The 57,080-nt window shown below is 66.8% G+C and carries 50 protein-coding genes and 1 riboswitch (2 of these 51 only partly in view); of the genes, 20 read left to right on the plus strand and 30 right to left on the minus strand.

Features of this window, described 5'->3' with window-relative positions:
* Positions 1–849: the 5' portion of a sensor histidine kinase gene (locus G370_RS0107615; protein WP_019660057.1), read on the minus strand. It extends 2,697 nt beyond the left edge of the window; only the first 849 of its 3,546 coding nucleotides appear in the window; its start codon is at positions 847–849; its stop codon lies beyond the left edge, outside the window.
* Between the two features lie 164 nt (positions 850–1,013).
* Between G370_RS0107615 and G370_RS0107620 the strand changes: the two genes are divergently transcribed.
* The 3 genes from G370_RS0107620 to G370_RS0107630 are packed head-to-tail and all read left to right on the plus strand — an operon-like array spanning position 1,014 to position 2,805.
* Positions 1,014–1,646 carry a YceI family protein gene (locus G370_RS0107620; protein ID WP_019660058.1) on the plus strand — a complete coding sequence of 211 codons (633 nt, stop codon included), beginning with the start codon at positions 1,014–1,016 and terminating at the stop codon, positions 1,644–1,646.
* A 10-nt stretch (positions 1,647–1,656) separates the two neighbouring features.
* Positions 1,657–2,229 (plus strand): cytochrome b, encoded by a 573-nt coding sequence (locus G370_RS0107625; protein ID WP_019660059.1) that lies wholly within the window; start codon positions 1,657–1,659, stop codon positions 2,227–2,229.
* Between the two features lie 3 nt (positions 2,230–2,232).
* On the plus strand, positions 2,233–2,805 hold the full coding sequence (locus tag G370_RS0107630) for a YceI family protein (protein WP_019660060.1): 573 nt from the start codon (positions 2,233–2,235) through the stop codon (positions 2,803–2,805).
* Positions 2,806–2,876: 71 nt separating this feature from the next.
* Here the strand turns inward: G370_RS0107630 and G370_RS0107635 are convergent, their stop codons facing one another.
* On the minus strand, positions 2,877–3,107 hold the full coding sequence (locus G370_RS0107635; protein ID WP_026347031.1) for a glutaredoxin family protein: 231 nt from the start codon (positions 3,105–3,107) through the stop codon (positions 2,877–2,879).
* A gap of 100 nt (positions 3,108–3,207) precedes the next feature.
* Here G370_RS0107635 and G370_RS0107640 point away from each other — a divergent pair, with 100 nt between their 5' ends.
* Both G370_RS0107640 and G370_RS0107645 read left to right on the plus strand, forming a co-directional pair.
* Positions 3,208–4,590: an L-serine ammonia-lyase gene (locus G370_RS0107640; protein ID WP_019660061.1), complete on the plus strand. Its 1,383-nt coding sequence runs from the start codon at positions 3,208–3,210 to the stop codon at positions 4,588–4,590.
* A gap of 203 nt (positions 4,591–4,793) precedes the next feature.
* Complete coding sequence (locus tag G370_RS0107645; protein WP_019660062.1) at positions 4,794–5,789, plus strand: alpha/beta fold hydrolase; 996 nt, start codon at positions 4,794–4,796, stop codon at positions 5,787–5,789.
* Between the two features lie 107 nt (positions 5,790–5,896).
* On the opposite strand, the gene G370_RS0107650 is transcribed toward G370_RS0107645, so the two are convergent.
* From G370_RS0107650 to metX, 3 genes are read right to left on the minus strand one after another with little or no spacing between them, the layout of a single operon-like run.
* Positions 5,897–6,964 (minus strand): homoserine dehydrogenase family protein, encoded by a 1,068-nt coding sequence (locus G370_RS0107650; protein WP_019660063.1) that lies wholly within the window; start codon positions 6,962–6,964, stop codon positions 5,897–5,899.
* The gene (locus tag G370_RS0107655; RefSeq protein ID WP_019660064.1) at positions 6,961–8,196 is read right to left on the minus strand and encodes an O-succinylhomoserine (thiol)-lyase; all 1,236 of its coding nucleotides are present in this window, start codon (positions 8,194–8,196) and stop codon (positions 6,961–6,963) included. The genes G370_RS0107650 and G370_RS0107655 overlap by 4 nt, the downstream gene beginning before the upstream one ends.
* The gene (gene metX / locus G370_RS0107660; RefSeq protein ID WP_019660065.1) at positions 8,193–9,224 is read right to left on the minus strand and encodes a homoserine O-succinyltransferase MetX; all 1,032 of its coding nucleotides are present in this window, start codon (positions 9,222–9,224) and stop codon (positions 8,193–8,195) included. The genes G370_RS0107655 and metX overlap by 4 nt, the downstream gene beginning before the upstream one ends.
* A 77-nt stretch (positions 9,225–9,301) precedes the next feature.
* A riboswitch (SAM riboswitch) is annotated at positions 9,302–9,420 on the minus strand.
* A 147-nt stretch (positions 9,421–9,567) separates the two neighbouring features.
* On the opposite strand from metX, the gene G370_RS0107665 reads away from it, so the two are divergent.
* The 4 genes from G370_RS0107665 to G370_RS0107680 all read left to right on the plus strand — a co-directional run bounded on the left by G370_RS0107665 (position 9,568) and on the right by G370_RS0107680 (position 15,028).
* On the plus strand, positions 9,568–10,452 hold the full coding sequence (locus tag G370_RS0107665) for a M23 family metallopeptidase (RefSeq protein WP_019660066.1): 885 nt from the start codon (positions 9,568–9,570) through the stop codon (positions 10,450–10,452).
* Between the two features lie 66 nt (positions 10,453–10,518).
* A complete protein-coding gene (locus G370_RS0107670) occupies positions 10,519–12,123 on the plus strand; it encodes a peptide chain release factor 3 (RefSeq protein ID WP_019660067.1) in 1,605 nt (534 codons plus the stop codon).
* Between the two features lie 209 nt (positions 12,124–12,332).
* Positions 12,333–12,971 (plus strand): PAQR family membrane homeostasis protein TrhA, encoded by a 639-nt coding sequence (gene trhA / locus G370_RS0107675; RefSeq protein ID WP_019660068.1) that lies wholly within the window; start codon positions 12,333–12,335, stop codon positions 12,969–12,971.
* Between the two features lie 83 nt (positions 12,972–13,054).
* Positions 13,055–15,028: an AsmA family protein gene (locus tag G370_RS0107680; RefSeq protein WP_019660069.1), complete on the plus strand. Its 1,974-nt coding sequence runs from the start codon at positions 13,055–13,057 to the stop codon at positions 15,026–15,028.
* 491 nt (positions 15,029–15,519) lie between these two features.
* Here the strand turns inward: G370_RS0107680 and G370_RS0107690 are convergent, their stop codons facing one another.
* The 3 genes from G370_RS0107690 to mtgA are packed head-to-tail and all read right to left on the minus strand — an operon-like array spanning position 15,520 to position 17,726.
* Positions 15,520–15,951: a CBS domain-containing protein gene (locus tag G370_RS0107690; RefSeq protein ID WP_019660070.1), complete on the minus strand. Its 432-nt coding sequence runs from the start codon at positions 15,949–15,951 to the stop codon at positions 15,520–15,522.
* Positions 15,911–16,930 (minus strand): glycosyltransferase family 2 protein, encoded by a 1,020-nt coding sequence (locus tag G370_RS0107695; RefSeq protein WP_019660071.1) that lies wholly within the window; start codon positions 16,928–16,930, stop codon positions 15,911–15,913. The genes G370_RS0107690 and G370_RS0107695 overlap by 41 nt, the downstream gene beginning before the upstream one ends.
* Before the next feature lie 46 nt (positions 16,931–16,976).
* A complete protein-coding gene (gene mtgA, locus G370_RS0107700) occupies positions 16,977–17,726 on the minus strand; it encodes a monofunctional biosynthetic peptidoglycan transglycosylase (RefSeq protein WP_019660072.1) in 750 nt (249 codons plus the stop codon).
* Positions 17,727–17,803: 77 nt separating this feature from the next.
* On the opposite strand from mtgA, the gene hslO reads away from it, so the two are divergent.
* The 3 genes from hslO (at position 17,804) to G370_RS0107715 (ending at position 22,804) form a co-directional block, all read left to right on the plus strand.
* Positions 17,804–18,697 carry an Hsp33 family molecular chaperone HslO gene (gene hslO / locus G370_RS0107705; RefSeq protein WP_019660073.1) on the plus strand — a complete coding sequence of 298 codons (894 nt, stop codon included), beginning with the start codon at positions 17,804–17,806 and terminating at the stop codon, positions 18,695–18,697.
* Positions 18,698–18,813: 116 nt separating this feature from the next.
* The gene (locus G370_RS0107710) at positions 18,814–19,662 is read left to right on the plus strand and encodes an XOO1806 family protein (protein ID WP_019660074.1); all 849 of its coding nucleotides are present in this window, start codon (positions 18,814–18,816) and stop codon (positions 19,660–19,662) included.
* Between the two features lie 385 nt (positions 19,663–20,047).
* Positions 20,048–22,804, plus strand: a complete 2,757-nt coding sequence (locus G370_RS0107715) for a TonB-dependent receptor (RefSeq protein ID WP_019660075.1) — start codon at positions 20,048–20,050, stop codon at positions 22,802–22,804.
* Positions 22,805–22,942: 138 nt separating this feature from the next.
* Here G370_RS0107715 and G370_RS0107720 read toward each other — a convergent pair whose 3' ends face one another.
* Entirely contained in the window at positions 22,943–23,545 is a 603-nt protein-coding gene (locus tag G370_RS0107720; protein ID WP_005418411.1) for a TetR/AcrR family transcriptional regulator, read from the minus strand.
* Between the two features lie 141 nt (positions 23,546–23,686).
* On the opposite strand from G370_RS0107720, the gene G370_RS0107725 reads away from it, so the two are divergent.
* From G370_RS0107725 to G370_RS0107735, 3 genes are all read left to right on the plus strand, one after another.
* Complete coding sequence (locus G370_RS0107725; protein ID WP_019660076.1) at positions 23,687–24,604, plus strand: alpha/beta fold hydrolase; 918 nt, start codon at positions 23,687–23,689, stop codon at positions 24,602–24,604.
* Positions 24,601–27,078, plus strand: coding sequence for an acyl-CoA dehydrogenase (locus G370_RS0107730; RefSeq protein WP_019660077.1), 2,478 nt, complete (start codon positions 24,601–24,603; stop codon positions 27,076–27,078). Before G370_RS0107725 ends, G370_RS0107730 begins: the two co-directional genes overlap by 4 nt.
* A gap of 74 nt (positions 27,079–27,152) precedes the next feature.
* Entirely contained in the window at positions 27,153–27,620 is a 468-nt protein-coding gene (locus G370_RS0107735; protein ID WP_019660078.1) for a hotdog fold domain-containing protein, read from the plus strand.
* A 513-nt stretch (positions 27,621–28,133) separates the two neighbouring features.
* Here G370_RS0107735 and G370_RS0107740 read toward each other — a convergent pair.
* Both G370_RS0107740 and G370_RS0107745 read right to left on the minus strand, forming a co-directional pair.
* A complete protein-coding gene (locus G370_RS0107740) occupies positions 28,134–28,484 on the minus strand; it encodes a DUF1304 domain-containing protein (protein WP_019660079.1) in 351 nt (116 codons plus the stop codon).
* 30 nt (positions 28,485–28,514) lie between these two features.
* Positions 28,515–29,843, minus strand: coding sequence for an NTP/NDP exchange transporter (locus G370_RS0107745; RefSeq protein WP_019660080.1), 1,329 nt, complete (start codon positions 29,841–29,843; stop codon positions 28,515–28,517).
* A 284-nt stretch (positions 29,844–30,127) separates the two neighbouring features.
* Here G370_RS0107745 and G370_RS0107750 point away from each other — a divergent pair, with 284 nt between their 5' ends.
* Complete coding sequence (locus G370_RS0107750) at positions 30,128–31,531, plus strand: serine hydrolase domain-containing protein (protein WP_019660081.1); 1,404 nt, start codon at positions 30,128–30,130, stop codon at positions 31,529–31,531.
* A 239-nt stretch (positions 31,532–31,770) separates the two neighbouring features.
* Here G370_RS0107750 and G370_RS0107755 read toward each other — a convergent pair whose 3' ends face one another.
* From G370_RS0107755 to nudE, 10 genes are all read right to left on the minus strand, one after another.
* Positions 31,771–32,265 (minus strand): hypothetical protein, encoded by a 495-nt coding sequence (locus tag G370_RS0107755; protein ID WP_019660082.1) that lies wholly within the window; start codon positions 32,263–32,265, stop codon positions 31,771–31,773.
* Positions 32,266–33,039: 774 nt separating this feature from the next.
* Positions 33,040–33,435 carry a glycine cleavage system protein GcvH gene (gene gcvH, locus G370_RS0107760; RefSeq protein WP_019660083.1) on the minus strand — a complete coding sequence of 132 codons (396 nt, stop codon included), beginning with the start codon at positions 33,433–33,435 and terminating at the stop codon, positions 33,040–33,042.
* Positions 33,436–33,529: 94 nt separating this feature from the next.
* Positions 33,530–34,642: a glycine cleavage system aminomethyltransferase GcvT gene (gene gcvT / locus G370_RS0107765; RefSeq protein WP_019660084.1), complete on the minus strand. Its 1,113-nt coding sequence runs from the start codon at positions 34,640–34,642 to the stop codon at positions 33,530–33,532.
* Positions 34,643–34,764: 122 nt separating this feature from the next.
* Positions 34,765–35,208 (minus strand): NfeD family protein, encoded by a 444-nt coding sequence (locus tag G370_RS0107770; protein WP_019660085.1) that lies wholly within the window; start codon positions 35,206–35,208, stop codon positions 34,765–34,767.
* Between the two features lies 1 nt (position 35,209).
* Complete coding sequence (locus tag G370_RS0107775; RefSeq protein ID WP_019660086.1) at positions 35,210–36,169, minus strand: SPFH domain-containing protein; 960 nt, start codon at positions 36,167–36,169, stop codon at positions 35,210–35,212.
* A gap of 66 nt (positions 36,170–36,235) precedes the next feature.
* Positions 36,236–36,538: an Mpo1-like protein gene (locus tag G370_RS0107780; RefSeq protein ID WP_019660087.1), complete on the minus strand. Its 303-nt coding sequence runs from the start codon at positions 36,536–36,538 to the stop codon at positions 36,236–36,238.
* Positions 36,539–36,663: 125 nt separating this feature from the next.
* Complete coding sequence (locus tag G370_RS0107785; RefSeq protein ID WP_010482716.1) at positions 36,664–36,993, minus strand: YnfA family protein; 330 nt, start codon at positions 36,991–36,993, stop codon at positions 36,664–36,666.
* Positions 36,990–37,829: a nucleoside triphosphate pyrophosphohydrolase gene (gene mazG / locus G370_RS0107790; RefSeq protein ID WP_019660088.1), complete on the minus strand. Its 840-nt coding sequence runs from the start codon at positions 37,827–37,829 to the stop codon at positions 36,990–36,992. Before mazG ends, G370_RS0107785 begins: the two co-directional genes overlap by 4 nt.
* 13 nt (positions 37,830–37,842) lie before the next feature.
* On the minus strand, positions 37,843–38,646 hold the full coding sequence (gene cysQ, locus G370_RS0107795; protein WP_019660089.1) for a 3'(2'),5'-bisphosphate nucleotidase CysQ: 804 nt from the start codon (positions 38,644–38,646) through the stop codon (positions 37,843–37,845).
* Positions 38,643–39,206 (minus strand): ADP compounds hydrolase NudE, encoded by a 564-nt coding sequence (gene nudE / locus G370_RS0107800; protein WP_019660090.1) that lies wholly within the window; start codon positions 39,204–39,206, stop codon positions 38,643–38,645. Before nudE ends, cysQ begins: the two co-directional genes overlap by 4 nt.
* A gap of 77 nt (positions 39,207–39,283) precedes the next feature.
* Between nudE and bioA the strand changes: the two genes are divergently transcribed.
* Together bioA and G370_RS0107810 are read left to right on the plus strand one after the other, a co-directional pair.
* A complete protein-coding gene (gene bioA, locus G370_RS0107805) occupies positions 39,284–40,675 on the plus strand; it encodes an adenosylmethionine--8-amino-7-oxononanoate transaminase (protein WP_019660091.1) in 1,392 nt (463 codons plus the stop codon).
* Entirely contained in the window at positions 40,666–41,403 is a 738-nt protein-coding gene (locus G370_RS0107810; RefSeq protein ID WP_019660092.1) for a 16S rRNA (uracil(1498)-N(3))-methyltransferase, read from the plus strand. Before bioA ends, G370_RS0107810 begins: the two co-directional genes overlap by 10 nt.
* 153 nt (positions 41,404–41,556) lie before the next feature.
* On the opposite strand, the gene G370_RS0107815 is transcribed toward G370_RS0107810, so the two are convergent.
* From G370_RS0107815 to pilG, 7 genes are all read right to left on the minus strand, one after another.
* A complete protein-coding gene (locus G370_RS0107815; protein ID WP_019660093.1) occupies positions 41,557–42,021 on the minus strand; it encodes a chemotaxis protein CheW in 465 nt (154 codons plus the stop codon).
* The gene (locus G370_RS0107820; protein WP_019660094.1) at positions 42,018–43,358 is read right to left on the minus strand and encodes a chemotaxis protein CheB; all 1,341 of its coding nucleotides are present in this window, start codon (positions 43,356–43,358) and stop codon (positions 42,018–42,020) included. Before G370_RS0107820 ends, G370_RS0107815 begins: the two co-directional genes overlap by 4 nt.
* Positions 43,345–50,043 carry an Hpt domain-containing protein gene (locus G370_RS0107825; protein WP_019660095.1) on the minus strand — a complete coding sequence of 2,233 codons (6,699 nt, stop codon included), beginning with the start codon at positions 50,041–50,043 and terminating at the stop codon, positions 43,345–43,347. Before G370_RS0107825 ends, G370_RS0107820 begins: the two co-directional genes overlap by 14 nt.
* A 100-nt stretch (positions 50,044–50,143) precedes the next feature.
* Positions 50,144–52,180, minus strand: coding sequence for a methyl-accepting chemotaxis protein (locus G370_RS0107830; protein ID WP_019660096.1), 2,037 nt, complete (start codon positions 52,178–52,180; stop codon positions 50,144–50,146).
* A 41-nt stretch (positions 52,181–52,221) separates the two neighbouring features.
* Positions 52,222–52,752 (minus strand): chemotaxis protein CheW, encoded by a 531-nt coding sequence (locus tag G370_RS0107835; RefSeq protein ID WP_019660097.1) that lies wholly within the window; start codon positions 52,750–52,752, stop codon positions 52,222–52,224.
* A complete protein-coding gene (locus tag G370_RS0107840) occupies positions 52,752–53,114 on the minus strand; it encodes a response regulator (RefSeq protein WP_005410717.1) in 363 nt (120 codons plus the stop codon). The genes G370_RS0107835 and G370_RS0107840 overlap by 1 nt, the downstream gene beginning before the upstream one ends.
* An 18-nt stretch (positions 53,115–53,132) precedes the next feature.
* Complete coding sequence (pilG, locus tag G370_RS0107845) at positions 53,133–53,534, minus strand: twitching motility response regulator PilG (RefSeq protein WP_005418455.1); 402 nt, start codon at positions 53,532–53,534, stop codon at positions 53,133–53,135.
* Positions 53,535–53,774: 240 nt separating this feature from the next.
* Here pilG and gshB point away from each other — a divergent pair, with 240 nt between their 5' ends.
* Positions 53,775–54,722 carry a glutathione synthase gene (gene gshB, locus G370_RS0107850; protein WP_019660098.1) on the plus strand — a complete coding sequence of 316 codons (948 nt, stop codon included), beginning with the start codon at positions 53,775–53,777 and terminating at the stop codon, positions 54,720–54,722.
* Entirely contained in the window at positions 54,722–55,606 is an 885-nt protein-coding gene (locus G370_RS0107855; RefSeq protein WP_019660099.1) for an energy transducer TonB family protein, read from the plus strand. The genes gshB and G370_RS0107855 overlap by 1 nt, the downstream gene beginning before the upstream one ends.
* Positions 55,607–56,257: 651 nt before the next feature.
* On the opposite strand, the gene tsaB is transcribed toward G370_RS0107855, so the two are convergent.
* Positions 56,258–56,971, minus strand: coding sequence for a tRNA (adenosine(37)-N6)-threonylcarbamoyltransferase complex dimerization subunit type 1 TsaB (gene tsaB / locus G370_RS0107860; RefSeq protein ID WP_019660100.1), 714 nt, complete (start codon positions 56,969–56,971; stop codon positions 56,258–56,260).
* A 9-nt stretch (positions 56,972–56,980) separates the two neighbouring features.
* Positions 56,981–57,080 carry the final stretch of a DNA repair helicase YoaA gene (gene yoaA / locus G370_RS0107865; protein WP_019660101.1) on the minus strand. The gene runs 1,949 nt beyond the window's last position, so only the last 100 of its 2,049 coding nucleotides appear in the window; its start codon lies beyond the right edge, outside the window; the stop codon is at positions 56,981–56,983.

Consider the following 57,080-nt stretch of genomic DNA (forward strand, 5'->3'; position numbering starts at 1 on the left):
GGTGCCTGCCCAGTAACCGCCCTGGCGATCAGCCAGCACGAGCGCCGAACGCAGGCGCGCACTGTCGGCCCAGCGTGGACGGCTGACCCGGTCCTGCGGGTCGATACGGTAGAGGCCGTCATTCTGGCTGCCGGCCCAGATCGAGCCGTCGGGGTCGCGGCTCAGGCGCAACACGCTCAGCGCCCCCAGTTCGCGCGGTGCGACAGCCTCGAACCCAGTCCCGTTCCAGCGCGCAATGCCCGCCTCGGTGCCGATCCAAAGGCGTCCCTGCGCATCGACCAGGCTGCTGTAGATGGTATTGCTGGGCAATCCCTCGGGACGGGCCGGATCATGCTCGAAGAAGCGCAGGCTGCCATCTTCACCGAAACGGCAGACGCCATGGCCGCTGGTGCCGATCCACAGTGCATCCTCGGCGTAGGCCAGCGTCCAGAACTGGCTCATGCAGGGGCCGTTGACGGTATCAAAGGTCTTGAAGCGTTCGCGGTCGGCATCCAGCCGGGCCACGCCCTTGCCATTGATGCCGACCCAGACGCGGTCCAGGGGATCGACCAGCAGGGTCTCGATTTCGTTGCCGGGCAGCGAGCCCGGCTGCTCCGGATCATGTTCCCACACCCGCAGGTTGCCACCGTCATAGCGCACCAGGCCACCATCGGTGGCGGCCCAGACATGGCCCTGGCGATCCTCGGCCAGCGCCAGCACCATGCGCGAGGGCATGCCTTCGGCGGCACCGAAACGGCGCAGCCGCGGTGTCTCGGCCATGTCCGGGGCCGCAGCCGCCGCGGCAAATGCCATCAGCAGCAGCCCCATTCCCGCGATGCCCCGGCGCCACAGGCGCCAACCGCTCGTCATCCTGAACCCCCTGTCCTGCCCCGATTGTCACACAGCGCCGGGTTCATGGCTGCAACAGGCTGTTTCCACCGGTGGACCCACCACGAACTGTTGCAGCCATGCACGCAACGTTGGCGGGGGGCTGTGCGTATGATCGCAACGTCCCCTTCCGGAGCCCGCCATCGATGCGTCCCTGCCTGGCCCTGCTGCCGATGCTGCTCGCCACCGCTCCCGCCTGGGCCGATGCGGATACCTATCGCCTCGATCCGGTGCATACCCGTGTGCTGTTCACCATCGACCACGCCGGTTACTCGCAGGCGATGGGCACGGTCTCCGGCAGTGAAGGACGCCTGCAGTTCGATCCCGACAACTGGCGCGAAGCCACACTGGACGTCGAGGTTCCCGTGTCGCGATTGGACCTTGGTGATGCCAAATGGAACCAGGCCACGCTGGCGCGCAGCCTGCTGGATGGTGAGCGCTTCCCGAAGGCACACTTTGTCTCCAGTCGGGTCGAACCGATCGATGCAAGGCGCGCCCACGTGATCGGCACCCTGACCCTGCGCGGGGTCAGCCAGGAAATCACGCTGGACGTGACCCTCAACGCCATCAAGCGCTACCCCCTGCCCCCATTCCGACGCACCGCCGGTTTCTCGGCCAGCACCACGCTGAGCCGGCGCGCGTTCGGCATCACCGCCTGGCCGGGCGTCATCGGTGATGCAGTGCAGTTGAGGATCGAGGCTGAAGCCACCCTCGACCGCAGCGACGCCCTGGGAACTCCCGCTCCCGTTCCGCACTCCGACCCCAAGATGGCCCGCTAGAGGACCTTTCATGACCGCCAAGAACACCCCCGCCGCCTGGGGGAGTGTCAGCCAGATCCTGCATTGGTTGATCGCACTGCTGATCCTCGCCCTGGGCGTGGTCGGCCTGACCATGGGCGAGCTGCCCAAGACCCCCAAGTATTTCTGGGTCTATACCGCGCACAAGTCGATCGGCATCACGGTGCTGGCGCTGGTGCTGTTGCGCCTGGGCTGGCGCCTGTATGCCGGTGCGCCGAAGCCGGTGCCGGGCGTGCCCAGCTGGCAGGAACGCATCGCCAGCGCCACCCACGTGCTGCTGTACGTGCTGATGTTCGCCATCCCCCTGTCGGGCTGGCTGTACGACTCGGCCAGCGGCCTGCGCCCGTTCCGCTGGTTCGGCCTGGTGGATGTGCCCAAGCTGAGCGGACCCGACCCGCAGGTTGTCGCGGTGTCACATGCCATCCACGAATACGGGTTCTGGCTCTTGATCGCGGTGGTACTGGCCCATGCCGGTGCCGCCTTCTACCACCACCTGTTCCAGCGCGATGCGACCCTGTCCCGCATGTTGCCGCGCGGCTGGCTTGCCTCCCCTCAGAAGGACTGACCGATGAACCTGAAACTGACCACTCCGGCCGCCGTGGCCGCCGCCCTGGCCGGCATGCTGGCTACCGCCCCGGCGCTCGCTGCCGACTATGCGCAGGCCCCCGGCGCCGGCTCGATCCTGGTGTTCGCGAGCAAGTACGACGGCGAGGTGTTCACCGGCAGCTTCCCGGGCTTCGCCACCAAGCTCAGCTTCGACCCGGCCAATCCGGCCGCCGGCTCGCTGGACGTGGTGATCCCGCTGGCCGGTGCCAAGAGTGGCAACAGCGACCGCGACTCGACCCTGCAGGGTGCCGACTTCTTCAACGTCGGCAAGTTCGCCACTGCGCGCTACACCGCCAAAGGCTTCCGCGCGGTCGGCAACGACCAGTTCGCCGCCGATGGCACCCTCGAGCTGCGTGGCGTCAGCAAGCCGGTCACCCTCACCTTCACCTGGAAGCCGGGCGCCCAGCCGGTGCTGACCGGCAAGGCCACGGTCAAGCGCCTGGACTTCGGCGTCGGCGGTGGTGACTGGGCCGATACCAAGACCATCCCGGATGAGACCGCGATCAGCACGATCGTGAAGTTCGACGCGAAATAACACGCCTCCGGTAGTGCCGGCCGCTGGCCGGCATCACCGGGAACAGAGGGGTTGCCGGCCAGCGGCCGGCACTACCGATCGACGGCCAGCCAGGCCTGCACCGTGGCCGCGTCGAACGGCCAGTCCAGCTCGCGGTCATCGCGCTCGTCGCGGAGCACCGGCACCCGCGAGCCGTAGCGCGATTCCAGCGCCGGCTGGTCATCCAGGAACACCGATTCGAACTCCGGCGCCCGCGCCTTGGCCAGTTCGGCCAGGGCCATGTCGCACAGGTGGCAATCGTCACGCTGGAACAGAGTCAACACCGGTTTTGCTCCCTCTGCCGAAATGCTGCGCCGCAGCCATGGAAGTGCGGCGTGAGCCGCTAGAATAGCGGTCTCTTCCGGTACCCGCAGTACGGCATCCATGGCTGTCAGCACGTTCGACGTTTTCAAGATCGGCATTGGCCCGAGTTCCTCGCACACCGTCGGGCCGATGAAGGCCGCCGAGCGATTCATCCATCGCTGGCTGCTCGATCCGGGCCGCCTGCCCGAGGTCGCGCGCATCCGCGCCGATGTCTATGGCTCGCTGGCGCTGACCGGCCGCGGCCACGGCACCGACAAGGCGATCCTGCTCGGCCTGGAAGGCCAGCGCCCGAACCTGATCGACCCGGACATCATTCCGGCTACGCTCGAGCGCATCCGCAGCAGCAAGCGCATCCAGCTGATGGGCCAGCACGAGATCGCTTTCGACGAGAAGCGCGACCTGGGCATGAACAAGCGCCAGAAGCTGCCGTACCACACCAACGGCATGCGCTTCACCGCCTACAACGCCGAGGACGAAGTAATCGCTACCCGCGATTACTACTCCGTCGGCGGCGGCTTCGTGGTCAACCAGGACGACGCGGCCGACGACCGGATCGTGCCCGATGAGACCCCGTTGCCCTACCCGTTCAAGAGCGGCGACGAGCTGCTGGCGCAGACCGCACGCAGCGGCCTGAGCATTGCCCAGCTGATGTTCGAGAACGAGAAGTGCTGGCGCAGCGAAGACGAGATTCGTGCCCAGCTGAGCGAGATCTGGAGCGCAATGCAGTCTTGCGTGGCGCGCGGTATCCGCGAGGAAGGCGTGCTGCCGGGTGGCCTGAAGGTGGGCCGTCGTGCGCCGGCGCTGTACCGCGAGCTGTCGTCGAAGCCGGAAGCGGCAATGCGCGATCCGCTGACCACGCTGGACTGGGTCAATCTGTACGCACTGGCGGTGAACGAAGAAAATGCCGCCGGTGGCCGTGTGGTAACCGCGCCGACCAACGGTGCCGCCGGCGTGCTGCCGGCGGTGCTGCATTACTTCGACCGTTTCTGCCCCGGCGCCAATGAGCAGCGCGTTTTCGACTTCCTGCTGACCTCGGCAGCGATCGGCATCCTGTACAAGGAAAACGCCTCGATCTCGGGCGCCGAAGTGGGTTGCCAGGGCGAAGTGGGCGTGGCCTGCTCGATGGCCGCCGGTGGCCTGGTCGCGGCACTGGGTGGCAATCCCAGCCAGATCGAGAATGCCGCGGAAATCGGCATGGAGCACAACCTCGGCCTGACCTGCGACCCGATTGGCGGCCTGGTGCAGATCCCCTGCATCGAACGCAACGCGATGGGTGCGGTGAAGGCGATCAATGCCTCGCGTATGGCGATGCGCGGCGACGGCAAGCACAAGGTGTCGCTGGACAAGGTGATCAAGACCATGCGCGATACCGGCCGCGACATGCAGGACAAGTACAAGGAAACCAGCCGCGGTGGCCTGGCGGTGAACGTCATCGAGTGTTGAGGTCGACCGGCCCCGGCGCGATGGCGCCGGGCCGCAGGTAGAGCCGACTGTCAGTCGACTATCGCGCGCAGCGCGGGATGTTCGCGGTCTGATCGAAGAGCAGTCGACTGACAGTCGACTCTACCCCGTTGTCCCTGGCCGGTCGGACGACACCATCACTGCGTTGCGGTTAGGCTCGGGGCTCCCCTGCCCAGGACTGCCCCATGCGCGTGATCGCTACCGCCCTGCTTGCCTGCCTTCCGCTGTCCGCCCTCGCCGCGCCCAGCTATGGGCCGCGCCTGGAGGGCTTCGACTACGGCTATCCAGTGAAGACCTTCGCGCTGGAATCGCAGCGGCAGCCGCTGGAGATGGCCTACCTGGACATCGCGCCGAAGAAGGCGCCCATCGGCGTGGTGGTGCTGCTGCATGGCAAGAATTTCTGCGCGGCCACCTGGAAGGAATCGATCAAGCCCCTGGTTGCCGCCGGCTACCGGGTGATCGCCCCGGACCAAGTGGGTTTCTGCAAATCCAGCAAGCCCGAGCGCTACCAGTACAGCTTCGCGCAGCTGGCCGCCAACACCCATGCGTTGCTGCAGCAACTGCAGCTGGGTGATGTGCCGGTGCACCTGGTCGGTCATTCGATGGGTGGCATGCTGGCAGTGCGCTACGCGCTGATGTTCCCACAGGACCTGCGCAGCCTGGCACTGGTCAACCCGATCGGGCTGGAGGACTGGAAGGCGCTGGGCGTGCCGTGGCGCAGCGTGGACGCGTGGTACGCCGGCGAAATGAACATCAGCTATGACAGCATCCGCCGCTACCAGCTGGACGTGTACTACGACGGCAAATGGAAGCCGGCCTACGAGCCGTGGGCGCGGATGCAGTCAGGCATGTATGAAGGGCCGGGCAAGCAGGCCGTTGCATGGAGCCAGGCCCTGGCCTCGGACATGGTGTTCAACCAGCCGGTGGTGTACGAGCTGAAGAACCTGCAGGTACCCACCACGTTGTTCATCGGCCAGAAGGACCGTACCGCGATCGGCCGTGACCTGGCGCCGCCGACGGTGAAGGCGACGCTGGGCAACTATCCGGCACTCGGCAGAGCGGCAGCCGCGGCGATTCCGGGCGCGACGCTGATCGAGTTCGCCGAACTGGGCCATTCGCCACAGGTGCAGGACCCGAAGCAGTTCAACAGCGCGCTGTTGAAGGCGTTGAAGTCGCGCTGACCGGCAAGCGTGCCCCTGTAGAGCCGAGCCCACGCTCGGCTCATGCGGCAAGATGGGGATTCTGCCAGGAGCGGTGGGGCGTGGGCTCGGCTACAGGAGCGGTGCGATCAGCCGACGATCCGCAACACATCATCCAGCAGCGCGGCCGCAGTCACTTCCGCACCCGCGCCCGGCCCCTGGATCAACAGCGGCTGCAGGCGATAGCGATCACTATGGATGGCGACGCGGTTGTCGGTGCCCGCGCCCTGTGCCAAGGGATGGTCGGCCGGAAGCTCACGCAGGCCCACCTGTGCACCCTCGGCATCAACGCGGCCAACGAAACGCAGCACACGACCATTGTCGCGCGCCTGCTGCCAGCGCGCCTGCAACGGCGCATCCAGCTGATCGAGCGCCGCCACCGCATCCTCCAGCGGCAGCGCTGCCAGCGCTTCAGGCACCAGTGAATCCACCTCTACCTGCGACGCATCCAGCGCCAGCCCGCTGCTGCGGGCCAGGATCAGCAGCTTGCGCCGCACGTCCTCGCCGGACAGGTCAAGTCGCGGATCCGGCTCGGTGTAGCCGGCCGCCAGCGCCTCGCGCACCGCCGCCGAGAACGGCGACTTGCCGTCATAGCGATGGAACAGCCACGCCAGCGAACCGGACAGCACGCCCTCGATGGCATGGATGTGATCACCACCGGCCAGCAGCGCACGCAGGCTGCTCAACAGCGGCAGGCCGGCGCCGACGGTAGCGCTGTCGCCGTAGCGCGCACCCGTGTCTGCGCAACGCTCGGCAATGGCCTGCGCGCGTGCCAGCTGCGCACCACGCCCCAGCTTGTTGGCGGTGACCACGTGCACGCCGCGCGCCAGCCACTGTACGTGGCGCGCGGCTACGTCTTCGCTGGCGGTGGCGTCGACCACCACGTCGCCACGCTCCAGTCCTTCGGCACTCGCCCACGGTGGCGAACTCTGGCCATCGCGCGGTGCACGCCGTGCCAGTTCCAGCGGCACCGCCAGGTCACGATCGATCTCCAACGCAGTGCGTGAATTGGCCAGCCACTGCACGCTGGGCAGTTCCAGCCCACGTGCCTGCAACGCCTGGTAGCGCTGTACGAAGGCCGAGCCGACCGTGCCGGTGCCAAGCAGCGCCAGTCGTCCCACGCCCAGAGCAGGAATCTCTGCGGCGAGCGCGCTCATGCATCCACCGCCTGTTTGCGGCGCGCAGCCGCATCAATCACCGCTTCGGCACGCTGCAGAGCGGCGCCGAGATCGGCCAACAGGTCACGCTCGGCCTCGATGCCGACCGACAGGCGCAGCAGGCCTTCGCTGATGCCGGCAGCGGCTCGCGCTTCGGCGCTCATCGCGGCGTGGGTCATGGTGGCCGGATGCGCGATCAGGCTTTCGACGCCGCCCAGTGATTCGGCCAGCGTGAAACAGCGCAGGCCATCGACGAATGCACGCACTGCGGCATGCGGATCGTCGCCTTCGCAGTCGGCCAGTTCGAACGAGAGCATCGCACCGAAACCACTCTGCTGGCGCGTGGCGATGCTGTGGCCTGGGTGATCGGCCAGCCCCGGGTAATAGACGCGGCCGACCGCCGGATGCTGGTCCAGCAGGGCAACGATCGACGCGGTGTTTTCCTGGTGCACGCGCAGGCGCGCATCCAGCGTGCGCAGGCCGCGCAGGGTCAGGAAGGCATCGAACGGTGAACCCGTCAGGCCCAGCGCGTTGCCCCACCACACCAGCTGCTCGTGCAGTGCCGGATCACGCGCGACCACTGCCCCGCCCACCACATCGCTGTGGCCGTTGATGTACTTGGTGGTGGAGTGCAGCACCAGGTCCGCACCGAACGACAGCGGTTGCTGCAGCGCTGGCGACAGGAACGTGTTGTCGACCACCACGAGTGCGCCGGCCTTGTGCGCGGCATCGATGACGAAGCGCAGGTCGGTGATGCGCAGCAGCGGGTTGGACGGCGTTTCGACCAGCACCAGCTTCGGCTGGGTGGCCAACGCCTGCGCCAGTGCACGCGGATCGGTCAGGTCGGCGGTGACCAGTTCAAAGAGGCCCTTCCTGGCCAGCGCATTGAACAGGCGCCAGCTGCCGCCGTACGCATCGTGCGGCACCACCAGGGTATCGCCCGGCTGCAGCAGTGCGTTCAGCACCAGGTTGATCGCGCCCATGCCGGTCGCCGTGATGACGCCACCGGCGCCGCCCTCCAGTTCCGCCAGCGCCTCGCCCAACAGGTCGCGGGTCGGGTTGCCACTGCGCGTGTAGTCGTACTGGCGCTTGTTGCCGAAACCTTCAAAGCTGAAGTTCGACGACAGCACGATCGGCGGCGTGACCGCGCCATGCGCAGTGTCCCGATCGATGCCGGCACGGACAGCGGCAGTGGTGCGGCTACAGGACGGCTCGTTGGCGTGCAGGCTCATGCGGACTCTCCAGAAGTACGGAAGGCGGTGGCGAGGATCGCGTCAATGCGATCGGTTTCTTTGAGGAAGGCGTCGTGGCCATAGGGCGAGCGCAGAACGCGCAGGCTGCCGCGCGGGCCCAGCCCTTCGACCAGGCCGACCAGGTCGGCCAGCGGCACCAGGCGGTCGCCCTCCACGGCCACCACCACGGTCGGCGGCAGGATCGCGGCCGGGTCGACGCGGTGCAGATCGATCGATTCGGACAGGCGCAGGTAAGCGGTCACCGGCGTGCGCGCGACGTACTGCGCGCCGGCCGCGTCGAGATAGTCTTCGGCAGCCACGCGCACGCGGCCATTGATCACTTCCGGTGCGGCATCGAAGCGCTCGCCGAATTCTTCCGGGGTACGGTAGCTGAGCATGGCAAACTGCCGCGCCAGGGCCAGGCCGTGGTCTTCGCCGCACTGCAGCTGGCCCAGCGCGACCGCGCGACGCTGCAATGCGCGCCAGGCGGCGGCATAAGGGTGCGGACGATGCGCACCGCTGGCCAGCACCAACTGGCGCACGCGGGCACGATGCCGGATCGCGAACTGCTGGCCGACCAGCGCGCCATACGAATAGCCGACGAAGGCTTTCAGCGCGCGAATGCCGAGATGATCCAGCACCAGCGCCAATGCGTCGGCCTGATCGGCGGTATCGATCGGCACGTCCAGCGCACCGTCGGCACCGACGAAATCGACGGCCAGCACGCGCAGCAGCTGCGGATCCAGCGCGCGCCCGCTGCCGACCAGGCCTTCGGCCCAGCCCTTCTCGCTGAACTGTGCATTGGACGCCACGTGGCGATGGGCGGAAATGCCACCGGCCAGTACCACCACCGGCGCATTGGCCGGGCCGACCCATTCATAGCGCAGGCGCACCGGACTGGGACCTGCGTGACGCATCGACAACACTGCGGCGAACTCGCCGCGCTCGGCATGCACGCGGTCTGCGACCGGCACGCTGACGGGGACAAAGGGTTCGGGGCGAATGGCGGTGCTGGCGGCGAAGCTCATGGCGGGATCCGGTTGGGGAATCGGCCATCGAGCCTTCGCGGGGCCCGCGTTCGAGATGCACGTGCGGTGCATGGTTCGAACCATCTTTCGGTGGACGCCACGGTCCCCGCAGGATTTGGCACCTACGCAGACGCTTGCGCGCCTGCGGGCTGCCCCGGCTTCAAAGGGCCTGTCCCTCTGCCGGTCTCGATGGTGGAGTCACGATGCCAGCCCTTTCCGGCACTGTCAATCCCTTCATGCGGATAAAGCGATAGATATTTCCAGGGTCACTCTGCGAGAGCCGTCCCGGTCGCCTCGTTCAGGATCGGGTACAGTCCCGGCGGTCCTCTCGCTGGAAACCCCGATGCCGCGCCTGCCCCTGTCCTGCCTGCTGTTGCCTCTGCTGGCGAGCGCGACCGTACACGCCGGCGACTGGCGCCAGGGCTGGGGACTGGCTCCCCCTTCCGCCCGTACCACCCGCGCAGGCAGTGCCGAGGGCGCCGCCCCCATGGCCCAGTTGCGCCTGCAGCCGGTCGGTACGCAATGGCAGGCGCGGATCGACAACGGGCTGGCAGGGCCGCTGCAGATCCAGCTGCGCGCCGCCCCCGGACACCCGGTCGAAGGCCTCCCGCTCGAGTCGCTCATCCAGGGCGACAGCAGCCTGGTGGTCGGCCATCTGCCCGCCCCGATCGATGGCCGCATGCTGGATCTGCGACTGCAGTCGGTGCCGGGCAACCCGGCCGCACAGGCCGAAGATGTCGCCTATCGCCTGCCGTTCGATGCGGCCCGCCTGCGTGTGGACCAAGCGCCGCAGGGGCGATTCAGCCATGACGACGAGGAGAACCGCGACGCGGTCGACTTCGCACTGCCGGAGGGCACCCTGGTGCTGGCCGCGCGCGAGGGCACGGTGATGCAGATCCAGGATGGCTTCCGTGGCAATGGCCAGGACCGCGAGCGCGATGGTGCCCGTGCCAATTTCATCCGCGTGCTGCACAGCGACGGCAGCATGGCCCTGTACGGCCACCTCCAGGACGGCGGCATGCGCGTGCGCCGCGGCCAGGCGGTGGGAGCCGGGCAACCGATCGGCCTGTCCGGCAACAGCGGCTACAGCACTGCGCCGCACCTGCACTTCGTGGTGCAGGTCAACCGCGGCATGGGCCTGCGCTCGGTGCCGGTGCGCATCTTCGCCGGGCAGGGACAGCTGCAGTTCGCCCGCCAGGGCGAAGCAGACGGCGGTACCGGGCGCTGACCGGCCCCGGCCGGTATAATCGGGCGCTTATCTCTTTGAAAAGCGCCCCGGGCGGGCGCCACTGCCATGTCCGAAGTCGCCAACGAAGCGTCGCGTCGCCGCACCTTCGCCATCATTTCCCACCCTGACGCCGGCAAGACCACGCTGACCGAAAAGCTGCTGCTGTTCGGAGGCGCGATCCAGATGGCCGGTTCGGTCAAGGGCCGCAAGGCCGCCCGCCACGCCACCTCCGACTGGATGGCACTGGAAAAGGAGCGCGGCATCTCGGTCACCTCCTCGGTGATGCAGTTCCCGTACGAAGGCAAGATCGTCAACCTGCTCGACACCCCCGGCCACGCCGACTTCGGCGAGGACACCTACCGCGTGTTGACTGCGGTGGACTCGGCGCTGATGGTGATCGACGTGGCCAAGGGCGTGGAAGAGCGCACCATCAAGCTGATGGAAGTCTGCCGACTGCGCGACACCCCGATCATGACCTTCATCAACAAGCTCGACCGCGAGGGCAAGGACCCGATCGAGCTGCTGGATGAAGTGGAAACCGTGCTGGGCATCCAGTGCGCCCCGGTCACCTGGCCCATCGGCATGGGCCAGCGCCTGAAGGGCGTGGTGCACCTGCTGACCGGCGAAGTGCACCTGTATGAGCCGGGCCGCAACTTCACCCGCCAGGATTCCACCATCTTCCCGTCCATCGATGCCCCCGGCCTGGCCGAGAAGATCGGTGCACAGATGCTGGCCGACCTGCGCGACGAGCTGGAACTGGTGCAGGGCGCCAGCCACCCGTTCGACCTGGACGCCTACCGCGCCGGCAAGCAGACCCCGGTGTTCTTCGGCTCGGGCGTGAACAACTTCGGCGTGCAGCCACTGCTGGACTTCTTCGTCGAGCACGCGCCATCGCCGCAGGCGCGCTCCACCACCGGCCGCCAGATCGCACCGGAAGAGAACAAGCTGACCGGCTTTGTGTTCAAGATCCAGGCCAACATGGACCCGCAGCACCGTGACCGCGTGGCCTTCATGCGGGTCTGCTCGGGCCGTTTCAGCGCCGGCATGAAGACCTTCCACGTGCGCACCGGCAAGGAAATGAAGCTGGCCAACGCGTTGACCTTCATGGCCAGCGATCGCGAGATCGCGGCCGAGGCGTGGCCGGGCGATGTGATCGGCATCCACAACCACGGCACCATCTCCATCGGCGATACCTTCACCGAAGGCGAAGCGGTCACCTTCACCGGCATTCCCAACTTCGCCCCGGAACTGTTCCGTCGCGCACGCCTGCGCGATCCGCTCAAGCTCAAGCAGCTGCAGAAGGGCCTGGCCCAGCTGTCCGAGGAAGGCGCAACCCAGTTCTTCCGCCCCCTCACCAGCAACGACCTGATCCTGGGTGCGGTGGGTGTGCTGCAGTTCGACGTGGCCGCCTACCGCCTGAAGGACGAGTACGGCGTGGAAGCCACCTTCGAGCCGGTCAGTGTGACCACCGCGCGCTGGGTCCACTGCAGCAACGAGAAGAAGCTGGAAGAATTCCGCGAGAAGAACGCGCTGAACCTGGCCCTGGATGCGGCCGGGCACCTGGTCTACCTGGCGCCGACCCGGGTCAACCTGCAGCTGGCGCAGGAACGCTCGCCGGACGTGCGCTTCTCGGCCACCCGCGAAGCGGCGCATACCGTTTCGGTGGGCTGATGCCAGCGGGTTGGATCCCTTTCCGAAAGGAAAGGGCTCCAACCCAGCCATCGCGGGCGGTTCACGCGTGGTGTGGATCTACCGATCATGGGTTCGTCGGCGCGACGCTGGGATTCACCCGCCATACGGTGATGGGCGTGCACACGGCGGCCATCGCGGCGATGATAGGGGGACGCGGGTCCCCCTCCCCGCGAACAACGCCCATGCCCATGTCCACGACGTCCATTGCTTCGATCCGTGAAGAAATCGCCAGCGCCCTGACCCATGGCCTGGGCGCGGTATTCGCCCTGGCCGCCAGTGCGGTGTTGATCACCCTGGCTGCGATCTACGGCGACGGCTGGCAGCTGGCCAGCGCGATCGTATTCGGTATCGCGCTGCTGCTTCTGTACACCGCCTCCACCCTGTATCACGCCATCCAGCATCCGGTCGCCAAGGGTCGGCTGAAGGTGTTCGACCACTGCGCGATCTACGTGCTGATCGCGGGCACCTATACCCCGTTCACCCTGATCGGCCTGCGCGGTCCGTGGGGCTGGGGCCTGTTCACTGCGATCTGGGCGCTGGCGCTGGCGGGTGTGGTGTTCAAGCTGTTCTACACCGGCCGCTTCAAGGTGCTCTCCACGGTGATCTACATCGCCATGGGCTGGCTGGTGATCGTGGCGATCAAGCCGATGTGGGCCTCGATCGACGGTGGCACCCTCGCCTGGCTGTTTGCCGGCGGCCTGTCGTACACGCTGGGCACCTATTTCTACCACCGTGAATCGATCCCGTACTCGCATGCGATCTGGCACCTGTTCGTGATCGGCGGCAGTGTCTGCCACTTTGTCGCGGTCACCATGCAGGTGTTGTAAACGACCGCTCGAACGCAGCGCGTGCACGCCATGCACATGGACGCTTCGCGCCCTGTCCACGAAGAGGGGGCAACCATGGCAGCGTGAATGCTGCCGCCTCCCCTGCTGCAAAGCGCACGCACCGCTGGCGCCTCCGCCGTCCCGGCCCACGTGGCCGGCGCTGGCTGACGATCCTGGTCTTCATGCTGGCGGCAATACTGGTGCTGTTCGCGTTGTGGGACTGGAACTGGTTCAAGGGGCCCGTGGAGCGTGCGGTGCAGGCACGCACCGGCCGCGCACTGCACATCGGGAACCTGGATGTCGACCTCGGCCGCACCAGCACGATCCGCGCCGATGCGATCACCTTCGCCAATGCCAGCTGGGCAAAACAGCCCGCCATGGCCACGGCGGACCGCGTCGAGATCGATGTGCGGGTGTGGCCCCTGCTGCGCGGCAGCGTGCAGCTGCCCGAAGTACGCCTGACCCGGCCGGATGTGCTGCTGGAAACCGCACCGCGCAAGGGAGACCCGGGCAACTGGGATTTCCTCGGCGGCAGCACCGGCGGGGCAAGCCCCCAACTCAAGCGGCTGCGCATCGACGACGGTCGCCTGCAGTTCCTCGACACGCTGGGCCGCACCGACATCCTCGTGGACGTGCGCAGCGGCCAACCGAAGCAGGCCGACACTGCGCCACCGCTGCTGGTGCAGGGTAAAGGCCGCTGGCAGGGCAATCCGTTCACGCTGCGCGGCGGCACTGAATCCCCCCTGGAACTGACCGACAGCGACCACCCGTTCCGCATCCATCTCGATGGCCGGGCCGGCGCCACTCACGCAGTCGCCAGTGGCACGCTGACCAACCCCTTCCAGCTGCGCGTGTTCGACCTGCAGTTCGCGCTCAGCGGCCAGGACCTGGCCGATCTCTATCCTCTGCTCGGCATCGCCATCCCGCCCTCACCGCCCTATGCGTTGAACGGACGCCTCAAACGCGACCACGACGTCTGGCGTTACGACAGCTTCACTGGCAAGGTCGGCGACAGCGACCTGGGGGGCAACCTGCAGTTCGAGGTGGGACGCGATCGTCCACGGCTGACCGCCACGCTGCAATCCAGGCGCCTGGACTTTGATGACCTTGCCGGCTTCGTCGGCGCCCCGCCAAAAACCGGCGGCGGCGAAACGGCCAACGCAGAGCAGAAGGCCGAGGCCGCACGGATTGCCGCCCGTGCACGGGTGCTGCCCGACACGCCCTACAACCTGGGCAAGCTGCGCGCCATGGATGCCGACGTGCGCTGGAAGGCCCACCGCATCAACGCCCCTTCGTTGCCGCTGGACGACATGGATGCGCACCTGTTGCTGGATGACGGCGTGCTGCGGTTGGACCCGCTGAACTTCGGCGTCGCCGGCGGCGACATCCGCAGCACGATCCGCATGGACGCGCGCCGTCCGCAGATCAGCACCGCGCTGAAGGCCAGCGTGCGCGGCGTGCAGCTGGGCCAGTTGTTCCCTGACGCCAAGCTGGCTGAACAGGCCAAGGGTGGCATCGGCGGCGAGGTGGACCTGAGCGGCCACGGCAACTCGGTCGCCGCAATGCTCGGCAGCAGCAGTGGCAAGGTCGGCCTGGCGATGGGCCGCGGCCATGTCGGCAACCTGGTAATGGAACTGGCGGGGCTGGACATCACCGAATCGCTGAAATTCCTGGTGACCGGCGACAAGCAGATCCCCCTGCGCTGCGCCTTCGCCGACTTCGGCGTGCGCGACGGCCTGATGACCAGCCAGGCGATGGCGGTGGACACCACCGACACGATCCTCATCGGCGAAGGCACGGTGAGCCTGCGCGACGAGACCCTGGACCTGCTGCTGAAGCCGCGCCCGAAGGACAAGAGCATCCTGGTGCTGCGCTCGCCGTTGCATATCAGCGGCACCTTCAAGGATCCGTCGTTCCGGCCGGATTTCAAGGCACTGGGCATTCGAGGCGCGGTGGCATTGGCGCTGGGCAGCATTGCCCCGCCCGCGGCGCTGCTGGCGACGATCGAACTGGGGCCGGGGAAGGACGCCGACTGCGGCGGGCAGTATGCGAAGTAGGTTTACAGCGTTGTTCGCGGCGCCTCTTTTTCCCGCGCGTAGAGCCAGAGCAAGGCGACAGGCAGGACACGCCGTAAATACGTCCCTGTAGGCTCGCTCGGCGCATCCATGCGCCTCACGGTCCTGCCTGCCGCCTTGCTCCGGCTCCCGACAGTTTCCTGCACGCGCGGAACGAGAGCGGAAATTCAAAGTCAATGAAAAAGCAAAGTCAAAAGCTGCTGCCAACCAAGGTTGGCAGCTACCAAAGGCGAGGCACCGCGCATGTAAACACCGCGCTCGCAGAAATGTATCCAGAGGCGGAGGGTGCAGCTGGGCAGGACCGTTGGCGCCATGGATGGCGCCACCGAGCCCCCATGGATGGGTTTACGGCGTGTCCTGCCCAGCCACACCCTCCGCCTCCCAACGTATCGGGAAGGCGCTGCTTTGGCTTTGGCTTTGGCTTTGAGCTTCGAAAAGCGGGCCGGCGGGCCGCAGGCCCGCCAGCGAACACCTCACCCGGCGACGATGTACTGCTGCAGCTGGTCCAGCTCGCGCCGCTGCGCATCGATCACCGACTTCACCAGGTCGCCGATCGAGATCACCCCCAGCACCTGCGCGCCTTCCACCACCGGCAGGTGGCGGATGCGGTAGTCGGTCACCAGCTGCAGGCAATGCTCCACCTGCTCGCCCGGCGAGACCGTCACCACCTGTGCGGTCATGATCTCGGCCACCGCCGTATCTCGTGAGGAACGATCACGCAGCACGATCTTGCGCGCGTAATCGCGCTCGGAAAGAATGCCGACCAGCCGCGGCCCCTCCATCACCAGCACCGCACCAATACCCTTTTCCGCCATCAGCCGGATCGCATCGATCACCGCCGCCTCCGGCGCGACCGCATGCACTTCAGGAGACTTGCCGTCCAACAGTTGCCGTACCGTGGTCATCTGCCTGCCCTCCAAGGGTGGGTTGCAGGGCAGAGTCTGCCACGGCGGATGCTAGCCACGTGTCAACCAGGTACAACGGCCGCTGCTTGGACTCTTCGTACAGCCGCCCCAGGTACTCACCGATCAGGCCCAGCGCGATCAGCTGCACCCCGCCCAGGAAAAGGATCACCGCCATCATCGTCGGCCAGCCCGCCACCCGGTCGCCATACAGCGCCGCCTTGATGATCACCCACACACCGAATACGAAGGCCACCGCCGCCGTTGCCAGCCCCAGGTAGGTCGCCGCCCGCAACGGCACGGTGGAGAAGCCGGTAATGCCCTCCAGCGCGAAGTTCCACAGCCGCCACAGGCTGAACTTGCTGGTGCCGGCCACGCGCGCATGGCGGTGATAGGGGACCGCGATCCGCTTGAAACCCACCCAACTGAAGAGCCCCTTCATGAAGCGGTGGCGCTCACGCATCTCGCGCAGCGCGCTCAGCGCACGCGGCGACAGCAGGCGGAAATCACCGGTATCGGCCGGGATCGGCGTGCGTGACAGACGACCGATCACCCGGTAGAACATCGCCGCCGTGGCGCGCTTGATCCAGGCCTCGCCGTCGCGGGCCATGCGCGTGCCATACACGTTGTCATGGCCCTCACGCCAGCGCGCGACGAACTGCGGCACCAGTTCCGGCGGATCCTGGCCGTCGGCGTCGAGGATCATCGCCGCGCCTTCGCGCACCAGGTCCAGCCCGGCGGTCAGCGCCGCTTCCTTGCCGAAATTGCGCGACAGCTTCAGTGCGGAAACCCGCGCATCGGACTGGGCCAGCCCGGCGATCACCTCCCAGGTGTCGTCGTGGCTGCCGTCGTCCACATAGAGGATGTGGCCGTCGAGTTCGGGCATGCCGTCGAGCACCGCGCACAACCGCGGATGCAGCAACGGCAATGCCAGGGCCTCGTTGTAGGCGGCGATGACGAAAGTAAGCCGTTCGCGGGTCATGCCCGGATTGTACGTTGCCGCCGCCCGCAGATCAGGCAGCGCGCGCTCACTCTTCCGAAAGGTACGCGGCCCCACCCAGCTGCCGTGCCTGGCGCTGGATCCAGGCCGCACGCCGCTGCACGTACGGCCCTGGCTTTGCCGCGTTGTAGCGCCGCGGCGCCGGCAACACCGCCGCCAGCCGCGCGCTATCGGCCGGGCTCAACCTGGCCGCGTCCTTGCCCCAGAACTTCTGCGCCGCCGCCTGAGCTCCGTACACGCCATCACCGAACTCGGCGATGTTGGCGTACATCTCCAGGATGCGCTCCTTTGGCCACAGCGCTTCGATCAGCACGGTGTACCAGACCTCCAGCCCCTTGCGGATCCAGCTGCGGCCCTGCCAGAGGAACAGGTTCTTGGCTACCTGCTGGCTGATCGTGCTGGCCCCCCGCAGGCGCCCGCCCTTGGCATTGTGGTCGCGGGCCTTCTCGATGGCCTGCAGGTCGAAGCCATTGTGGACGGGGAAGCGCTGGTCTTCGGCCGCCACCAGCGAGATCGGCAGGCTCGGCGCCATCTGGTCCAGGTCGCGCCACTGGTAATGCAGGCGATAGGACCAATCGGCCTCGCCCAGCGCCTCGCCATAGCGCCACAGCATGACCGTGGATACCGGCGGGTCGATGAACCGCAGCACCAGCACCTGCAGGCAGCTGAAGGCCGCCAGCAACACCGGCAGCCACAGCAGCCGTTTCCAGTGCCAGCGCCTGCGGCGTGGGCCTTCTGCTACGGCTTCCACCTTGTGCTGCTCTCCCCCTGCCCCCATTACTGGTGCATCCTTCTTCTATCTGGTTGTCGGCGCATTATCCGGCAACCGCCCCCGTTTACGCGCGATGTGAGCCGATGACCGCCAACCCCGATTCCCTGATCCGCTTCCTGCTGCCCGACGCTGGCGTCCGTGGCGTCCACGTGCGCCTGCAGGCCACCTGGCAGGAAATCCTGTCCCACGCCGCGTACCCGGACACCGCTGCCGAACTGCTCGGCGAGGCCTGTGTTGCCTCGGCGCTGTTCACTGGCCATACCAAGATCGATGGGCGCCTGTCGATCCAGCTGCGTAGCAGCACCGCCCTGCGCACCCTGTTCGCCGAATGCACCGCCGCCGGTACCCTGCGCGGCATCGCCCAGCTCAGCGAGGGGGCCGATGCGCCGCGCGACCTGTCCAGCCTGGGCGATGACGCCCTTCTCGCGATCACCATCGAAAACCCGGGCCTGGACCCGCGCGAGCCGCAGCGCTACCAGAGCCTGGTCGCACTGACCGCACCGGAGCTGGACGAGGCCTTCGAGGACTACTTCCGCCAGTCCGAGCAGCTGCCGACGCGCCTGCTGCTGGCCGCCGACCGCAATGGCGCCGCCGGCCTGCTGCTGCAGAAGCTGCCAGGCGATGAGGGTGACGAGGACGGCTGGGCGCGTGCCAGCGCCCTGTTCGAGACCCTGGGCAAGGCCGAACTGCTGGCCACCCCGGCCGAGCAGCTGCTGCACCACCTGTTCCACGAGGAGAAGCCGGAACTGATGGGCGACAAGCCGCTGTCCTTCGCCTGCTCCTGTTCCCGCGAGCGGGTCGCATCGATGCTGCAGTCGCTGGGCGAGGACGAGGCACGTGCCGCGGCCGCGGACACCGGCGCCGTCGAGGTCCGTTGCGAATTCTGCGGGCGGGAGTATCACTTTCCTTTGACGGAGTTCGGCATACTGTTCCACGGTGCCGAGGGGACTGTACCGGCGCCCGAACGGCTTCAGTGAGCAGCTTGTCTTGCATCTGGGGGGATCAAGGCTTGTTAAGAATTCATAAACACCCTACGATCAAGTTCCCGTCTCTACGGGAACTTCCGTTGTCCGTCCTTGTCTGAACTGGTCCGATGCGTACCTTCCTGCGTCTACCGCTGGCCCTGCTGATCGCCCTTGGCGCGATCACGGGCGCGCACGCGCAGAGCAAGGACACCCGGACCGTGCTGCCGGTATGGAACAAGGGCAGCGGCAAGGTCGAGGCATTGCTGTACCTGGAGCCCACCGGTGAACAGGCTGCCGGCGCCCGCTGGCACTTCGGCCGCAACTCGCTGGATGCGGCCTTCGGCCTGTCCTCCGGCGATTCGCTGGGCCTGCTCTGCAACAGCAGCAGCGGGACCAGCATGAGCGGCCTGGCCAGTCACTGCATGCTGGCCAGCCTGGGTGACGATGACGACCTCAACAGCCGCCGCTTCACCGGGACTGCCGCGCTGAACCGCGGCAGCGGCCGCCTCGGCATCACCGCGGGCACGGGCCGTGAAACCTTGCCGGCGTGGCTGTCCGGCCCGAACAAGACACCCTCGCTGCGCGCCGAGCAGAACGATCTGACCGTGTTCGCGCAGAAGAACATCGGCCGCGAGGGTTTTGTCTCGATTGCCGGTACCTACGCCAAGGCGCGGCTGGTACCGTTGGCCGACGCAGCGCCGTCCATCGCCGACCGCTGGGACAGCAAAAGCCTGAGCATTGGCGCCGGGTACGGCAATTTCACCGGCAGCATCATCGGCCGCGTGATCGACGTGCCGGGCAAGCCTGGCAAGTGGGAAGGCCTGGGCATCGGCCTGACCTGGCGCACCCCGTGGTCCGGCCAGCTGACCGTTGGCGCCGAGAACGTGATCAGCCGGGGCAAGAATCCGTTCTCCCCGCGCAATGAAAGCAATGACGATGGCACCGTGCCGTACGTGCGTTACGAACAGGATCTCTGACCCGGCCCACGTGGGTCTTCACTGCAATGACTTCTTCCGGGCGCCGAAAGGCGCCCGTTGCATGTGCGCGCTCGTGATACACGCAGCGCGCTTTTCGGCGTACTGGATACCGCGCAACGCATGCCGACACACTGTGATACACATCAACGAGAACTTTTTTCGTCACTTTGCGCTAACAAACGAGACATCGTCAGCGCACGTGGACTTCAACCCTTTGATTTCCAGTGTGAAATTTCATTTTTACCAAAATCACAGGCTTGATTAACGCAGCTTTAATTCTTGGCCAACGCCCGCTACTATCGGTTCAGCCCTCGCGATTTGGGAGCGCTTTTCGCTCCCCCGCCGGGCATTAACCCAGCCAAGATTTCTTGGAGAGAGAGAGCCAATGAATTTCCAGTCCAACAAGCTGCGCGACGCCGTTCTGGTCGCGCTCGTTGCCGGTGTGGCGTCCACAGCCACCGCCCAGGCTCAGGAAGCGACCAACCTTGACCGCATCTCGGTCACCGGTTCGCGCATCAAGAGCACCGACATCGAAACCTCGCAGCCGGTCCTGAGCCTGACCCGCGCCGACATCGAAAAGCAGGGCGTGACCTCGGTCGCCGACATCCTGCAGCGCGTCGCCGCCAACGGCGCCGCGCTGAACCGTACGTTCAACAACGGCGGTGATGGCTCGGCCGGCATCAGCCTGCGTAACCTCGGTTCCGAGCGCACCCTGGTATTGGTCAACGGCCGTCGCTGGACCACCGGCCTGGATGGCAGCGTCGACCTGAACACCATCCCGACCGCGATGATCGAGCGCATCGACGTCCTCAAGGACGGCGCATCGACCATCTATGGTTCGGACGCCATCGCCGGCGTGGTGAACATCATCACCAAGCAGAACTTCGACGGCGCGGAAGCGAACTTCTACAAGGGACAGTACAGCCAGGGCGACGGCGAACGCGAAGCCGCCGATTTCACCATCGGTACCACCACCGATCGCGCGTCACTCGTGCTCGGTGCGTCCTACGTGAATGAAAAGGAAGTGATGGCTGGTGATCGCAAGATCTCCGCCGGTGGTCCGCCGTTCTTTGGCGGCCAGAGCAGCACCGGCCTGCCGGGCTCGTACATCCGCAATGACCAGCGCTACGTCATCATCAATGGTGTTGAGACCCCCTTCAACGCCAATGTCCACGGCTACAACACTTCTCCGGACAACTACCTGCTGACCCCCAACGAGCGCACCTCGCTGTTCGCGGTCGGTTCGTACAACGTTACCGACAACATCACCTTCCGCACCGAGGCGATGTACAACGAGCGCAAGTCCGAGCAGCTGTTGGCGGCCATGCCCGTGACTGGCCAGCGCCTGAGCGCATCGAGCATCTACAACCCCTACGGTGTGGATCTGACCAGCGTGTCGCGTCGTTTCAATGAAACCGGCGGCCGCTCGTTCAATCAGAACGTCAAGAACTGGCACTTCTACGGCGGCTTCGAAGGCTTCTTCGAGATCGCTGACAGGAACTTCGACTGGGATGTCGGCTACCGTTACGACAAGACCGACCAGAACGACCTGACCTATGGTCTGTTCAACCGCCAGCGCCTGGCGGAAGCCTACGGTCCGTCAGCGATCCGCGACGGTCAGCCGGTCTGCCTGACCTCTGCCGGTGCGGTCATCACCGGCTGCGTACCGATCAACCCGCTTGGCGGCCTGGGTTCCATCTCGCAGGCTGCGCTGGACTACGCTTCGTTCACGGCGCATGACTCTGCCAGCCTGGTGTCCAAGAGCTATTACGCCAACATCTCCGGTGAAATCGTGCAGCTCCCGGCGGGTGCGCTTGGCTTTGCAGCCGGTTATGAGGGTCGTAAGGAAAGCGGCCAGTTCGATCCAGATGCCTTCATCGCTGCAGGCCTCAGCACCGGCAACGGTGCAGCTCCCACCAAGGGCGCTTACGACCTGGACGAGTTCTTCCTGGAACTCTCGATTCCTGTGCTGGCCGATCTGCCGGGCGCCAAGCTGCTCGACCTCAGTGTCGCCTCGCGTTTCTCTGACTACAGCAACTTCGGCAACACCACCAACAACAAGTTCGGTTTCCGCTGGAAGCCGATCGACGACCTGATGGTCCGCGGCAACTACTCCGAAGGCTTCCGCGCTCCGAGCATCAACAATCTGTATCGCGGCAACACCGATTCGTTCGAAACCTACGCCGATCCCTGCTCCGCATCCAGCGGTCGTCGCACTGGTGCGGTTGCCGCCCAATGCGCCGCCGAAGGCGTCCCGGCGAACTTCCAGCAGCCCGGTGCCGGCAGCGGTGCGAACAAGCAGACGCCGGAAGCATTCACCTGGAAGTCGAATCCGGATCTGAAGCCGGAAACCTCGACCAGCAAGACGCTGGGCCTGGTGTGGAGCCCGAGCTTCGTGCAGGGCCTGAACGTGACCCTGGACTGGTGGCAGATCAAGATCGAGGACGCCATCACCCGCCCGGCCATCCAGGACATCATGGATCGCTGCTACGGTGGTTCCCCGCAGGAACAGGCAGCCTACTGTGGCCTGATCACCCGTGATCCGACCTACGGCACTGCCACCCAGCGCTACACCATCACAAACGTCGACATGCCGCTGCAGAACCTGTCGTCGTACAAGGTGGAAGGCTGGGATCTGGGCATCCTGTACAAGCTGCCGGAAACCTCGATCGGTCAGTTCACCATCAGCCTGGACGGCACCTACCTGTCCAAGTGGGATACGAAGTCGACCGAAGATGCACCGCTGGATGGCCGCGCCGGCCGTTACCTCGACCAGGATCCGTACTGGCGTATCCGCTCCAACCTGTACGTCGACTGGTCGTACGGCGATTTCGGCGTCAACTACGGCTTGCGCTACAAGTCGGGCATGACCGAAGACTGCCCGTTCGATCCGGTGGGTGACGCCGACCTGGTGGGCTACTGCTCCGATGGCCAGAACGGCAAGAACCACATGGGCGCGACCACCTACCACGACATCCAGTTCCGTTACAACACGCCGTGGAAGGGCACCATCATGGTCGGCCTGAACAACGTGTGGGACAAGGATCCGCCGGTCTCGTACTCGACCTCGTACAACATGTTCGACCCGCAGTACGACCTGCCGGGCCGCTACATGTACATGCAGTACAAGCAGAAGTTCTGATCGATCCACTGATCGGCTGATGCAGCAACGGCCCCGCAAGGGGCCGTTGTTTTTTGTGCATTCCAGGCTGCGGCAGCACCCAACGAAAAAGGCCGCGGCAATTGCCGCGGCCTTCTGCACTCAACAAGGCAACAACGCTCAACCGTTCGGAATAAGCGTCTCGATCAGGTGCTCCACGTAGGCTTCGAAATCCTCGCGCGCCTGCTTCGGCTGCTGCAGCTGCAACGACAACTGCAGGAAGCCGACATAGGCGGCGTAGGCCAGGCGTGCGCGATGGCGTGCATCGGTCGAGCTGAGCCCTGCCTGGCGGAACGAGGCAACCAGATAGTCGAGGCGACGCTGCGAAACCCGGTCGATCACCGGCCGCACCATCGGATGGTCCAGCGCCTTCAGCAGCTCGCTGTAGATGATGTGCGGCTGCACTTCATGCGCCACCATCTGGAACAGCTGGCGCAGGCGCACGCGCGGATCCGGTACGTCTTCCAGGCTGCCGAACACCTGTTCCTGTTCGAACAGTTCCCAGCGCTCCAGCGCCGCCTGCAGCAATGCATCGCGCGAAGGGAAATGCCAGTAGAAACTGCCCTTGGTCACGCCGAGTCGCCGCGCCAGCGGTTCCACCGCAACGGCGCCTACGCCTTGTTCAGCAATCAGGTCGAGGGCCGCCTGGGCCCAGTCTTCGGCACTCAGGCGGCTGTTGCGGCCGGCGCGCGGTTCGCCGGCGGAAGCGTCAGGTTGATTCATGGACTGATTTAACCATACGCCGGGGTTCGTTGCAGTACGCCGTTGCAGGCGAAACCGTCAAAGCCCCCCCCCCTGGACCTACCGCAACGCACCATACGATGCAGTATTGACTTCCCCCGCAAGCGATCCATACTAGCAAGTATGGTTATGTCCCCTACTCCCGCTGCGTTCCATGACCTGCGCCTGGAGGCCGCCCATGGCGCCCGCCTCGCGGCCACGACCAGCGAGCACGGTCGTCGTGGTCGCGTGCTGTTCGCGCACGGCTTCGGCCAGACCCGCCACGCCTGGAACGCCACCGCACGCGCCCTGTCTGCGGCCGGCCTGCAGACACTCGCTTACGACGCGCGCGGCCATGGCGATTCGGACTGGAATGCCACCGACCTGCCCTATCACGGCGAACAGTTCGCTGATGACCTGATCGTGCTGGCCGGTGAACAGCCGCGTGCGCCGGTGCTCGTTGCAGCGTCGATGGGCGGGCTGTTCGGCCTGCTGGCTGAGTCGCGCTGGCCCGGCCTGTTCTCGGCGATGGTACTGGTCGACATCACGCCGCGCTGGGATATCGCCGGCGTCGAACGCATCCTCGCCTTCATGACCGCCCATCCCGACGGCTTTGCCTCGCTGGCCCAGGCCGCCGATGTGATCTCGGCCTACATGCCTCACCGCCCGCGCAAATCCGAGCAGTCGCTGCGTGCCTTGCTACGCGAAGACGGACACGGCCGCTGGCGCTGGCATTGGGACCCGCGCCTGGTGGCCGAACTGGCCCGCGACAGCGAGCAGCACCAGGACGCACTGGCCGAGGCCGCGCGCCAGGTGAAGTGCCCGCTGCTGCTGGTCAGCGGCGGCCGCAGCGATCTGGTCACGCCGCAGACCGTGGCCGAATTCCTGGCGTTGGCGCCGCACGCGCGCCATGTACAGCTGCCGCAGGCCACGCATATGGTCGCAGGCGATGACAACGACGCCTTTACCGCTACTGTGTTGGACTATCTGGACGTGTTGCCCGCAGCGGATGCTGCGGCTTCGTCCGCCACAAACGAGCACGTCACCGGAGCACGCTCATGAGCATCGTTCTTCCCTTCCTCGCCCTGCTGCTGGCAGGCGCGTTCGTCGCCTACCACCGCATGCGGCTGGTTACCTGGACGCTGATCAGCGTGGCCCTGCTGGTCGCCTGCTGGTTCATCCCCTACGTCAACCAGACCGCTACGATCGTGGCGGCCGCCGTGTTGGCCGTCATCGCCGTGCCGCTGCTGCTGCCGTTCATCCGCAAGCCGCTGCTGACCGGCCCGATGATGAAGGTGTTCCGCAAGGTGCTGCCGCCGCTGTCGCAGACCGAGCGCATCGCGCTGGAAACCGGTTCGGTCGGATTCGAGGGCGAACTGTTCACCGGTGATCCGGACTGGAACATCCTGCTCAACTACCCCAAGCCGCAGCTGACTGCCGAAGAACAGGCCTTCCTTGATGGCCCCGTCGAAGAGTTGTGCGCGATGGTCAACGACTGGGAAATCACCCACGTCCATGCCGACCTGCCGCCGGAGCTGTGGGCCTTCATCAAGAAGAACAAGTTCTTCGGCATGATCATCCCGAAGGAATATGGCGGCCTGGGCTTCTCCGCGCTGGCCCACCACAAGGTGATCCAGAAGCTGGCCTCGGTGTCCTCGGTGGTCAGCTCCACCGTCGGCGTACCCAACTCGCTGGGCCCGGGTGAACTGCTGGTGCATTACGGCACCCAGGAACAGAAGGACCAGTACCTGCCGCGCTTGGCCGATGGCCGTGAAGTGCCCTGCTTCGGCCTGACCGGTCCGTTCGCCGGTTCCGACGCCACCTCGATTCCCGATTACGGCATCGTCTGCAAGGGCGAGTGGAACGGCGAGCAGGTGCTCGGCGTCAAGCTGACCTTCGACAAGCGCTACATCACCCTGGCACCGGTCGCCTCGCTGATCGGCCTGGCCTTCCGCATGTACGATCCCGATGGCCTGATCGGCGATACCCGCGATATCGGCATCACCCTGGGCCTGCTGCCGCGCGACACAGCCGGCGTGGAGATCGGTCGTCGCCACTTCCCGCTGAACTCGACCTTCCAGAACGGTCCGATCCGGGGCAAGGATGTGTTCATCCCGCTGACCCAGCTGATCGGTGGCGCGGCCATGGCCGGCAAGGGCTGGAACATGCTCAACGAGTGCCTGGCCGTAGGCCGCTCGATCACCCTGCCGTCCACCGCCAGCGGTGGTGCCAAGGCCGGTGCGGCCGTCACCGGCGCCTATGCACGCATCCGCAAGCAGTTCGGCCTGTCGGTCGGCCGCTTCGAGGGCGTCGAGGAGGCTCTGGCCCGCATCGGTGGCAAGGCCTACAAGATCAGCGCACTGTCGCAGGCCACCGCCGCGGCGGTCGACCGCGGTGACGTGCCGTCGGTGCCGTCGGCCATCGCCAAGTATCACTGCACCACCATGAGCCGCGAAGTGATCTCGGACATGATGGACGTGATCGGCGGCAAGGGCATCATCCTGGGGCCGCGCAACTTCGCCGGCCGCAGCTGGCAGGCCGCGCCGATCGCGATCACCGTGGAAGGCGCCAACATCATGACCCGCAGCCTGCTGATCTTCGGCCAGGGTGCGATCCTCTGCCACCCATGGGTGCTGAAGGAGATGAAGGCGGCGCAGGATCCGGACACCCGTGCCGGCCTGCAGGAGTTCGACCGCAGCCTGTTCGGCCACATCCGCTACGGCATCTCCAACGCCGTGCGTTCGTTCTGGTTCGGCCTGACCGGCGCGCGCTTCGGCGCCGCCCCGGGTGACGCCTACACCCGCCGCTACTTCCGCAAGCTGGACCGTTACTCGGCCAACCTGGCCCTGATGGCCGACATCTCGATGATGACCCTCGGCGGCAAGCTGAAGTTCAAGGAATCGCTGTCCGGCCGCCTGGGCGACGTGCTGAGCCACGTCTACATGACCAGCGCAATGCTCAAGCGCTACCACGACGAAGGCGCACCGCAGGCCGACCAGCCGCTGCTGGCCTGGGCCTTCCATGACAGCGTGCACAAGATCGAAGAATCGCTGTCGGCCGCACTGCGCAACTTCCCGATCCGTCCGATCGGCTGGCTGATGTGGGCACTGATCTTCCCGCTGGGCCGTCGTGCCGAGGCGCCGGGCGATCGCCTGAGCCGCCGTGTCGCCGCCCTGCTGATGGCGCCGAACGAAGCCCGCGACCGTCTCGCCAATGGCGTGTTCCTGACCCCGTGCGAGAACAACCCGGGTGGCCGCATCAACAGTTACCTGAGCAAGGCGATCATGGCCGAGCCGGTGGAGCGCAAGTTCCTCAAGGCGCTGAAGAGCAAGGGCATCGAGGCGCTGGACTTCAAGGCGCAGCTGGACGAAGCCGTGGCCGAGGGCGTGATCACCCAGGACGAGCGCAGCCTGCTGGAAGAGCTGCGCACGCTCACCCTGGACACCATCACCGTGGACGACTTCGACACCCACGAACTGCGCGCGGCCAGCTACTACGACCGCCAGCACAAGGATCCGCATTCGCAGGCGGCCTGATCGCCCGCGACACGCGTTGCCTTCGACGGCGGGCCTGGCCCGCCGTCGCTTTATCCGCCGAACGGGATTCCACCATGTCCACGCCCCTGCTCTCGCTCTATAACCGCCTGCAGCGCTGGCCTGCTGGCAACTGGCTTTTCTCGCGCGCGGTGTGTTTCAAGGCGCCCTACTTCGCCAGCATCGCGCCGTGCATCACCCGCCTGGAACACGGCCGCTGCGAAGGGACGCTGGCCGACCGCCGCAGGGTACGCAACCACATCGGCACGGTGCATGCGATCGCGATGTGCAACCTGGCCGAACTGACCGCCGGGTTGATGGTCGATGCATCGCTGCCGAAGGGCATGCGCTGGATCCCGAAGGGGATGCAGGTGCAGTACCTGGCCAAGGCACGAGGCACGCTGCAGGCGGTGGCGCTGCCGGCACAGCCGATTGTCGTCGCGGCCGAGGGCTATGCGCTGCCGGTGACGGTCAGCGTGCGCGACCGCGCGGGGACGGAAGTGTTCAGCGCGGTCATCGACATGTGGATGTCGCCGGCGAAGTAAGTTCCCGCGAACGGCGCAGCCCCTCGTGGGTGGACGCGGGATGCGGTTTATCGGTTGGGCCGGAGGGGTGGGGCCAGGCGGGGACGCCGCAAGTACGTCCGTGTAGGCTTAGCCGCGCCATCCATGGCGCGGATACCCCGCCCGGCCCCACCCCTCCGGCCTCGGACGGATCTCTGCGGCGTTCGCCCACGCAAGATAAAAAGAAGAGCAGAAGCAGAAGCAGAAGCAGAAGCAAAAGCGGCCCGATGGCCGCTCTTTTCATGCGCGCAGAACCCACGAGCGCAGCGACCCGCTGTTGCTCTTGATCTTCTTTTTCTTCTCCGTGGGCTGGCCGGGCCCTGAAACTGTCGGGGCCGGGCGGGTTGGGTTCGCGGGGGTGTCCGCGGCATGGATGCCGCGGCCAAGCCTACAGGGACGTACTTGCGGCGTCCCCCGCGAACCCAACCCACCCGGCCAATCCCATGAGAAGCTCTACGCGACCAACCCACGAGGGGCTGCGCCGTTGGCTGGAAACTACGCCAACGCGCGAAGAACCAACGCCAGGATCGCAGGCACCGCCTGGATCATGAAAATGCGGCGGCTCACGCTGTAGGCGCCATAGCACCCGGCCACCACCACGCAGGCCAGCGAGAACGTCACCAGCACTGGCTGATCGATCACCAGCCCCACTACGATGCCCGCCGCCAGGAAGCCGTTGTACAGGCCCTGGTTGGCCGCCAGCACGCGCGTGATCTCTGCCTTCTCCGGCGTGTTGCGGAAGGTCTTCAGGCCCAGCGGGCGGGTCCACAGGAACATCTCCAGCACCAGGAAGTACAGGTGCAGCACCGCGACCAGCACGGTCAGCAGCAACGCGATCAGCGACATCGTTTCTCTCCTCGGGAAGATTGGGCCGCGTCAGCGGTCGCGCGGAAGTTTCTTTTCTTCGCGCAGCACGCCGAACGCGGCCAGGGTCATGAAGCCGGCCACCACCACGCCACCCATGAACACCACGTGCGAGCCGAACAGGGACAGCCCCTTGTGCAGCCACGCAAAGCTCAGGTCCGCGCCCCGGTAGACCACCGTGTCGATCGCTGCGCCGGCCTTATAGCGCCACTGGCGGTCCACGCGGGTGTAGATGGTTTCGCGCGCCGGCTTGGCCAGCGCGAATTCACTGGCGCGGGTCATCACCTGCACCACCGCGACCATCAGCGGCATCGGCGAGGCCGCCAGCACCGAGAAGCCGATCAGGATCGCGAAACCAGGAATCAGCAGCGCCGGCGCAATGCCATGCCGGGACAGCAGCCAGCGGGTCAGGGCGAGCTGCATCAGCAGCGCCAGTGCGTTCACCGCCAGGTCGATACGCGAGAAGAAGGCCGTAGCAGCGCCTGCATCGTTGAATGCCTCACGCACGATGCTGGCCTGCTGGTTGTACAGCAGGGTGCCCACGCCCACACCGAACACCACCATGATCGCCAGCCAGCGCAGCAGAGGTTCACGCACGATCAGTTTCAAGCCATCCAGCATGCTGCCGCCCATTGGCTTCTCGCCGGACACCAGTTGCTGCTCGCGTTCGCGCAGCACCGCCCAGTGCCGCAGCCGCCAGATGCACAACAGGCAGACGGCCAGGAATCCCGCAGAGACCAGCATCAGGTTGGCGATACCCACGCGCTGCACCAGCGCACTGGTGATGATCGGACCGAGGAAGGCACCGACGGTGCCAGCCGCGCCGATGTAACCGTAGAAAGCACGTGCCTGCGCGTTGGAAAACACATCGGCCATGAAGCTCCAGAACACCGCCACCGCGAACAGGTTGAAGACAGTGATCCAGAAAAAGAACGCCATGCCGCGGCCCGGCACACCGCTATCGAACAGTACGTAGAAGCCCAGCAGGGTGACGATGAAGAACCCATACACCGCCGGCAGGAACACCCGCCGCGGGAACCGGCTGACCAGCCAGCCGTACACCGGCTGCAGCACCAGCATGATCACGAACACGCAGGAAAACAGGAACTGCAGGACAAAGTCCTTCAACGCGATGCCATGGCTGGCGAACCAGGCGATCAGCACTGGCGGGAACACCGTTTCCAGGTCCGCCGAGGCAGCCATCGCCTCACGCACCGGGCGCAGCACGTAGTAGCCGCTGAGCAGGCAGAAGAAGTACAGGAACGACCACCACAGCGCCGGCGACTCACGTAGTGCCGCCGTCAGCCCACGCAGCGGCCCCTTGCCCTTCACCGCGCTCACGCGGCGTCCCTCGCCAGAAGACGGCGGTTGGACAGCGGCATGGCAGGCTCCGGGGCGGTGAAGCGCGTACGTTAGCCAATGCACTGCAACATCGCCAGCGTGACGCGCGCACCGATGGCCGCAACGTAGTGGCATGAGAGGCAGGAACGACACGTTCGGACACACTTCCAGAGCGTCAAAATGCCAACTTTTTCAACGAGATGCGCATTCATCTTCGCTTTGTTTGTGCACAGGGGAAAAGCGGCGCTAGAATCGCCATCAGCAGTCGCGCACGGGTCCAACCGATGAAAAAGAACAGCCTGCGTCGTCCGATCCGATCGGCGGCCACCGGTTTGCTGGGCATGTTGATGCCCGTTGCCTTGTCCACCACCGCGCAGACCCCGCCGGCGTTGCCGCCGATGCCGACCAACATCGAAACTGCTGCGGGTCCCACCGTCGCCCACACCCAGCCGGCGGCCTACCGCACCGGCCTGGTGCCCCGCGTGCAGGCCCCGGCGCCCGGCTTCAACGTCGCCAACATCGAATCGATGGCGCAGCAGCTCACCTATGGCGAACGCGTGCCGGGCATGGCGGTGGCGATCGTGCAGGGCGGCCGTATCCTCAGCGCGCGCGGCTATGGCGTCACCGACGTCAACAATCCGCTGCCAGTTGATGCGCACACCGTGTTCCGCCTGGCCTCGCTGTCCAAGGCCTTCGCCGGCACCATGGCCGGCCTGCTGGTCAACGACGGCACGCTGCGCTGGGACAGCAAGGTCACCGACTACGTGCCGGGTTTCCGCCTGAACTCGCCGGAAGCCACTGATCGCCTGACCGTGGCCGACGTGCTCAGCCATCGCGTCGGCCTGCCGTACAACGCCTACGACCGCGACATCGAAGGCAACGCCGAGTACTACGCGTTGACCCAGAAACTGGCCAACACCAGCCTGAAGTGCCTGCCGGGCGAGTGCTATGCCTACCAGAACGTGGCCTTCAGCCTGATCGGCGATGTCGTCTACGCGGCCTCCGGCAGCTTCTACGAGCAGTCGGTCGAGCGCCGTATCTTCAAGCCGCTGGGCATGAACGATGCCAGCCTCGGCCTGGCCGGCATCCAGGCCAGCTCGCGCTGGGCGCGTCCGCACGTGCGCAGCCGCAACGGCTGGGTCTCGCTGACGCCGAAGCCGACCTACTACCGGGTCGCCCCGGCGGCCGGCGTCAATGCCAGTGCCAGCGACATGGCGCAGTGGCTGCTCGCCCACACCGGCCACCGCCCCGACGTGCTGCCGGCACCGCTGCTGGCCACGCTGCATTCGAGCCTGATCAGCACCCCCGGCGAGATGCGTTCAGGCTGGCGCCGTGAGCGCCTGCATTCGGCGGGCTATGCCCTGGGCTGGCGCACCTTCGACTACGCCGGCCACGACGTGGTGTTCCATGCCGGTGCCGTACAGGGTTACCGCGGCCTGGTCGCGCTGGTGCCGGAACGCGATCTGGGCATCGCCATCATGTGGAACGGCGAAAGCAGCCTGCCCAGCGGCCTGCTGCCGACCGTGCTCGACTCCGCGCTCGGCCTGCCGGCGCAGCGCTGGCTGGACGTGGACACCGACTTCGGCAGCGACAACCTGATGGCCGAGGGCAGCAGCCCTGCGCAGCAGCAGGACAAGCGCAAGGGCAAGGGCGCCTCGAGCAACCGCGCGGTGGCTTCCCCGCGCTGATCCGGCGGGCTCGACCGTGAGCATCAAGGGCGGCCTGGGGGCCGCCCTTTTTGTTGTTTTGTAGGACCTGGCCATGCCCGGCCAGCTCGGAAGACAGGCCCCTGCTCCACAGATGCAGCGCGTCAAACGTCAGAAAGGCAGTCGGCCATGGCTCGGTGCTGGCAATGGCCCCATAAAAAAACCCCCTCCCCGCTGGGCAGCCAGGGAAGGGGTTTCAGGATGCGGCTATCGGGAAGTACTTAGATCAGCGGTGCCGGGGTTGCCGGCAGAGCGACCGGAGCGGCCTTCTTCTTGCGGGCGGCCGGCTTGCGCTTGGCAACCTTCTTCGCTGCCTTCTTCGGGGCAGCCTTCTTGGTGGCCTTCTTCGCGGTCTTCTTCACTGCCTTCTTGGCGGTCTTCTTGACGGCCTTCTTGGCAGTTGCCTTCTTCGCGACCTTCTTGGCCGGCTTGCGGGCCGTTGCCTTCTTGGCAGTCTTCTTGGTGGCCTTCTTGGCTACCTTCTTGGTGGCCTTCTTGGCAGTGGACTTCTTGGCGACCTTCTTCGCCGCCTTCTTCACTGCCTTCTTCGCAGTGGCCTTCTTGGCGACCTTCTTCGCAGCCTTCTTCACCGCCTTCTTGGCAGTCGCCTTCTTCGCGACCTTCTTCACTGCCTTCTTGGCAGCGGCCTTCTTCGCGACCTTCTTCACCGCTTTCTTGGCGGCGGGCTTTTTCTTCGCAGCTTTCTTGGTTGCCATGGGATGGCTCCTCGTCAGTGATAGGGAGTTGAAACGCCCAGGTGGATCAAACCCGCGGATGCTGCGTGCGGGGACCGCCGGCGCGTCAGGCGCGCCGTTACGGATGCGGCAATGCCAGCCTCGATCGGCGGAGCGGGCATCGGAACGGGAGTTGCCTTGCATTTCTCCGGGGGAAGCGGGGCCATGTCCACCGTCATCAGGGTCGCGGTGGTCTTGAAGGGGCTGCTTCGCATCGGACGATTGATTCTGCGCACTCGGTTGGGCAGGCAAGGTCTGCTGAGGCGAAACCTAATCACGGTTTTTTTTACTGTCAACAACCCCCGCGAAAAATTTTCACATCCGCGCCATCCATGGTGGTGCCTGCACGGTCGCCACGCTCCGCGCTCGACGACCGCCGAAGCGCCACGCACGCATGCTGCCTGCAGCAACAACCATGCAAGCGTTGAACAAAAAGTACTTGAAATAAGCACTCTGCGCAGATGCATGCACGTCGGTGGCCACTGCGTCCACACATCGCCAGCACCGGCTGCCGCTGGCACCAACGCCAGCACAACGGCGCCGCAACGGGGGGCAAAAAGTTTTCACATCCGAGTACGTCGGCGCGGGGCGGAAACGCGGATTTGCGCAAAACTGCGCACGCCGATCGGCACCGATTGTCAGTCCGCTGATGCCACGCCGAGGGTGCCAAGCGAACCGGCCGTCATGAGTCCGACGCACTCGCCAAAACGAAAACGGCCACCCGAAGGTGGCCGTTTCAGAATCCGCAAGCGCGACTCAGTGGTCGTCGCTCTCCAGGACTTCGGCGTACGCGTCCGGATCCAGCAGATCGTTGACCTCTTCGGCGTTGGCCAGTTCGACCACGAACATCCAGCCTTCGCCGTAGGCATCTTCGTTGATGGTTTCCGGCTTGTCGGACAGGGCCGAGTTGACCTCGACGACCTTGCCGCTGATCGGGCTGTAGACGTCCGAGGCGGCCTTCACCGACTCGACAACGGCGATCTGTTCGCCGGCCTTGGCCTCGGCGCCGACTTCGGGCAGTTCGACGTAGACCAGGTCACCCAGCAGGCCCTGGGCGTGGTCGGAAATACCGACGGTGACGCGGCCATTGCCTTCGACACGGGCCCACTCATGGGACTTGAGGAACTTGAGGTCGCCGGGGATCTCGCTCATGGGACTGCTCCAGAGATATGCAGGGGGTGGAAAAAACGGGGCTAGTGTAACCAACCGGCCGCCACTGCTGTCAGTGACGACCGGCACGTTCGGATCAGGCGTCGGCGAGCACGCCGGGCTGGGCCTGGCCTTCGCGCACGAACGGGAACTTGACCACGCGTACCGGCACCTGCCGGCCGCGGATGTCGACGGTGACCTGGCCGAGTTCACCGGCCGGCACGCGGGCGAAGGCGATGCCCTTGGCCAGCGTCGGCGAGAAGGTGCCGGACAGGATCTCGCCCTCGCCGCTGGCCGTCGTCACTGCCTGGCCGTGGCGCAGCACGCCCTTTTCGTCCATCACCAGGCCGATCATCTGGCGCGCGGTGCCGGCAGCCTTCTGCGCTTCCAGCGCGCCGCGGCCGATGAAGTCGCGGGCTTCGTCCAGCGACACGGTCCAGGCCAATGCTGCCTCATATGGGCTGATCTCTTCGTCCATGTCCTGGCCGTACAGGTTCATGCCGGCTTCCAGGCGCAGCGTGTCGCGCGCGCCGAGGCCTGCCGGCTTCACGCCTGCCGCCAGCAGGCGGTTCCAGAACGCGACCACGGCATCCTGCGGCAGCAGGATTTCGAAGCCGTCTTCGCCGGTGTAGCCGGTGCGGGCGACAAACAGCTCGACGCCATCGTCGGACTGCACCTGCAGGGCGGCGAAGCGGCCCAGCTTGGTCAGCGCGGCGCGGTCGGCTTCGCGGGCCAGGCTGATGACGATGTCGCGCGCCTGCGGCCCCTGCACGGCCAGGATGGCCAGGTCCGGACGCTGCTCGACGGACACGCCGAACGGTGCGGCCTGCTCACGCAGCCAGGCCAGATCCTTTTCGCGGGTCGAGGCATTGACCACCATGCGGAAGAAGTCGTCGCCCAGGTAGTAGACGATCAGGTCGTCGATGACGCCGCCACGGGGATTCAGCATGCACGAGTACAGTGCCTTGCCGGTGACCTTCAGCTTGTCGATCGAGTTGGCCAGCAGGCGGCGCAGGAACGGCTTGACCTGCTCACCGCGCAGATCGACCACGGTCATGTGGCTGACGTCGAACACACCGGACTCACGGCGCACCAGGTGGTGCTCGTCCAGCTGCGAGCCGTAGTGGATGGGCATGTCCCAACCCCCGAAATCGACCATCTTGGCGCCAAGGGCGCGGTGGGTATCGTTGAGCAGCGTCTTCTGGGTCATGACCGGGTCCGGCAGCAGAGGAAACAAGAACCCCCATTATCCCAGATCGGTCACCCACAGGTCGCGCCGCAGCGCAGCGCCGGAGCCGAGCCCACGCGACGCCCGCACGAAGAGGCCCGGCTCTACAAGGAGCGGCCCGCAGCCTCAACCTGCAGCGTGCTGCCCTGTACCGCCAGCACCCGTACCCACGTACCCGCCGGCAGCTCCGGGCCGCTCACCGGCCAGGACGCGTCATCGATGCTGACCCGGCCCTGCCCGCTGACGATGCCCTGCTGCAAGGGCACCACCCGACCGACCAGCTGCTCGGCACGGCGGTTGAGCAACGGCGCATCGCTGGGCCGCGCCCTTTTCCTGCCCCAGCGCCGGTAGCACTGGATCGAGACCACGCTCAGCACGACGAAGGCAACGACCTGCCACAGCAACGGAATGCCGCTGAACACCGCAACCAGGACGAACACGGCCGCTGCGCCAATGCCGATCCACAGCATGAACGCCCCGGGTGCCAACGCCTCTGCCGCGAACAGCAGCAGCGCCAACGCGCCCCAACCGACGACTTCCCAGCGCATGTCAGCCTCCGATCGGCGGTGGCCGCTTGCCTGCGGCCTTGGTGGTCTGGTCGCCCAGTGCCTGCTTGGCCAGTTCGGCCACGCCAGCGATCGAACCGATCACGCCGCTGGCCTCCATCGGCATCAGCACCAGCTTCTGGTTCGGCGAGCTGGCCAGTTCCTTGAACGCCTCGACGTACTTCTGGGCGACGAAGTAGTTGATCGCCTGCACGTCACCTTCGGCAATCGCCGCCGACACCATCTGGGTCGCCTTGGCTTCGGCCTCGGCCAGGCGCTCGCGGGCCTCCGCATCGCGGAACGCGGCTTCGCGACGGCCCTCAGCCTCCAGCACGGTAGCCTGCTTTTCGCCATCGGCGCGCAGGATCTCCGACTGGCGCGAACCCTCTGCCTCGAGGATCTGCGCGCGCTTCTCGCGCTCGGCCTTCATCTGCCGCGCCATCGCATCCAGCAGGTCGCGCGGCGGCTGGATGTCGCGGATCTCGATGCGGTTGACCTTCACGCCCCAGGGATTGGTGGCATGGTCGACCACGCTCAGCAGCTGGGCATTGATCACCTCGCGCTGGCTGAGCGATTCATCCAGGTCCATCGAGCCGATCACGGTACGGATGTTGGTCTGCACCAGGGCGATCATTGCCACTTCCAGATTCGCGACCTCATAAGCGGCCTTGGCAGCGTCCAGGACCTGGAAGAACACCACGCCGTCCACGCGCACGGCGGCGTTGTCCTTGGTGATCACTTCCTGGCTGGGCACATCCAGCACCTGCTCCATCATGTTCACCTTGCGCCCCACCCCGTACACGATCGGGATCAGGAAATGCAGGCCCGGCGTCATGGTGTGCGTGTAGCGCCCGAAGCGCTCGACGGTCCATTCGAAGCCCTGGGGCACCATCCGTACCGCTTTGAACAGGATGACCACGGCCACGAAGGCCAGTACCACGGTAAAGAACATGGTCGGGAACATCTCGCTTTCCTTATCTGTGACGTCCAGGCCCCAGCATAGCGCGTGAAGGCCACATTCACAGCGGAACTACCAGGGCACGCGCCCGCGCAGGATGTCGGCGAACATCACCCAGTCGCCCATGAACGAGTACAGCGGATGCTGGAAGGTGGCCGGACGGTTCTTCTCGAAGAAGAAATGGCCGACCCAGGCGAATCCATAGCCGCAGGCCAGCGCAGCGAGCAACAGCATCGGCTGCCCGCGCAGGCCCGCTGCCATGACCAGCACCAGCACGCCGCAGCTGCCGATGAAGTGCAGCCGCCGCGAAACCGGGTGGCGGTGCTCGCTGAGATAGAACGGATAGAACTCGCGGAAGCTGGCGAAGCGGGACATGCGCGTGCTCCGGGGACCAGGGCCGCCACCATCATGCACCATCGCTGCCCTTGCAGCATCGAGCCATGCTCGGCTTGCGCGCGCCGGCGCAGTGGGAAGGAAGAGCGGCCGAGCATGGCTCGGCCCTACACCGATGAGGTGCGCGGACCGAACATGATCACTGCCATGCCGGCCAGGCACAGGGCGGCACCGAACAGGTCCCACCGGCTGGGACGGATGCCGTCGACCAGCCACAACCAGAACAGCGCCGTGCCGATGTAGACCCCACCGTAGGCGGCATAGACCCGCCCACTGGCGGTCGGGTGCAGGGTCAGCAGCCAGGCGAACAGCGCCAGGCTGGCGGCCGCCGGCAGCAGCAGCCAGATGCTGCCGCCCTTGCGCAGCCACAGCCACGGCAGATAGCAGCCGACGATCTCGGCCAGCGCGGTCAGCAGGAACAGGCCGAGTGTCTTCACGCTTTCTCCGCTGCCTTGGCTTGCTGCCACAGCGCTTCCTGCGCATCCAGGTCCATCGCGGCCAGCGCTTCCCCCTGCGCGTCGGCCTGCGCTTCCATCGCACGGAAGCGACGTTCGAACTTGTGGTTGGCCCCGCGCAGCGCCGCGCCCAGGTCGATGTCGGCATGGCGGGCCAGGTTGGCGCAGACGAACAGCAGGTCACCCAGCTCTTCCTGCAGGCGCGCCTTGTTGCCGGCGATATCGCCGCGCTCGAACTCCTCGCGCAGCTCCTGCAGTTCCTCGGCCGCCTTGTCCAGCACCGGCAGCGGACCTGGCCAGTCGAAACCGACCTTGGCCGCGCGCGACTGCAGCTTCACCGCACGTTGCCACTCCGGCAAGCCGCGCGAGATACCGGCCAGTGCGGAGGTGTCCTGCTCGCCCTTGGCCGCACGCTCGGCACGCTTGATCGCCTCCCAGTTGCGCGTCACGCCGTGGGCATCGTCGACGCTCACCTCGGCGAACACGTGCGGGTGGCGGCGCTGCATCTTGTCGCTGATCGCGCGGGCCACGTCTGCGAAGGCGAAGCTGCCCTGCTCTTCGGCCATGCGCGCATGGAACACCACCTGCAGCAGCAGATCGCCCAGTTCATCGCAAAGATCATCGAGATCGCCGCGATCGATCGCATCGGCCACCTCGTAGGCTTCCTCGATGGTGTATGGCGCGATGGTTGCGAAGTTCTGCTCCACGTCCCAAGGGCAGCCGCCCTGCGGGTCGCGCAGGCGCGCCATGATCGCCAGCAGGCGCTCCAGCTCATGGGTGGCGGCGCTGCCGGTGGTGGGAGTGTCGTGCGCGCTCATGCGGCCTCCAGGGTCAGTCGGACAACCAGTCGCGCCATGGCAGGCTGGTGTCACCAAGGGCAATGAAATCGCCGTTCAACAGGGTTTCGCGGCGGTTGTAACGGAACGGCTTGCCGGTCGCGGCCGACAGCACCGCGCCGCCGGCGGCGTGCAGCACGCACTGGCCGGCGGCGGTATCCCATTCGGAGGTCGGGCCCAGCCGCGGATAGACATCCAGGCCACCTTCGGCGATCCGGCAGAACTTCAGCGACGAGCCCTGCGCGATGGTCTCGATGCGGCCCATCCTTGCAAGCAGGGCCTCGGTTTCCGGTGAGCGGTGCGAGCGGCTGGCAGCAACCCGCAGCGGTACGGTGGCCGGCGTGCGGGTGCGCAGCACGGTGTCGTGCAGGCCCTGCCGGCGATAGGCCAGCTCGCCGCGCATGGCATGCCAGACGATGCCGGTCACCGGGGCCAGCACCACGCCGAAGGCCGGTGCGCCCTGGTAGATCAGCGCGATATTGACACTGAACTCGCCGTTGCGCTTGACGAATTCACGGGTGCCGTCGAGCGGATCGACCAGCCAGTACGCGCCCCAGTGGCGGCGCTGCTCCCAGGCCACCTGTGCCGATTCTTCGGACAGGATTGGCAGGTCCGGGGTCAGCTGCTGCAGGCCCTGTTCAATGACCTGGTTGGCCGCCAGGTCGGCACTGGTGACAGGGCTGCTGTCGTCCTTGATCTGTACATCGAAGCCATCGGCATAGACCTGCATGATGGCCCGTCCGGCGTCCTGGGCGATGGCGATCGCGGTCTCGCGCAGGTCCGTGGTCAGCTTGATCATCGCAGTCCCTGCAGCCACTGGCGGGCGATGAACAGTGCCGCCAGCGAGCGCCCCTCGGAAAAGTCCTCGCGCAGCATCAGCTGGTCCAGCTCGGCCAGCTTCCACGGGATGACTTCCAGTTCTTCCGGCTCGTCGCCGGCCAGCTTTTCCGGGTACAGGTCGCGTGCCACCACCAGCCACGACTGGTGGCTCATGTAGGTCGGGGCCAGGGTCATCGCGCGCAGCACATCGACCCGGCGCGCGCCGAAACCGGCCTCTTCCTTCAGCTCGCGGTCGGCGGCCTGCTCGGGGGTCTCGCCGGCATCGATCCGCCCCTTGACCAACCCCAGTTCATAGCGGTGCATGCCGGCAGCGTATTCACGTACCAGCAGTACGGTCTCGTCGTCGAGCATCGGCACCACCACCACTGCGCCATGACCTCGGCTGACCAGACGTTCGAACCGGCGGCGTTCGCCGTTGGAGAACTCCAGGTCCAGATGCTGCCGCTGGAAGGGGCCGTTCTCCTCATCTGTGATCCGATGGATGATCGGCAAGCGACGCCCGGCACGGTCATCGTTCATGTGGAATCTCCGCGGCGGCCGGCGCCTGCGCCGGTGCCGATAGAATGTGCAGGCAGCAACATGTTCATGAGCCCGAAATGCTAGCAGACCCAACCCCCTCCCCGCTGGCCCAGCACTGGCGGCAACGCGATCTGCAGGTGCTCTGGCACCCGTGCACGCAGATGCGCGAGCACCCGCATACCCTGCCGCTGGTGCCGATCGCCCGTGGTGAAGGCGCATGGTTGATCGACCACGACGGCAATCGCTACCTGGACGCCGTCAGCAGTTGGTGGACCAACCTGTTCGGCCATGCCGAACCGCGCATCGGTGGTGCCATTGCCGCCCAGGCCAGGCAACTGGAACAGGTGATGCTTGCCGGCTTCGGCCATGAGCCAGCCATCAGCCTGGCCGAACGCCTGCTCGCACTGGCCCCACGCCAGCCTGGCCGCGAACCACTGGCCAAGGTGTTCTACGCCGACAACGGGTCCGCCGGCGTGGAAGTGGCGCTGAAGATGGCCTTCCAGTATTTCCAGAACCGAGGGGAACCGCAGCGCACGCGTTTCATCGCATTGGAGAACGGCTACCACGGCGAGACCCTCGGCGCGCTGGCGCTGGGAGACATTCCGCTGTATCGCCGCGTCTATGCGCCGCTGCTGGCCGAAGCGCTGTTCGCGCCCTCGCCCGATGCTTTCCTGGCTGAGCCCGGTCAGAGCCCGGCTGAGCGTGCACGGCAGGCCGCCGATGGCCTTGCCACGCTGTTCGACCAGCACCCGGGCGAGATCTGTGCGGTGATCCTGGAACCGCGCCTGCAGTGCGCCGGCGGCATGCGCATGCATGACCCGGTCTACCTGCAGCGCGTGCGCGAACTATGCGACGCCCATGGCGCGTTCATGATCGCCGACGAGATCGCCACCGGCTTCGGCCGCACCGGCACCCTGTTCGCCTGCGAGCAGGCCGGGGTGATGCCGGACCTGATGTGCCTGTCCAAGGGCCTGACCGGCGGCTTCCTGCCGCTGGCCACCGTGCTGGCCACGCAGGCGCTGTACGACGCGTTCCTCGACGACTCACGCGAGCGCGCCTTCCTGCATTCGCACAGCTATACCGGCAACCCGCTGGCCTGCGCGGCGGCATTGGCCACGCTGGACATCTTCCGCGACGACGATGTGATCGCCCGCAACCGTGGCATCGCCTCGGTGATGGGCACGCTGGCCGCACCGTTCAGCGACCATCCGCACGTGGCCGACGTGCGCCAGGCCGGCATGGTAGTTGCCTTCGAGCTGTCGCGCGACGGCAACAAGCGCACGCCCTTCGACCCGGCCATGCGGCTGGGCCTGCATGCCTACAAGGCCGCGCTGAAACGTGGCGTGGTGCTGCGTCCGCTGGGCGACGTGCTGTACTGGATGCCACCCTACTGCGTGGACGACGAACAACTGGAGCTGCTGGCACATACCACGCTGGCGGCGATTGACGAGGCGATTGCATGCGCGTGACCCGCTGCCCCATCGACCTGGCGCTGCACAGCGGCCAGACCGTGACCCTGCCGGAAGAGACGGCCAACCATCTGGTGCGGGTGATGCGCCTGCGCGAGGGTGATACCTGCGTGCTGTTCAACGGCGATGGCCACGACTACAGCGCCACGCTGACTGCCGCCGGCAAGCGCGAGGTGCAGGTGCGCATCGATGCGGTGCAGGCGGTGGACAACGAATCGCCGCTGGCGATCACCCTGCTGCAGGGCATTGCCCGAGGCGAAAAGATGGACCTGATCCTGCAGAAGACCACCGAGCTGGGCGTGAGCGCCATCGTTCCGGTGAATGCCGAGCGCACCGAAGTGAAGCTGGATGCCGCGCGCGCGGAGAAGCGCGTAGCGCACTGGAACAACGTGGTGACCTCGGCCTGCGGCCAGTCCGGGCGCGCGCGCATTCCGCAGGTTGGCTCGCCGGTGTCATTGGCGCAGGCGGCGGCGACGCTGCCGGCCGATACGCTGCGGCTGACCCTGGACCCGCACGGTGCCCATCGCCTGTCGACGCTCGACGCGGCGCCGACGGGCGGCATCGTGATCGCGATCGGCCCGGAAGGGGGCTGGTCGCCGCGCGACCGGGATCAGTTGGCAGCGGCAGGATTCCAGGGCCTGCAGCTGGGGCCACGCATCCTGCGTACCGAGACCGCCGGGCTGGCCGCGATTGCCGCATTGCAGGCGCGGCTGGGCGATCTGGGGTGAGGCTGATTCGTTGTAGTGCCGGCCAGCGCGTCCAAGGCAGCAGCCGAGCGTAGGCTCGGCTCTACAGGCCCGCGCCAGATTGCAGTTTCCTTGTAGAGCCGAGCCATGCTCGGCTCGGTGCCGGTCGGCAGCCGGCACTACCAGCCTGGTGGATCAAGCCGCCAGCGAATCCAGGGCGGCTTCCAGTGCGTCCAGGTTCGGCAGCAGCGCGCTCTGCTCACCCAGCAGCACGCGCATGTGCACGATCTGCGGCAGGTTTTCCTCGGAAGCATCGGCCAGCAGGCCATCGCGCGGCACCGAGATCAGCTGCGGGAAATTCTGCGTCAGCAGCGCGTAGTACGGGCGCTGCGCGTTGCCGCTGAGGGCCTTCAGCACCACCACCTTGTTGTGGCCGCCCACGGCTTCCTCGCCCAGGCCGGAAAGGCGCGCGAACGACACCAGCGGCACCTGCCAGCCGTGCCAGCCGATTTCGCCGACCAGCCAGCGCGGGGCATCGGAAACCGGCTGCACCGGCACCCGCGACATCATTTCGGCCACGGTGGCATTGGGCAGCAGCACGCGTTCGTTGCCGGCCTGGATCAGGACGCCTCGGATTTCGTCATTGCTGGCATAGCTCATGGTGCGTCTCCGTTATCGTCTTCCACGCCCCAGCGCGAGGCGATGGCCTGCGCCAGTTCCTGTGGTTCACCGGCCACCATGCCAGCGGCGACCACCGCCGTGGCCGCGGCAGGGTCATAGCAGCCCTCGCCGACCTGCCCGGCCACCCACGCACCGGCGGCGGCCAGATCCAGTGCCGGCCCCACAAGCGCAAGGTCGGCGCCGCTGAGCAGGACCAGCGCGGTGTGCTCAGCCGGCAGCGCGGCAATCGAGATCCCTTGCGCGTCGCTGACGAAATGCAGGCCGTCGCTGGCTGCCTGCACGCCGATGTCATCGGCCAGCACGTGCACTTCACCGGGTGTTGCACGCTGGCCGACTTCGGCCAGCTGCACCGGCAGCGGCGACACGCGCGCCATCTGCTTGACCAGGTTTCCGTAGCGGCCACCGTCCAAGCGCATATGCACCAGTACCGGGACGCTCAGCGATGCAGGCAGCGCGCCCAGCAGGCGACGCAGTGCATCCGGGCCGCCGATGCCGGCCAGCACCAGCAACGATCCGGCGCGTGCGCCCACGGGCGCACCAGCATCCAGATCGACCAGGCTCAGATGGCCGGTATCGAAGGAAGGCAGCGGGGCCTCCGGCGCGGCGTGTTGCGAAGCGGCTGCCGGAACGTCGGCCACGTCATCGACCAGCGACCATGCGGTGTGGTCGAAGGAGATCGGCGGAATGGGCGGTGCTGCGGGCGCGATCGCCGCCAGCGATGGCGGTTCGGGGGCCTCCAGCGGCTCAGGCACGACCGGCTGCAGCGCCGCCAGCGCCTGTTCCAGCGCAATCGGTTCGTGCAGCTGCGCAGGCGGCGAGTACAGGCTGTCAGCGGGGACCTCGTCGGCCCAGCTCGATGCCTGGTCCAGGTGCGCCTGCAGCGCTTCTTCCTGCGGTGCCGGTGGCGGTGCCGGATGGCCCGGCGCCAGTTGCAGGCTGGGTTCTTCTTCGGCCCCCGGCGGCAACACCTGCTGATGGCCATGCAGCTTCGCGGCCAGATGACGGCCCCAGCGCTGGGCCTCCCAGCCATCACGACGTGCGGCCAGTTCGGCCTCGTCGAAGACCAGGGTCAGGCCCGGTGCGGACAACACCGTTTCCAGGCGCTCCAATGCGTCCTCAATGGCGGTCTCCAGCGCAATCACCACGACCTGAGGTCGGGCGTCGTGCAGCAGCTGCGGCTCAAGGCTGTTCGGGTCGTCTTCCAGCACCAGCTGCACATCCGCATGCGACAGTGCCTCGCGCAGGCGCTCGCGCGCCGCGCCGGGACGGGCCAGCAGGGCAACGGCCGGAGCCGCCTGGGTTTCACTCACGGACACGGGCGATCCCCAACAGGTCGTACACGTTACGCATCAGGTCCAGTTCCTGGTACGGCTTGCCCAGATAACGCTGGACACCGATCTCGAAGGCGCGCTGGCGGTGCTTGTCACCGCTGCGCGAAGTGATCATCACGATCGGCACGTCCCTGTAGCGCGGGTCGGCACGCATCGCGGTAGCCAGCTCGTAGCCATCCATGCGCGGCATCTCGATGTCCAGCAGCATCAGGTCCGGTACCCGCTCTTCCAGTCGCTCCAGTGCTTCCACGCCGTCGCGCGCAACGCTGACCTCGAAGTTGTGGCGTTCGAGGATGCGGCCGGTGACCTTGCGCATGGTCAGCGAGTCGTCGACCACCATCACCAGCGGCACCTGGCGCTCCTGGCGCGGCGCATTGGCCAGTACCGGCAGCGTCGGGTTGGCCAGGAAACGGCGCACCAGCGGCGCCACGTCCAGGATCACCACCACGCGGCCGTCGCCGGTGATGGTGGCGCCGTAGATCCCCGGCACCGACGCGATCTGCAGGCCGACCGGCTTGACCACGATTTCGCGGTTGCCCAGCACCTGGTCGATCGCGACGGCGGCGCGCAGATCACCGGCACGGACCAGCAGCAGTGGCACCTGCTCCTGGCCGTCGGCACGCGCCGGGGCCTGGCCGACCAAGCTGCCAAGGTCGTACAGCGGATAGTCTTCGCCGCTGTAGCGGTAGCTGCTGTCGGCAGCCTCGAAGCGCTCGCGCGACAGGCGGCCGATACCACTGACCGAGGCCACCGGCACTGCGAAGGTGGTTTCGCCGATCTGCACGAACACCGCCTGGGTGACGGCCAGCGTCTGCGGCAGGCGCAGGGTGAAGCGCACGCCCTGCCCACGCACTGACTGGATATCGACCGAGCCACCCAGCTGGCGCACTTCGTTGCGCACCACGTCCATGCCCACGCCACGGCCGGCCAGCTGGCTGACCTGGTCGGCGGTGGTGAAGCCTGACGCGAAGATGAGGTTGTCCAGTTCCTGCTCGTTCGGCTGCGCATCGGCGGCCAGCAGGCCGCGGTCGATTGCGCGGCGGCGGATCGCTTCGCGGTCCAGGCCAGCGCCGTCATCGGCCACTTCCAGGACGATTTCCGAGCCTTCGCGGTGCAGGCGGATGGCGATCTCGCCCTCCTCCGGCTTGCCGGCGGCGCGGCGCTGTTCCGGCGCTTCCAGGCCATGGGCCACCGAGTTGCGCAGCATGTGTTCCAGCGGCGCGACCATGCGGTCGAGGACGTTGCGGTCCAGTTCGCCGTGGGTGCCTTCCAGAGTCAGGTGGACCTGCTTGCCGGTATCCATGCCGGCCTGGCGGACCACGCGGCGCAGGCGCGGCACCAGGCCATCGAACGGCACCATGCGCGCGCGCATCAGGCCGTCCTGCAGCTCCGAACTGACACGCGACTGCTGCTGCAGCAGCGAATCGTACTGGCGCGACAGATCGTCCAGCACGCCCTGCAGGCCACCCAGGTCGGCCGCCGATTCGTTCAGCGCGCGGCTGAGCTGCTGCAGGGTGGAGAACCGATCCAGTTCCAGCGGGTCGAACTTCTGGTCGGCCTGGTCCTGCTCGCGCTGGTAGCGGGCGACGATCTGCGCCTCGGTTTCCAGGTCGAGGCGGCGCAGCTGGTCGCGCAGTCGCGCATTGGTTCGCTCCAGTTCGCCCATCGCGCCGCGGAAGGCGCCGAGCTGCTGTTCCAGCCGCGAGCGGTAGATCGCCACTTCACCGGCATGATTGACCAGGCGGTCGAGCAGGTCGGCGCGCACGCGCACCTGTTCCTGCTGCGGACGTGCCAGGGGGTCTTCATCGACCGTACCCTCGGCCGGCAGCGGTGCCGACAGCGGCGCATCGACAATCGGCGTCAGCGTGGCCGCAGCCTGCGCCGGCACGGTCTCGGCCTCGCTGGCTGCACGCGCGGCCGTGGCGGCTGCAGCAACATCGGTGGTGGTGCGAACCTCGAAGGCCTCCACCAGATCCAGCGCCGGCTCCACCACGCGGTGGGTGCCGGTACGGGTGAGCAGCTGGTGCAGGCGGTCAAAGCCGCGTTCCAGCAGCTGCACGTCGCGGCGCTCGATTTCGGTACGGCCAGCGGCCACCGCTTCCAGCAGCGATTCAATGCTGTGGCCGAGGTCGCCGATGGCATTGATACCGGCCATGCGAGCGCCCCCTTTGAGGGTGTGCAGGTCACGCTGCAGGCCGGCCAGCACCTCGCGATCCTGCGGTGCATCACGCAGCTCGCTGATCAGGCCATCACAGTGGTCGAGCAGGTCCCTGCCTTCCTCGACAAAGATGTCGACCAGCTCGCGGTCGTACACGCTGAAGTCAAGCGCATCGGCATTGGCACCGTCTTCGGCATCCGCCGCAACAGGCGCCTGCTCAACATCCGGCGCAGGGGGCTCGATGTCGGCCGCTGCGATCTCCGCGCCGGCACCGGTGTTGATCGTGCCCTGGCCCGGCGCCTCTTCCATTTCGAAGAACCGCACCGGAGCACCACTGCCAACGCGTGCCTCTGCGCTGAACGCCTCAATCACCGTCGCCGGGGACGGCTGATCGGCGCTCTCTCCTTCACCGACCGCCGCCTCCCCGCCGACGTCCGCATCCTCGGCAAAGGCATCTGCCTCGCCCGGCGCGAGTTCGCTGGCCTGGAGGCCGATCACGGGCCATTGCCCGTCGTCGTCCAGGGTCCGCTCTTGCTCGATCACGTGCAGGCCGGCCTCGAGCGCGGCTGCCAGCGTGACCGGTTCTGCGAAACCCGGCACAGCCATTTCATCCTGCAGGCTCGACAGCTCGCTGTCGAGTGGCAATGCAGCAGCGTCGTCAATGACGCTGTCATCGCCGCTGCCCGAATCAAAGGACAAGGACGTATTCAGGTCGATCGCGTCAACTTCCGCAGACACCGGCAGCTCTTCCGCGTCGCGGTCGTCGACCGGCAGCGCACTGGCGTCGAGGTACGGCGACAGATCGTCGGCCATGGTCAGATCAGCGTCGTCGACGGTCTCGATCGTGGGCGCGGCAGCTGCGTCGGCCCCTTCGACAACAGGCGCACTCTCCACCGGCTGGATCGATTCAATCGCGCCGGTGTACGCCACTGCGGGTTCATCTTCTCCCTGCACCGACGGCCAGCCGGCATCGAAGTAACGCGAAAGATCGTCGCTGGCGGTCAACTCGCCGACTTCCAGGCCGCTGTCGGCGGCGACGTCCGGCGTCCTGAGATCGGGCGCAGATGGAACCGGTTCCAGCGCATCTTCGGCAAGCGGCTCGGCAATGAGATCAGGAGCCGCATCGGAAGCAACGGGCATGCTGGTTTCGCCCAGCGCGTCCAGGCCGGCCAGCGGCGCTTCGGCTTCGGATGCCTGCTCGACATCTGGCGCCGGTTCGGTGCCCTCTTCATCCTCGTCTTCCGACGCGAACAGCGGCCAGCGCGCTTCCGGCAGCTCGCCAGCCAATGCCTGCAGCCGCTGCACCAGCGCATCCTGCGGCGCAATGCGCGGGTGTTCGGCCTGCAGCGCCTCCATGGTCGCGGTGATCGCCTGCGCAGCTGCGTCCAGCGCGGCGACACCCTCGTCGCCAGGTACCACATCGGCGGCCAGAGCCCGCTTGATGTAGGACTCGGCGCCGCCGGTAACGGCGGTGATTTCCGGCACTTCGGTCATCGCGAAGGCGCCGTTCATGGTGTGAACCGCACGCAGCAGTGCGTCGCTGACCGGCTGCGGTGCCTGCTGTGCCGAGCGCAGCCACTCCTGCAGGGTCGCCTGGTGGACTTCGACCTCGGCCTCGAGGATCTCGCGCAGCACGCTGTCGATGTTGGCCGGGGTCCCGGCGTCTTCGGCCACCGCCGAGGCATCGGCCTGCGCCGACGCAGCGGCCTCGGCGTCCAGCAGGCGGCTGATTTCGTCTTCGCCTTCGGACTCGGCCAGTGTCGCTGCCGGTGCGGCCGCAGCCGGCAACGGCACATAGAAGGTCTCCTCGCCGGCGCCGACCCGATCGGCGATGGCCTGCATTGCCTGCAGGTCCACGCTGATGCGCTGGCCATGGCGCAGCGCGGCATTCAACTGCGGCAGTGCGGCGTGCGCATTGTCGACCATTGCCAGCACGGCCGGCGTGGCCGGCCGGCTGCCATCAAGCACGCGGTTGAGCATGCCCTCGATCTTCCAGGCGAACTCCCCCAAGGTGCGCGCGCCGACCAGTCGGCCACTGCCCTTGAGGGTGTGGAAGATGCGGCGGATCGGCCGCAGCCGGTCCATGTTGTCCAGCTGCGTGCGCCATGCCGGCAGCAGCGTGCCAAGGTTGGCCAGTTCGTCGTCGAACTCTTCCAGGAACACCTCGCGGATGTCCTCGTCGATGTTCTCGGCATCGTCGTCGAAGCCGGCCTCGAAGCCGGCCTCGGTCCCAGCCACGACCGGGATGTCCGCAGCGGGCGGAGCCGCCATGGCCTGCGGATTGAAGTCGGCCGCCGCGGCGCTCAGCTCGGCAAAGAACTGTGCGTCGGCTTCGCTGAAATCGATCGGTGCGATGGTGTCGATATCAATCACCGACACCGCCGGTGCCGGTGCATCGGAGGCCGGCGTCAGCACCTCGGCCATCGGCGCGGCCGCGTGCTCCGGCACATCCGCCGCAACGGCGTCGACTTCGGCAACCACGGGGCTTTCGTCCAACGGCTGGGGCCTGGCGTCATCGACGGTCTCCAGCGACGGATGCAGTCCGGCGTCGTCGTCCAGCGACAGCGTCTCCATGGCGTGCAGCGACAGCACGTCGTCGGCGTTATCCAGCGCATCGGCGTAGAAACGGAACACCACGTCGTCACGGGCAGCAACCACATCGTGCTCGGCAGCCACCGGGTCGAACACCGGCGCTGCAAAGCCAGTGGTGTCAAAGGGTACCGACGCGTCGACGTCGTGCTCGACATCCGCCACTGCCACGTCAGCCGATACCGGTGGTGTCGCCTCCGACAGCGTCCATTGCGGCACCGATTCCATTCCGGTTTCGGCGCGTTCGAAGCTGACCGGATTGAAACTGGCGAAGGTCGGGCTGCGTTCGTCTTCGGCACTCGCGGCCGGATCGGCGTCCGGATGGAACGGCGCGAGATCCCACTGCGGCACCTCGGGCGCAGGCGCGCTGGAGGCGGCGAAGACCAGCGCCGCCTCGCGGTCGTCATGCAGCGACAGCGGTGTGGATGCAAGGTTCCCCAGCGCACCGAACATCAGGCGGTTGTCCAGCACCTCCGGTGCAGGCGTGGCCGGTGGTGGATCAAAGGTGAAGTCCGGCAAGGGCACCGGCACAGTGCCGGCGGCGGGCGCGGCTGGCTGAACCTGAATCTCGATGCGCTCCGGCTGCAAAGGCTCGGCCTGCAGCGCGACCGGCTCCCGGTCCACCAGCAGCGATGCGAACGGAACCGGCGCGGCGGCAACCGGTTCCACCGCGTTGCGGTCCGGCAACGGCCAATAGCGCAGCGCTTCAAGGCTGCTGCGGGTGATGTCGAGGATGTCCTCGCGGCCCGGACGGCGGTCGCGCAGGGCTTCGAGGTAGTACTCCAGGCTGGCCATGGCATCGGCCAGGGTGTCCAGCTGGCGGCCACTGGGCACGCGCTGGCGACCGATCAGCTCGGCCTCGATGTACTGCTGTACGCCACGCAGGTAGTCTGCGGCGGTGCCCAGATCGAGCATGCGCAGCGCACCGGATACATCACCCAGCAGGCGCGGCACATCCTGCAGCTCGGCATGGTTCCAGCTGGTTTCGATGAACGCGACGAAATGCTCGCGGGCGGCGGCGAAGTTGGCGATGGCTTCATGCGCCAGCACCTCCACCGTGCGGCGGTTCTCAACCGCGCTCGGATCGTCCTCGCCACTGCCGCCAGCGCCCAGATGGGCGACCTGGTCGTCCAGCGAGGCGTCCACGTAGAGCAGTGCCCCGGCGATATCCAGCAGCAGGTTCTCATCGATCTGCTGGCGCCCTTCCACCACCCCACGCAGTGCGTCACGCTGCTGCACGACCACGCTGCGGGCCACGCCCAGGCCCATCATGCCCAGCGTATCGGCCACCGCCCCGAGCTCGTTGGCCTGGGTCTGCAGCTGTTCCGGAGCACCGCCGGTGCGCAGGTGCAGGTCCAGCGCATCCTTGATGCGCAGCAGTTCTTCCTTCACCGCACTGCCGACCGTGTCCAGCAACTCGCGGTTGCGTCCGCTCAGGCTGCCGCGGGCATGGTCCAGCTCGGCCTCGGTGGCGGTGACGCTGTCCGGTGCGAATGCCAGCAGCACGCTGTCATGCACGCCTTCTTCGCCACGCGCGGCACGGATCTCGTTGAGCAGCGGCATCAGCACGATCGGGATGTCGCGGTGGCCGTTCTGCAGGCGCTCCAGGTAGTCGGGCAGCAGCACACTGCCACGCATCAGGGTCGCGCAGGCTTCATCACGGTCGGCCACGCCGTCGGCCCCGATGGCATTGGCCAGTTGTTCCAGTTCCTCGGCCACCATCGCCGGTGCATACAGCTCGACCATGCGCAGGGTGCCCTGCACCTGGTGCAGGTAGCCGGCGCAGATGCGCATGCGGCTGGCATCGCTCGGGTCTTCGGCGTAGTACTCGACCTCGTTGCGCACCTGGCGCAGGGTCTCGTCCAGCTCGGGCTTGACCCAGCCCAGCGCTGCGTGGCTCATCGCATCGCGCAGACTGCTCATGGACGCGCTCCGTTCGCCGCCGCGCGGTGGCCGTGCGAGTTCTGGCGTGGGGAATGGAAATGCTTCATCGACTGGTTCCTTGCTCGCCGCCCTGCCCGCGTCACGCCGGCAGCTTGAAGTCGGCCACCGAACGACGCAGGTCCGCCGCCAGCTGCGCGAGGTGGCCGATCGATTCGGCGGTCTGCCCGGCGCCCTGCGAGGTCTGGCCGGTGATCTGCCGGATCACGCCCATGGTGCGGGTGATGTCCGAGGCCGCAGCCGACTGCTGCTGGGCGGCGATGGAGATGTTCTTGATGAGGGTGTTCAGTGCATTGGACACGCGCTCGATCTCGGTCAGCGCGGTGCCGGCATCCTCGGCCAGGCGTGCACCGGACACCACTTCGGCGGTGGTCTGTTCCATCGAGGTGACCGCTTCGTTGGTGTCGGCCTGAATCGCCTGCACCAGGTTCTCGATGCGTCGGGTCGCACCCGAGGTGCGTTCTGCCAGGCGCTGCACTTCGTCGGCCACGACCGCGAAACCGCGGCCCGCTTCACCGGCCGACGCCGCCTGCACCGCTGCATTCAACGCCAGGATGTTGGTCTGCTCGGAAATGTCATTGATCAGTTCCACGATCGAGCCGATTTCCTGCGACGACTCACCCAGGCGCTTGATGCGCTTGGAGGTTTCCTGGATCTGGTCACGGATCTGGTCCATGCCCTGGATGGTCTCGCGCACCACGCCGGCACCTTCGGCGGCAATCACCACCGAGCGCTGTGCCACGTCGGCCGACTCGGCCGAGTTGCGCGACACCTGTTCGATGCTTGCCGCGATTTCGCCGATGCGGTCCGACGCCGAGGTGATCTGGTTGGCCTGGTGGCCGGCCGCCTCTGCCAGCTGCATGGCGGTGGCCTGGGTCTCCTGGGTGGACAGCGCGACCTTGGCCGAGGTGTCATTGATGGTGGTCACCAGGTGGCGCAGCTCGTCGACGGCGTAGTTGATCGCGTCGGCGATGGCACCGGTCATGTCCTCGGTCACCGAGGCCTTCACCGTCAGGTCGCCCTCACCCAGCGAGGAGATTTCGTCCAGCAGCCGCATGATCGCCTGCTGGTTGCGGCTGTTGAATTCCACCTGGGTCTGGTAGCGCAGTTCCTGCTCGCGCGAGCGGCTGCGCACGTTGGTGGAAACGAAGCCGATGATCGCGATCAGCGACAGCGCACCGGAGACCACACCGATCCAGAAGTTCGGGAACAGGCGGGTGTCGGACACCGAGCCGAACGAGGAGAACGCGTCGAACAGCTTGCGGCTGTCATCCAGCATGTGGGCCGAACCCTGGCCCAGCGCGGTGGCGGCGGACTGCGCCGCGAACAGCTGGCGCGAGCTGGCCAGGATCGCGTCAGCGTCCTGCTTCATCGCTTCCCACTTCTGCTGCGACTGTTCCAGCGCGGCCACGGCAGCGGCACCGCGCACGGCGGTGATGCCCAGTTCCTCGTTGCCATTGCGCAGGCCGTCGAGCACCTGCGAGAACACGGTGATGTCACGCGCCAGCGCATCGCCGGCCGTAGCAGCGCCGCTGCCACCGGCGCGCATTTCGGTTACGCGGCGGGCCATGGAGCCGGCCACCACGACCTGCTGCAGTGCGCTGTACACCTGCGACGAGGGCGCGCCGGCAGCGGACATCGCACGCACCAGCTCGTTCAGCTGGGCCTGCAGCCCCGGCACGGCGCCGGTGAAGTTGTTGGCGTTGCCGGCCAGGGCCAGCACCGCCGGTTCACTGGCCACCAGCTGCCCGGCCTGCTTGCCCAGCGGCGCCCAGGTCTCGCCCAGCGTGGCGATCGCACCGGACACGCCCGGCTCCTTGCCATAGCGGCCCTGCAGGGTCGACACATTCTGTTCGATCGCGTTGCGGGTGGCCTTGAAGGCAGTGAACGCCTGCGCGTTGCCGCCCACCGCGTCACGGCCCTGGTTGGCCAGCTGCTGCGACAGCACCTGCAGGTCGGCCGCCTTGGAACCGGCATCGGCCAGGCGACTGCCCTGCCAGGTAGCGACGCCGGTGTTGACGCCGAACAGGATCATCGATGCCAGCAGCAGGAACAGCCAGAGGTTGCTGCCGCCCAGCCGCAGCTTGCCGGTCTTGGTGGCGTCCGAAGCAGTACTCATCGTTCAACCTCGATCTTCAATGCAGGGGGCGATGCCTGGCCTCAGGCCGCGGCTTGCCGGAATTCAGGGGTGCGCGACAGCAGCGAAAGCGAGAATACGCCCCAGTCGTGGCCGTCGGCATGGAAGGCGCGATCGACGAAATGGCCGTAGCGCCCTTCGGCCAGCATGCCGGCCTCGATCTGCTGGTCCAGTTCGAAGCTGCGCTGGCCGAACAGTTCATCGATGGTCAGTGCGACGTCGCCACCGGCCTGGCGCATGATCAGCACGCGCTGGCCTTCCTGCTGCACGGTACGCACGCCTTCCAGGAAGTACTTCAGGTCGACCACCGGGAACAGGTTGCCGCGCAGATTGCCCACGCCGAGCAGCCAGGGCTGCGCGCATGGCACCGGGGTCACCGGCGGCATCGGCACGATCTCCACCACTTCGCGGAAATCGGAAACCAGCCGGCGCTGGCCGACGCGGTAGCCCACGCCACGCCAGAGGTCCTGGGCGAACTGCCGTTCGGGCAGCTGCACCGCGTGGGCCAGGCTGCGGCGTTCATAGGCTTCGAGGATGTCGAAAGGCGAGCGCATCAGGCCACCAGTTCGTTGATCCGCGCGATCAGTTCATCCTCGCGCGGCGGCTTGACGATGTAATCGGCCGCGCCCTGGCGCAGGCCCCAGGCCTTGTCGGTTTCCATCGCCTTGGTGCTGACGATGATCACCGGGATGTGCTTGATCGCTGCGTCACGGGCCATCGCGCGGGTGGCCTGGAAGCCGCTCATGCCGGGCAGGACCACGTCCATCAGCACCAGTTGCGGCACCTGGTCGCGGACCAGCTGCAGTCCATCCTCGGCGTTGTCCGCTTCCAGCACCTCGTGGCCGGCACGGCGCAGCCACTGGGTGAACACCGCGCGGTCGGTCGGTGAATCCTCGATCAGAACGATACGAGCCATTGTGCCTTTCCCCCCTGGTCAGGCGTTGACGTATGTGCGGATGGCACCCAGCAGTTCTTCACGCGTGAATGGCTTGGTCAGGTATTGCTCCGAGCCGACGATGCGTCCCCGCGCCTTGTCGAACAGGCCATCCTTGGACGAGAGCATGATGACCGGGGTCGCCTTGAACAGCTGGTTGCCCTTGATCAGCGCACAGGTCTGGTACCCGTCCAGGCGCGGCATCATGATGTCGACGAAGATGATCTGCGGTTGCTGGTCTGCGATCTTCGCAAGCGCTTCAAAGCCGTCGGTGGCGGTGACCACCTCGCAGCCTTCCCGCTTGAGCAGTGTTTCCGCAGTCCTGCGGATGGTCTTCGAATCATCGATGACCATCACCCGGAGTCCTGCGAGTTCCCCGCCCGCAGTCGTGTTTTCAGTCATTGCCTATCCCCAAGCGCACGGCCCGATCTCTGGCGGGGGCCGCTACGAAAGCGTATCTATATCGCACTTTCCGCGCCCGCTTCAAGGCCGGCCCATGGCGCGGGGCATGGCAGCCTCCTGAACGTGACGGGTTTCGCAATGAGTGCGCGAGCGCCGGGCGGACGCTGCGTTGCAGTATGGCAGGGAGGCGCGCGACCGGCGTTGCCGCTACCATCAACGCCTTGCCTGACAGGTGCGCCCATGCCGTTGAACGTCATCGTGGTGATGGACCCCATCGCCCACATCAAGATCGCCAAGGACACCACCTTCGCCATGCTGCTGGAAGCCCAGCGCCGCGGCCATGCCCTGCACTATGTGCGCCCGGGCGGCCTGGCCCTGGAGGGTGGCGTGGCAGTGGCCCAGACCGCGCCGCTGCAGGTGCGCGACGACCCGGCTGGCTGGTATGAGCTGGGCGCATTCAGCCGTACCGAATTCGGCCCCGGCCAGATCGTGCTGATGCGCAAGGATCCGCCGGTCGACGCCGAGTACATCTACGACACCCAGGTGCTGGACGTGGCTGCGGCCGCCGGTGCCTGCGTGGTCAACAATCCGCAGGGGCTGCGCGACTACAACGAGAAGCTGGCCGCGCTGCTGTTCCCGCAGTGCTGCCCGCCGACCCTGGTCAGCCGCGACGCCAAGGCCTTGAAGGCCTTCGCGCTGGAGCATGGCCAGGCCGTGCTGAAGCCGCTGGACGGCATGGGCGGCCGCTCGATCTTCCGCAGCGGCCAGGGCGATCCGAACCTGAACGTGATCCTGGAAACCCTGACCGACGGCGGCCGCAAACTGGCACTGGCCCAGAAGTTCATTCCCGACATCACGGCCGGCGACAAGCGCATCCTGCTGGTCGATGGCGAACCGGTCGACTACTGCCTGGCGCGCATCCCGCAGGGCGACGAGTTCCGGGGCAACCTGGCTGCCGGTGGCCGCGGCGAAGGCCGTCCGCTGAGCGAGCGCGACCGCTGGATCGCGGCCCAGGTCGGCCCGGAGATGAAGCGTCGCGGCATGCGCTTCGTCGGCCTGGACGTGATCGGCGATTACCTGACCGAGGTCAACGTGACCAGCCCGACCTGTGTACGCGAACTGGACGCACAGTTCGGCCTGAACATCGCCGGCACCCTGTTCGACGCGCTTGAGGCCGGCCTGCGCTGATGGCAACCGCACCTGCCGTCCTGCCCCCGCCACCACGCGAAGCGCAACGGCTGGGGGCGACCATCGCGCTGTCGGTGCTGGTTCACGCGCTGCTGATCCTGGGCGTGGGCTTCGCCGTGAAAGGCGATGCACCGCTGGTGCCCACGCTGGAAGTGATCTTCAGCCAGACCCGCACCGCGCTGACGCCGAAGCAGGCCGATTTTCTTGCCGCAGCCAACCAGGATGGCGGTGGCGAACACGACCGCGCACAGCGTCCGCGCGACAACCAGGCCGGCATCGTGCCGCAGGCGCAGCCCGGTTTGAGCCCGGTCCCACAGCAGCAGCAATCGGCCGCGCCGATCCCGCCGCCACAGGCACGGGTGGTCAGCAGCCGCAATGGCGAAGAGGCGGTCGCGCAGGCCCAGTCCCGCACCACGCCGGATCAGCCCGAACCGGACGCCCCGCTGAGTGCGCGCGAACAGCGCGATGTGGAAATGGCCCGACTGGCCGCAGAAGTGCATCTGCGCTCGGCGCAGTACGCCAAGCGCCCGAACCGCAAGTTCGTGTCGGCCAGCACGCGCGAGTATGCCTATGCCAATTACCTGCGGGCCTGGGTTGACCGCGCCGAGCGCGTGGGCAACCTGAATTACCCGGACGAGGCCCGGCAGCGCCGGCTGGGCGGCCAGGTGGTGATCAGCGTGGGCGTGCGCCGCGATGGCAGCGTGGAGAGCAGCCGGATCCTGCGGTCGAGCGGAACGCCACTGCTGGATGAGGCGGCACTGCGGGTGGTGAAGCTGGCGCAGCCGTTCCCGCCGTTGCCGAGGACCGAGGATGAGATCGACATCCTGCAGGTCACCCGCACGTGGGTATTCCTGCCGGGTGGCACCCTGCACGACGATCGGTAGGGTTCTGGTGCCCGGGCCTGCGGCCCGGGACCCGCAGAGGCAACGGCCACAGCCGAAGCAACAGCAGAAGCGGCGGCGGGGATGCTGGACCTGGCGGGGCGGTGTGGGCTTGCAGGACACGCCGTAAACCCCAGACCGGCCCAGCCGCTGGCGGCTGTGCGTTCGGGCGCTTGCGAAACAGTGCTTCGCAACCAAAGCGCCCTCACCCCTGGGGGCTCGATGGCGCCTTGCTCGTGTGCGCTGTCCTGCGCACACGGCAAGACCGGGGTTGGGCTTCCTGCCCAAGCCGCCCGAGGCGTGCCTCGGCCCATGGCGCCAACGGTCCTGCAAGCCCACACCGCCCCGCCTCTGACAGATCGCGGCGCACCATTGCTTTGGTAGGTGTCGACCTTGGTCGATACACATCCACGCCACGCGTGGATGCAAGCGAAGCGACCCGCTTTTGATTTTGACTTTTCTCTTTTTTGATCTTCCGTGGCGGACGCGCACGGAAACTGTCAGAGGCCGGGCGGGTGGGCTGCGCAGGGGCGTGAGCCGCATGGATGCGGCGACCGAGCTTACATGGACGTACTTGCAGCGCCCCCTGCGCAGCCCACCCGCCCGGCCAAACCACGGCTTTTGATCTACGCGACCAACTCCGCCACGAGGGGCTCAGCCGTTGGCCTTCGCCTTCGCCTCGCGCGCGGCCTGCTGCTCGACCAGGGTCAGTGCCACGTTGTCACGCAGGTATGCTGGTTCGACCTTCTCCGGTGCGACGGTTTCGCCGCGGGCGAACGCCGGCACCGCCAGTGCGAGCACGTCAGACGCACGCGGCAATGCCGTGGCGTCGAATCCGCGCAAACCTGTGCCGAGCTGCGCGACCAGCGCACCCTCGGCTGCGGCGAACCCGGTACCGACACCGTAGGCCGACAGCCCTTCCGGCAGCGCTACCGCAGCGGGTGCGCACACGCGTTCGGCATCGCGTGCCACCGGCAGGCCGTCCACACGCTCGAAGCGCGCAACGTACAACTCTCCCATCCGTGCGTCGATCGCCGACAGGATCTGCGTTTCTTCCGCCGGTGCCCGCAGCGCCAGCACCTGCAGCGTCGAGACCGGCAGCAACGGACGATCCAGCGCCAGTGCGATGCCCTGCGCGATGGCGATCGCCAGACGCACGCCGGTGAAAGCACCAGGACCGCGGCTGAGCGCGATACCGTCCAGCTGGCGGCGGCTGATGCCGGCTTCGGCCAGCAGCGCCTCGGCCCACGGTAGGCTCAGTTCGGCATGCCGGCGCGGGGCGATCTCGAAACGTTCCAGTACCTGTCCATCGACATGCAGGGCAACGGAACAGGCTTCGGTGGCGGTTTCAAAGGCGAGCAGTTTCATCGGATCAGGTCAGAACAGGGGGAACGTGACACCGGGCGCCGGCTCCGGGCCCGCCGCGGCGGCGGCGGTCGGAACGGCATCATCGGCCACGGGCGCCCATTGTGGCGTA

Source organism: Stenotrophomonas hibiscicola ATCC 19867 (genome assembly GCF_000382065.1).
Taxonomy (GTDB): Bacteria; Pseudomonadota; Gammaproteobacteria; order Xanthomonadales; family Xanthomonadaceae; genus Stenotrophomonas; species Stenotrophomonas hibiscicola.

What these genes read in the sequence shown, in the direction of transcription:
- G370_RS0107620 (WP_019660058.1), top strand. Translation starts at nt 1,014, where the DNA reads ATGCGTCCCTGCCTGGCCCTGCTGCCGATGCTGCTCGCCACCGCTCCC.
- G370_RS0107625 (WP_019660059.1), top strand. Translation starts at nt 1,657, where the DNA reads ATGACCGCCAAGAACACCCCCGCCGCCTGGGGGAGTGTCAGCCAGATC.
- G370_RS0107630 (WP_019660060.1), top strand. Translation starts at nt 2,233, where the DNA reads ATGAACCTGAAACTGACCACTCCGGCCGCCGTGGCCGCCGCCCTGGCC.
- G370_RS0107640 (WP_019660061.1), top strand. Translation starts at nt 3,208, where the DNA reads ATGGCTGTCAGCACGTTCGACGTTTTCAAGATCGGCATTGGCCCGAGT.
- G370_RS0107645 (WP_019660062.1), top strand. Translation starts at nt 4,794, where the DNA reads ATGCGCGTGATCGCTACCGCCCTGCTTGCCTGCCTTCCGCTGTCCGCC.
- G370_RS0107650 (WP_019660063.1), bottom strand. Translation starts at nt 6,964, where the DNA reads ATGAGCGCGCTCGCCGCAGAGATTCCTGCTCTGGGCGTGGGACGACTG.
- G370_RS0107655 (WP_019660064.1), bottom strand. Translation starts at nt 8,196, where the DNA reads ATGAGCCTGCACGCCAACGAGCCGTCCTGTAGCCGCACCACTGCCGCT.
- metX (WP_019660065.1), bottom strand. Translation starts at nt 9,224, where the DNA reads ATGAGCTTCGCCGCCAGCACCGCCATTCGCCCCGAACCCTTTGTCCCC.
- G370_RS0107665 (WP_019660066.1), top strand. Translation starts at nt 9,568, where the DNA reads ATGCCGCGCCTGCCCCTGTCCTGCCTGCTGTTGCCTCTGCTGGCGAGC.
- G370_RS0107670 (WP_019660067.1), top strand. Translation starts at nt 10,519, where the DNA reads ATGTCCGAAGTCGCCAACGAAGCGTCGCGTCGCCGCACCTTCGCCATC.
- trhA (WP_019660068.1), top strand. Translation starts at nt 12,333, where the DNA reads ATGTCCACGACGTCCATTGCTTCGATCCGTGAAGAAATCGCCAGCGCC.
- G370_RS0107690 (WP_019660070.1), bottom strand. Translation starts at nt 15,951, where the DNA reads ATGACCACGGTACGGCAACTGTTGGACGGCAAGTCTCCTGAAGTGCAT.
- G370_RS0107695 (WP_019660071.1), bottom strand. Translation starts at nt 16,930, where the DNA reads ATGACCCGCGAACGGCTTACTTTCGTCATCGCCGCCTACAACGAGGCC.
- mtgA (WP_019660072.1), bottom strand. Translation starts at nt 17,726, where the DNA reads ATGGGGGCAGGGGGAGAGCAGCACAAGGTGGAAGCCGTAGCAGAAGGC.
- hslO (WP_019660073.1), top strand. Translation starts at nt 17,804, where the DNA reads ATGACCGCCAACCCCGATTCCCTGATCCGCTTCCTGCTGCCCGACGCT.
- G370_RS0107710 (WP_019660074.1), top strand. Translation starts at nt 18,814, where the DNA reads ATGCGTACCTTCCTGCGTCTACCGCTGGCCCTGCTGATCGCCCTTGGC.
- G370_RS0107715 (WP_019660075.1), top strand. Translation starts at nt 20,048, where the DNA reads ATGAATTTCCAGTCCAACAAGCTGCGCGACGCCGTTCTGGTCGCGCTC.
- G370_RS0107720 (WP_005418411.1), bottom strand. Translation starts at nt 23,545, where the DNA reads ATGAATCAACCTGACGCTTCCGCCGGCGAACCGCGCGCCGGCCGCAAC.
- G370_RS0107725 (WP_019660076.1), top strand. Translation starts at nt 23,687, where the DNA reads ATGGTTATGTCCCCTACTCCCGCTGCGTTCCATGACCTGCGCCTGGAG.
- G370_RS0107730 (WP_019660077.1), top strand. Translation starts at nt 24,601, where the DNA reads ATGAGCATCGTTCTTCCCTTCCTCGCCCTGCTGCTGGCAGGCGCGTTC.
- G370_RS0107735 (WP_019660078.1), top strand. Translation starts at nt 27,153, where the DNA reads ATGTCCACGCCCCTGCTCTCGCTCTATAACCGCCTGCAGCGCTGGCCT.
- G370_RS0107740 (WP_019660079.1), bottom strand. Translation starts at nt 28,484, where the DNA reads ATGTCGCTGATCGCGTTGCTGCTGACCGTGCTGGTCGCGGTGCTGCAC.
- G370_RS0107750 (WP_019660081.1), top strand. Translation starts at nt 30,128, where the DNA reads ATGAAAAAGAACAGCCTGCGTCGTCCGATCCGATCGGCGGCCACCGGT.
- G370_RS0107755 (WP_019660082.1), bottom strand. Translation starts at nt 32,265, where the DNA reads ATGGCAACCAAGAAAGCTGCGAAGAAAAAGCCCGCCGCCAAGAAAGCG.
- gcvH (WP_019660083.1), bottom strand. Translation starts at nt 33,435, where the DNA reads ATGAGCGAGATCCCCGGCGACCTCAAGTTCCTCAAGTCCCATGAGTGG.
- gcvT (WP_019660084.1), bottom strand. Translation starts at nt 34,642, where the DNA reads ATGACCCAGAAGACGCTGCTCAACGATACCCACCGCGCCCTTGGCGCC.
- G370_RS0107770 (WP_019660085.1), bottom strand. Translation starts at nt 35,208, where the DNA reads ATGCGCTGGGAAGTCGTCGGTTGGGGCGCGTTGGCGCTGCTGCTGTTC.
- G370_RS0107775 (WP_019660086.1), bottom strand. Translation starts at nt 36,169, where the DNA reads ATGTTCCCGACCATGTTCTTTACCGTGGTACTGGCCTTCGTGGCCGTG.
- G370_RS0107780 (WP_019660087.1), bottom strand. Translation starts at nt 36,538, where the DNA reads ATGTCCCGCTTCGCCAGCTTCCGCGAGTTCTATCCGTTCTATCTCAGC.
- mazG (WP_019660088.1), bottom strand. Translation starts at nt 37,829, where the DNA reads ATGAGCGCGCACGACACTCCCACCACCGGCAGCGCCGCCACCCATGAG.
- cysQ (WP_019660089.1), bottom strand. Translation starts at nt 38,646, where the DNA reads ATGATCAAGCTGACCACGGACCTGCGCGAGACCGCGATCGCCATCGCC.
- nudE (WP_019660090.1), bottom strand. Translation starts at nt 39,206, where the DNA reads ATGAACGATGACCGTGCCGGGCGTCGCTTGCCGATCATCCATCGGATC.
- bioA (WP_019660091.1), top strand. Translation starts at nt 39,284, where the DNA reads ATGCTAGCAGACCCAACCCCCTCCCCGCTGGCCCAGCACTGGCGGCAA.
- G370_RS0107810 (WP_019660092.1), top strand. Translation starts at nt 40,666, where the DNA reads ATGCGCGTGACCCGCTGCCCCATCGACCTGGCGCTGCACAGCGGCCAG.
- G370_RS0107815 (WP_019660093.1), bottom strand. Translation starts at nt 42,021, where the DNA reads ATGAGCTATGCCAGCAATGACGAAATCCGAGGCGTCCTGATCCAGGCC.
- G370_RS0107825 (WP_019660095.1), bottom strand. Translation starts at nt 50,043, where the DNA reads ATGAGCAGTCTGCGCGATGCGATGAGCCACGCAGCGCTGGGCTGGGTC.
- G370_RS0107830 (WP_019660096.1), bottom strand. Translation starts at nt 52,180, where the DNA reads ATGAGTACTGCTTCGGACGCCACCAAGACCGGCAAGCTGCGGCTGGGC.
- G370_RS0107835 (WP_019660097.1), bottom strand. Translation starts at nt 52,752, where the DNA reads ATGCGCTCGCCTTTCGACATCCTCGAAGCCTATGAACGCCGCAGCCTG.
- G370_RS0107840 (WP_005410717.1), bottom strand. Translation starts at nt 53,114, where the DNA reads ATGGCTCGTATCGTTCTGATCGAGGATTCACCGACCGACCGCGCGGTG.
- pilG (WP_005418455.1), bottom strand. Translation starts at nt 53,534, where the DNA reads ATGACTGAAAACACGACTGCGGGCGGGGAACTCGCAGGACTCCGGGTG.
- gshB (WP_019660098.1), top strand. Translation starts at nt 53,775, where the DNA reads ATGCCGTTGAACGTCATCGTGGTGATGGACCCCATCGCCCACATCAAG.
- G370_RS0107855 (WP_019660099.1), top strand. Translation starts at nt 54,722, where the DNA reads ATGGCAACCGCACCTGCCGTCCTGCCCCCGCCACCACGCGAAGCGCAA.
- tsaB (WP_019660100.1), bottom strand. Translation starts at nt 56,971, where the DNA reads ATGAAACTGCTCGCCTTTGAAACCGCCACCGAAGCCTGTTCCGTTGCC.